The organism is Pseudidiomarina marina (assembly GCF_044807045.1).
GTDB lineage: Bacteria > Pseudomonadota > Gammaproteobacteria > Enterobacterales > Alteromonadaceae > Pseudidiomarina > Pseudidiomarina marina.
Genome location: NZ_CP085233.1, coordinates 980274 through 1037944, shown reverse-complemented (window position 1 = coordinate 1037944; position 57671 = coordinate 980274). Strand labels below are relative to the sequence as shown.

Below are 57671 nucleotides of genomic sequence, written 5' to 3'. Positions count from 1 at the left end.
CTGCGCCGTGGATGAAGTGTTTACTGCCGAGAACCGCCGAGCTTTTTGTGCCGTGCGTCCGCCAGGGCATCATGCCACTTGGGATGCCGCTATGGGCTTTTGTATTTTCAACAACATTGCGGTGGCGACCGCCTATGCCATGCATACCTTTGGCATTGAGCGCGTAGCCATTGTCGATTTTGATGTGCACCACGGCAACGGCACCGAAGACATCTTTTTGAACGACGAGCGCGTGCTGTTTTGTAGCTCGTTTCAGCACCCGTTGTACCCGAACTCGGGTACCGAAACCATCAGCCATGAAGTAATTAACATCCCGTTACCGGCCGGCTGTGATGGCCTCACTTGGCAAGCCGCCGTGCGCGAACGCTGGTTCCCAGCTATAGATGCCTTTGAACCACAGCTGATTATGGTGTCAGCCGGCTTCGATGGACATTTAGAAGATGACATGGCGCAGTTTAAACTCACCGAAACCGACTACCACTGGATAGCTCGCGAGCTGAAAGAGCTTGCTGAGCGCCACTGTGACGGCCGCATTGTCGCAACTCTAGAGGGTGGTTATGACCACAGCTCGCTGGGGCGAAGTGTGGTCGCATTTTTGAAGGGCATGCAGTGACGGCGCGCTAGCTAAATTTTTCTTTATTTGAGAACAAACTCACTAAACACAATCAGCACGAGCGATGTTACTAATAATGCGACAAAGTTGTCGTTAGATGGCGTCAAGCCTGGCGTGATTGCTTGCAACTGTTGAATTGCTTTGTGCTGTGAGTTCAACGACGACGTTCTTCTTCAGCAATCTTCTCCATCAAAAAATTGCGAAGCTTCTGCCCACGAATTTCAACAGTTTGCTCTTTGACGACTTTAAAACCATGCTTTTCGTAAAATGGTCGAGCCGTAATACTAACCTCAGAGAGGTACCTTGAGAGGCCTTTCGATTTACCCACATTAAAAATGTGTTCCATCAAACGTCGACCAACGCCTAAACCTTGATGTTTATAATGACAGAAGAAATGATCAATTAGCCCGTCATTTTGAAGATCTGCGTAGCCGACAATTTCACCATTCATCTCCGCAATAAACGGAGCAATGGAATCCATCTTGCTTTGCCAAGATGATGGATGACGATCATCATTAGCCCATGCTTTTACTTCAGCTTCAGAATAATCAGTTGTATTCACATTTCGAACGGTTTGATAAAAAACGTCCCATAATACGGGGGCATCAGATGGTCGGTAGTTTCTAATTGTGATCATGTTCGTGACTTCCGCAAAGGGAACTTCGCAACGAGCTTAACGTCCGCTGTGTGCCAATTGCGGTAATTGCGTACTTTGATAGTAATTACCGCAAATACCGAAAGCCGACTAAATTAGCTGTCAGGTTGAAAGGCATTGATATTGAATTAACAATAGGATCGACTCAACCGAAAATTAAGCCTACCTCAACGAGCTAACACATTCATTCTTTAAAAAATGCAATTGACTTAATGCCCCACATAGAATCTCTGCCCACTCCATACAATCATATAGACTAATATGTATAAGATTATTTTCTGGCTCTTCAAAAGGTTGGATGGCTTGTTGGCATACGTCTAATGTTTTACTCCAAGTATCGGCGACATCGCCATCGTACTCTCTTGCTTTGTTTATCAGTTTTTCTGCTGCCTTGATATGTTCTGTTAGTGGTTCAATCAAGGTGTTACAGTAATTTTCTAGTACTTTAATTCCGACTTCATTTGCATTTTGCGGCAGTGTTTTGAAGCAATACATATGGTTTACTATTGCAAAGGTATCACTTATTTCTTCTTCGAGTTCTTTCAGCACTTTGTAAGAGGTTGACCCATTTTCCTTAAATTTAAAATGAGTTAAAGAATTTGAGCTAATTGGATTAGGCAAGTAAAGAAACGCCTTTTCTTCACTTAATACAGGCTCATCGCCAACAAAACTGTTTGCTGATATCACCCACGAAATATTTGATATTGTTTGTCCATTTTTCGTTGGCACAATTACAAAATCATCCCAAAGAGTTGTCAAAACAAAGTACTTAAGATTCTTATAGTCGACTGGTCTAATTGCTTTAGTTAGTGCCTCTACCGTATTGATAAACGCATTGTCTATAGCCGCAGTTTCAGATGTACTAACTTCAATCCAAAGCGATTTCTTGCCTTCATATTCATAATCCTCACTTAGAATCGATGCTCTCATACTAGGATCTGGCAATTCGTTTAAAGACTGAGCAATTGCGTTAATCAATTCATTTTTTAGGCTGGTACATATAGCCGATGCTCTAATATCGGGGGACTCTCTCCAATATTTATCAGGGTGATGAGCAAATTGATACCAAAGTGCCCATGCCTTGTTAATTTTATCCTTTTCTTTTTTATCTATTTCATTAAGATCTTGTGCCGAAATAATTTCATGGAAGATAGCTCTAAATTCATCCTGGAACCTTTCCAAATTTTTCTGAGAATTATTAAAGTTAACACATGAAAGATGAATATTTCGCTCACTATAGGGGTGTCCTAACTCTTCAGCTTTTCTGTGGTATTCAACATGCTTCTCTTTTGGTAATCGACCAATTAAACCATTAAAAATAAGGATGAAGTGTGATTGACTAAAAAACTTACTCATTGAATAAATATAATCATTTAGTAATTCTCTGAATTTTTTTAAGCCATCCTGCATGGATAAGAAATTAGTAGTAATGTTAGTTGATTCATTTTTGTCATTCAGGGTGCATTCACTGGTAATACCCCATGGGTCAACTGCGAGCTTGGGTAACTTGGTTAGTTGCCAATTTATTTTTGCAAGATTTTCCCAATACTCAGGATCAATTTTTCCAACACCTATAAGCGCCTGAGACTTTTGTTTCCTAAAATAATTTGTAAGCGTTCTATTTAAAATGGTTAATCCCAATACGATTTGTTCTCTGATAGATAAAATATTTTTTGCGTATTCCTGCCAGTCATTTGGCCTGAATATGTAATCAGCATAATTTGCCCATGTGGAGTTAACATTTACAAATTGTGGCAAAGGAATAGCCGAATGAATGATGTTTTTCTGGCTCTCATCTATCGGTAATTCTATAAGGATATTTTTATGACCATAACCTTGAGTTCCGTATTTCTCTTGGTCAGGAAATAGTTTTTTTAAAATTGTAGCTTTATTACAAGACATTTTATTTAGGTCAGAACCAGTATAGTTAGCTGAGTTTAAGTGATCTTTAGGAATGATATAGTGCGCAATTGGATTTTTAGGTTGATGATCGAACCAAACAGTTTGAGTCGTTTTCTGGAAAAGAGTGACTACTGCCAGTTTATTTTTATCTATAAATGAATGGTATAAATCCGGAGAAAAATAAAATATCCCTATAGTTAAGTCGGCTAGAGGCTCAATATCTTTAAATGCAGTTTCGATGTCTAAATTTTGTAACCAAGATAAATCTACCTTATTAGTAACGCCCAATCGTCCCATCCATAATAAAACTTCTCCCAGTCCTGACCAATTACTGGAATTGTTTGGGATCGCCAATTCTTGAGGTAAATTAACAAGCCACTCACTAATGTATTTATAAACTATCTGTGGTGAACTTATCTGTTGCCTTAGTTCCAAAGCACTTCTGGTTTCTAATGGATTCTCTGTGCCAAGTAAATTTATCAGGTCCTCTACTGGGTTGGTTCCCATAGCCCCACCAATATCAGTGTGTAGAAGAAGTGACCAACCATCGTTACCGACTAAAGAGCGCGCAGAATTTATAACATCTTTATTTTCTAAGACATGACTGCGAATACCAAACCATATTAATGCTCGACCTATGCCAGCCACAGCTCCCCAAGTTTTAATGTCAAGCGTCTTTAGACTTTCGAATAGATCTTGAAACTCGTTAGGTTTCTCGACAAATGAATATAGAAGGAAAGTTTCAAGGTCAGCTTCTCGTATGCTTGGTACCACACATAGAGCAGCGTCGATCCAAGGGGAAAGCGCAGGATCAACCAATATATCAGAAAGAAGTTTCGAACGAATGGGGTGCAATGCAACTAAATGAGTATTGTCATCTGAGCGACGAATCAAATATTCATCTTCAAACAAGCTAAAAGTACCTTGCGGATCTTTCAATTGAATAGTTTTTACCAATGATGGAATATTAACTCTGGCTTCATATGAGGTTGCAACCGCAGAGGCCAATAGCAGTTTAATTGCAGACGCTTCTAATTTACCTTCTCTAACTTCCGCCCTCAAACGCTTAACCTGAAACCTAAGTCTTTCCTTAAGCGACTCAGTTTGGGTCAAAAAGAATATATACTCCAACAACGATCCGCTGCCACCGAAGCCTAACCAAGCTTGCTCAAATGATGGATAGGCATTAGCAACGCCTTTAGCTCGCAGATTATGATATATGTTTTTGGCTTCTTCTTGCGAAAACTTAAGTTGAACAAGTGCAGGGAAACCTAGTTGAACATTTGATATATTTTGGCGAGCTAAATCTTCTTCTCTGATTGTTACTAGAATTTTTATATTTGGTTTCTCAAGCAAGGCTTTAACAAGCGTTGTCCAATCTGAATCTCTGGGAGTTACATCAATATACAAATATAAAGTTGCACCGAAAACAGCTAAATGATCCGCAATTGCCAACGCAATATTTTCTGCATGAGTTCTGTTCTCAATAAAATTAATCTGTATACGCCAAGTTTCTGGAACGTATTGATAAAGATAACGATAAGCCAAAGAAGTCTTTCCCTGACCTGATGCACCGTGAACTATAACTGTTTGAGATGTTTTAAAACGGTTTTCTATTTCTATTAGATGATCGTGTCTGAGGATGTCCAAATTAGCTTGAATATGACTAAATCTTGCTGATATTCCTTGGTAGAACTCCTTTTCTAATTCTCTTTTCTCAAAAACATTGTTTTCCTCTAAAGGCACGATGGATTTAAGCCATTCCTGATGATGTGCTTCACGTTCCGCGAAATACCGACCAATCGAGTTAATTTTTTCTAATAATACCGCACGAGTTATTCTAGTTTTTTTCTCTGCCGCTTCATATAACCAAGAAGTTAGTAATGAAAATGCATGCTCAATTGAGCCAGATATCATTGTTTGACTTAAGCATTTAGAAATATTTTGATGTAACTCATCTTCAGTAGCAGGGAGCCACACCAATTTTTTGAACAAAATATCTATTGAAGAACAGGATATTTTTAAATTCTCTAACCTTTGTCTTATCTTGTTTTGGTTGGTTTCTTTATTTTTATCTGACGCAGACCAAGCACTTGCAATTTGATTACCAATTTTACCAAAGCTGATCACCTCTACTTTCGGAGGCTCATCAGCATTTAATAGTTTGCAGGCACGATGAATAAAAGTATCTTTTTTATCAGCCTCAATAAAATTTGATAGAACTAAAGGGTCACTATACGCCTTAATTTGAACGGCTCTTACTAATTTTTCACCCTGATATACTGCAAGGTCTTCATTTCCTTCGGGCTGGAAAATCAACTCAGAACCTTTAGATAATAGGATTTCGTTCAAGATATATAAAGTCTGGAGTCTATATCCTTTTAGTGCCGCTTTGGCCCCCGAATTGCTCATTTTATCCCTTTAATTTTCTTACTATAAATCTTTCCGCTAAAGAGTAACGTACACAGAATTCAATTTGATAGATATCTAATGTTCATCAATAAAGTTGTTTAATTATTACATTAGAACAAGTAATCGTTCAGTCCGCTTTGGGTCGAAAAATGACCTAGCTTCAGATTACCAGACAATTTTCTATGTGTCTGCTCTTCGCTCAAAACGGAAGTAATCAAGATAACATCCGTTTCGATCTCATTACCGATTGCCGATTCTGTCAGCTATTTCGTAAATCGCTAATACCAACCATAGCACATCCTATACTACTCGCAGTGCCTCTAACTTAATGCAATTATTTTTTAATTGCATATTGATAATATGTGTCTAAAATCATGGATGAACTAAATGACTAGGTTGGAAAAGCTATATCAGCGCATGTTAGCAACGCCTACCCCCTGCGATGTGCGACATGAAGAGCTGAAGGTATTTTTGAAGTCACTAGGGTTAGTCGAAGTAAAGCTTGGAAAAACGTCTGGCTCGCGAATCAAGTTTATGGACCCACAGAATCCAAGCCGACAAATACGATTGCATAAATCACATGGTGACTCACCTGTTGATCGTGGCGCATTGAAAGATGTGATTACACGCTTACGATTGATGGGATTCATAGAGTGAGTAAGGTTATGTCACAAAAATTATTACGCCATAGAGGCTACCAAGGCACTGTCGAAGTCGATTTCGACAAGGGCTGTTTGTATGGCAAAGTTCTGTTTATTAAGAGCCTTATTACTTATGCAGGAGCGACACCGGATGAGTTAAAAGCGAGCTTTGAGCAAGAGGTCGACGAATATATTGCCGATTGTGAGGCGCTTAATGTCGAACCCGAAAAGCCGTTCAGCGGCACCTTCCAAATTCGCTGTTCAGCTGAATTACATAAAGTGCTAAGTGCCGAAGCTCTAAATGCTGGCGTGTCATTTAATAAATATGTGGTGGCATTGCTTGAGCAAGGCACACGCGAACAATAAAAAAGGCGAGCTAAAAAGCTCGCCTTCTTCAACACATCAAAACCACTTATCGGTAAGTATCAACCGCCGGACAACTACACATCAGATTCCGGTCGCCGTACACGTCGTCAATGCGGTTCACGCTTGGCCAGAACTTGTTCACCTTAACGGCGGCTACAGGGTATGCAGCAAGTTCGCGGCTGTATGGGCGGTCCCAGTTCGCATCAACAATGTCCGCCAACGTGTGTGGTGCGTTGTGCAGTGGGTTGTTGTCTTCTGGCCACTCGCCCGCTTCAATGCGTTTCGCTTCTTCACGAATGCTGATCATGGCTTCAATGAAGCGGTCTAGCTCAGCTTTCGATTCTGATTCGGTTGGCTCAACCATTAATGTGCCCGCTACTGGGAAGCTCATGGTTGGGCTGTGGAAGCCGTAGTCTTGCAAGCGTTTTGCCACGTCCATCTCAGTGACGCCACAAGCGTCTTTTAATGGGCGTAAATCGATAATACATTCGTGCGCAACGCGGTCGTTACGGCCTTTGTACAAAATTGGGTAGTGCTTGCTTAAGTGCTTCGCAATGTAGTTGGCGTTCATAATCGCCACTTCCGTTGCTTCGCGCAGGCCACGTGAACCCATCATCACAATGTACATCCACGAAATTGGTAAAATGCTCGCGCTACCAAATGGTGCTGCAGATACCGCGCCGTTATTAGCATCGGTGTCGGCAATTTTCACCACACTGTGGTTTGGTAAGAATGGTGCTAAGTGTTTCTTCACACCAATTGGACCCATACCAGGACCACCGCCGCCGTGCGGAATACAGAAGGTTTTGTGCAAGTTTAAGTGCGATACATCGGCACCAATGTAACCTGGTGAGGTCACGCCCACTTGCGCGTTCATGTTGGCACCATCAAGGTAAACCTGACCACCGTGCGCGTGCACAATGTCACAGATGTCTTTAATGCCTTCTTCGTAAACGCCGTGCGTTGACGGGTAAGTCACCATAATGCATGACAAGTTGTCGCCTGCTTCTTCAGCTTTCGCTTTCAAGTCAGCCAAATCAACGTTACCGTTCTTGTCACAGTCAACCACTACCACGTTCATGCTCATCATTTGCGCTGAAGCTGGGTTGGTACCGTGTGCTGAACTTGGAATTAAGCAGATGTTGCGATGCGCATCGCCACGGCTTTGGTGATATTTCTGAATCGCTAACAAGCCAGCGTATTCGCCTTGTGCACCTGAGTTTGGTTGCATCGACATCACGTCGTAGCCAGTGATATCCACTAACCACTGTGACAAGGTGCTCAGCAGCTCAGCGTAGCCTTGCGCTTGGTCTGCTGGGCAGAACGGGTGCAATTGACCGAATTCCGGCCAAGTGACTGGAATCATTTCAGCGGTGGCGTTGAGTTTCATGGTGCATGAGCCCAACGAGATCATGCTGTGGTTCAACGACAAGTCTTTGTTTTCAAGCTGCTTGATGTAACGCAGCATTTCGGTTTCAGAGTGATAGCTGTTGAATACTGGGTGTTCCAGAATCGCGCTCTCACGGCGAAGTGCTGCTGGAATTGATTCAACTTCACCTGAAGCGACGCGTGAATCTAACACGTCAATTTCTAAGCCGTGATCAGCACCGAATAACGCGGCGAACAAGGCGTCAACGTCTTGGCGAGTTTTCGCTTCGTCTAAGCTCACGCCGAACTGGCCGTTGCCGTCAACGCGCAAGTTAATTTCAGCTTTATCAGCACGCGCTAATACGTCAGAGGTATCGCCTTCAAGTTTGAAAGTTAAGGTATCGAACCAATGGCTGTTCAATACTTTCACGCCTTTCTCTTTCAAGCCAAGCGCAACGATGTCGGTCAAGCGGTTAATGCGTGATGCGATGGTTTTCAGGCCTTGTGGGCCGTGGTATACCGCATAGAACGATGCCATGTTGGCAAGCAATACCTGCGCAGTACAGATGTTCGAGTTCGCTTTCTCACGACGGATGTGCTGTTCACGAGTTTGCATTGCCATACGCAATGCTTGGTTGTCACGGGTGTCTTTGGAAACACCAATGATACGACCTGGCAGTGAACGCTTGTATTTGTCACGGGTTGCAAAGAATGCGGCGTGCGGGCCGCCATAACCCATTGGTACGCCGAAACGTTGTGCTGAACCTAACACCATGTCAGCGCCCATTTCGCCTGGCGATTTCAACAACACAAGACTCATGATATCTGCGGCAACGGCAACAATACCTTTGTTCGCTTGAATATCAGCAATCAGCTTCTCAATGTTGTGAATTTCACCGTTGCGGTCTGGGTATTGCAACAGCGCACCAAATACGTCGTGGTTATCGGCTTCGCGCGCTGGTCCCACAATTACGTCAAAACCAAACTGCTCGGCGCGCGTTTTCACCACATCAATCGTTTGTGGGAACACGTTGTCAGCAACGTAGTACGTGTTTGATTTGCTCTTGCTCACACGCTTCGACATGGCCATGGCTTCGGCTGCTGCCGTTGCTTCGTCAAGTAATGACGCGCTCGCCAGTTCAAGGCCAGTCAAATCCATGGTCATTTGTTGGAAGTTCAAAATGGCTTCTAAACGACCCTGAGCAATTTCTGGCTGATACGGCGTGTACGCGGTGTACCAACCTGGGTTCTCAAGTACGTTACGCAAAATAACGTTCGGCACTAGGGTGTCGTAGTAACCCATACCGATAAATGACTTGTACACTTTGTTCTTGCTCGCGATACCTTTGAGTTTGGCAAGCGCTTCACGCTCGTTCATTGGTTCGCCAACAGACAAAAATGGGTCGCGACGAATCGCGCCAGGAACGGTGTCACGCGTGAGCTCTTCGAGTGAGCTAACACCCAACTCAGCCAACATCGCCTTGGTTTCATCAGCACTTGGGCCAATGTGGCGGGCAATGAATTCACCGTGATTTTCTAACTGCTTCAGCGTAGTAGTCGTCATTTACTTCAGGTCCCCTAGCTTCCGGGTGGATACAAGACATTTGAAACACAAAACCCCGGTGCAAGTGACCGGGGCTTAGCAACAAAACGAGCTGTTATTCTTCGTCGATAACTGCTTGATAACCTTCGGCATCAAGCAAGCTTTCAACTTCACTTGGGTCTTCGGCTTTAATTTTGAACAACCAGCCGTCACCAAATGGGTCATTGTTTACAGTTTCTGGTGCATCTTCTAAGTCTTCGTTCACTTCAACAATTTCACCAGCAATTGGTGCATAAATGTCAGAAGCGGCTTTGACTGATTCTGCTACGGCAACGTCGTCACCAGCGGCTACGTTGGCACCAACTTCTGGCAATTCAACGAACACCATGTCGCCAAGCAAATCTTGTGCGTGCTCAGTGATACCTACTGTGAAAATGCCGTCACCTTCGTTGCGCACCCACTCATGCGTTGATGCGTACTTAAGTTCCTTTGGAATATTGCTCATGTTCTGTTCCTCGTAATTCAATTCTTAAAAAATGATGGCTTAGGCAAGTACTGATTTGCCCTGACGCACGAAGCTTGGTTTGACCACGCTTACTGTAACTAATTTCTTGCGAATTTCCACCTCTGCAGTTTCACCCACAGAAGCTGGTACGCGTGCCATAGCAATTGAGAAACCAAGCGTTGGCGAGAAAGTACCTGAGGTAATTTCGCCTTCACCGCCGTCAACAATCACTTTTTGACCATGACGCAATACGCCTTTGTCTTTCATCACCAAGCCAACTAATTTTGCATGGCCTGCTGCTTTTTGCTGTTCGAGTGCTTCGCGACCAATGAATTTGCGATCGGCTGGCTCAAACGCCACGCTCCAACCCATGTTGGCTTCTAAAGGCGATACGGATTCGTCCATATCTTGGCCGTACAGGTTCATGCCCGCTTCTAAGCGCAAGGTATCACGTGCGCCTAAACCACATGGCTGCACGCCAACGTTTAATAGGTCATCCCAAAGCTGCTCGACTTTGTCACCAGGTACGACAATTTCATAGCCTTTTTCGCCGGTGTAGCCGGTGGTCGCAATGAAGTAATCGCCCACTTGCTCAGACATAAATGGCTTCATGCCAGCAACTGGTGTGAACGCGTCGTCGCCTAATACCAGTTTGAGTTTCTCTTCAGCGTTAGGGCCTTGAAGAGCGAGCATGCCGAGGCTTGGTTGCTCAGTAATGGTGACTTTGAAATCGCTCGCCACACCGTGAATCCATTCCATATCGCGCTCACGTGTCGCTGAGTTCACCACCAAGCGATACGATTCATCGGTGAAGAAATAGACAATCAGGTCGTCAATCACGCCGCCCTGTTCGTTCAGCATGCCGCTGTAAAGCGCTTTGCCTGGAACAGTTAATTTGGCCACGTCGTTAGCTAATAGGTAACGTAAGAATGGTTTTGCATCAATGCCGGCAACGTCAACAATAGTCATGTGCGACACATCGAATACGCCTGAATCGTTACGTACAGCATGATGCTCTTCAATTTGCGAGCCGTAGTTCAGCGGCATATCCCAGCCGTGGAAGTCCACCATTTTCGCGCCAGCTTTCACGTGCGCGTCATACAAAGGAGTGCGATTTGCCATGACCTAGTTGTCCTTTTTTGTTGTCGAGATGCGAGTTTGCCGCATTCAAAAAATTACCGCGAATTATAGAACTCAAAGCGCCTTGCAACAAATGAATATTACTTATACATTTATAAAAATATTAAATACGGATTTATAATGTATTAAGTTTAATTATGAATTCGGCTCGTTACAGGAACTTGTGATGCAACACCTTCCGCTTGAGGCATTACGTGCTTTCGTTAGCATCTATGAGCTACAAAGTTATACCGCAGCAGCGCAGCAACTGAACCGTTCGCAGCCAGCGATTAGCCTGCAATTGCGGCGGCTTGAAGAGCTGCTTGAAACCTCTTTACTCACGCGTAGCGGCGGGCGTATTCACCTAACGCCCAGCGGCACTGAATTGCTTGAACAAGCGCGCACGTTGTTGAGCCTCAATGATCAAATTATCGCCCGCTTCACCGAACCTGCGGTATCAGGTCAGGTGCGACTGGGTATTCCCAGTGAATTTGCCAGTAAATTATTGCCGCAGGTATTAGGCCAGTTTGCTCATGCCTACCCAAACGTGTCGTTGTCGGTAACATCCGCGCTCAGCAAAGACTTGTTAAAAGACGAGCAAGCGCATTTTGATTTAGTAATTGCCTTAAAAGAGCCGGATAAACGCATTACTCGCCCAGGTTTAGTGATACTCAAGCAAGAGCCATTGGTTTGGGTTAGCGCCGGTACTGATCTTAACACACAGCAAGACGATTTATCGTTGGTGGTGGCGCCAGAAGGCTGTATTTATCGACGCCGTGCGCTTGGTGCGTTGCGTCAGGCGAATATTCCTGCGCGTATCAGCTATACCAATGCGGACTTTTCCGGTTTAACGGCAGCAATTGAGAGTGGTCTTGGCTTAACGGTATTAGCGCAAAGTACGGTGCCCGATAACTTGTCGCGCCAGCAGCGCATTGGCCCTATCACATTGCCGGAACTTGGCGAAGTGAGCGTTGCCATGTGGCAAGCCGATACCACCAATCAGGCGGCTCGGCAGTTAGCCCAATTTATTCAAGAACGTATTTAAGCGTATTCCCCGGGTTATTCGCCAAGCGCCGCTTTAATCAGTTGGCGTTTCAATGGCTGAATGCTGTTGGCTGCTTTGAAACCAATGCCACGTACCAGTTTTGCCAATGGATTCGCGGTACCAAAACCACGTTTGAAAGCTTCCATAGCAGAAATCATCGTGACGGCTGCCGCTTTGCGCTTGCGCTCCCATGCGCGCAATTCGCGGTGATTCGCGTTGCTAGCAAACACCGGTAGCAAATCAACCACATCGCCAAATCCTAAGTTAGCGCCCTGCCCGGCTAACGGATGAATACTGTGTGCGGCGTCACCGATTAAGATTAAGCGGTCATCTAGCCAACGCTGTGCGTATTGCATGCGCAGCGGGAAGCCTGCTCGCGCAGATGCTAATTCCAACTTGCCTAAGCACTGATCGCTTGCTGCTTGTAGCTGATTGATAAAGATTTGGTCATCAAGCGCTTGCAGCTGCTGCGCTTTGTCCTCATCGGCTGACCACACTAACGATACCAAGTGCGAATCGTTCAGTGGTAACCATGCAATCGGCCCGGTTGGCAGAAACACTTGGCGCGCAACACCATCATGCGGCTTCTCGGTTTTAATTACTGCCACGATGCCAGTTTGCTCATAATCCCAGAAGCTAAGCGGTAACTTCGCGCGTTCGCGCGTTGGTGAACGATTCCCATCAGCGGCAATCAGGTAATCTGCTTGCAGTTGCTGGTTAGAGCGTAGTTTGACGGTCACTTGTAAAGCGTTGGTGGTATGCTCAACCACTTCATCGTCGGCAATAATCTGTACGCCCTGCTCGGTAGCGACGTCCCACAAGGTTTGCTCAAGCACCTTGTTTTCAACAATAGCGCCGAGATCGTCTGCACCGGCTTCTGCTGCTGAAAACTCAATGTGACCAAAGCTATCGTGGTCCCATACCTGCATACCGGTATAAGGCCCAAGACGCTGCTGTGGCAGACGTTGCCACACGCCTAATTCACGTAACAAGGCACGACTGTGATGCGCTAAGGCACTCACGCGTAACTCTGGCGACTCGGTGTATTCAGGACGCCCACTGCGCTCAATGAGATACACGCGATGGCCCTGCAGACGCAAGCCTAACGCGACGCTGAGGCCAATCATGCCTCCACCGACAACCACGAATGTTTGCGCTTTAAACGGTGTACTCATGCGTTTCGAAATCCCATGGTTTGACGCGCGAAGACGTGTCGCAATGGCGGCAGATTATCTAGCCCAAACAAGGCGAGATTTCGGCCCACCACGAGCGGCACATGGTGATTCGAGAAACCACGCACTAAGCTATCGGTTAACCCAATAATACGCCGGTAATCTTGCTGACGGCGTTCATTATAGATACTTAGCCAACGATATTGCCCAGGGTCTTGCGCTGTAAGTAATTGCTCACTTAATTCAATCGCATCACGTACACCGAGGTTAAAGCCTTGGCCGGCAATGGGGTGCAACGTATGCGAGGCGTTGCCAATAATCACGCTACGATGACTGATATTGGAATCAGCCAAATGCAGTTGCAGCGGATACTGAACACGGTCACGAACCGCCACAAAACGTCCTGCGCGATATCCAAATGCCTGCTGGCATGCAGTTAAGAACTCGGCGTCAGATAAGTGCATGGTCTGCGCTGCTTGCTCTGGGCTTAAGCTCCACACTAGCGACGCTTGTTGCGCTGGCAATGGCAATAACGCAATCGGGCCGGTGTCAGTGAAGCGCTCATAAGCCCAGCCACCAAGATCTTCCGACAACGTTAACGTCGCAATAATGCCTACTTGCTGGTAATCGGTATGTTGCATGGCTATGCCGGTGTCGTCTCGCACTTGCGAGCGCTGACCATCGGCCCCGATGAGAAGTTGTGCCGTAAGCTCCGCTTCAGTGTCATGCTGCTTATAGTGCACGGTAATTGAATCAGGTTCGCGCTCCGCACGCTCAAACCATGCTCCGCCCAGCCATTCGATATTAGTTTCTTGCAAACAGGCTTCGTACAATGCGCGGTTTAATGCCGCGGCGGCGATGACTTGGCCCATTGCGGCAACGCCGTGTTGCGCCGCATGCAAACGGGTCATGCCGAGATGGCCACGGTCGCTGACATGAATATGCTCGATCGGACTGGCCTGGTCAGCCACATGCTGCCACACGCCAATTTGTTCTAACAACGCGACAGTCGCGGCGGCTAAGGCAATGGTGCGTTTGTCTTGTGCGGGGCCTTGTTGTTGCGGTTCCAGCACAGCAATGCGCCAGTCTTGGCGACCGCGAGCCAACAGCAGCGCCGTCAGCGCACCAACTAGGCCGCCGCCGGCGATAACCACTGGGTATTTTTCTGTGCTTATTTTGCCGTCATCCATTGCTCAATCTCTGCGACAGTTTTCGGAACTGCGCTGGTCATATTTTCGTGGCCGTTTTCGGTAATAATCACATCATCTTCAATGCGAATACCAATGCCATGCCATTTTTCATCCACGTTTGGCATGCCTTTCGGAATGTAGATTCCCGGCTCAATAGTCAGCACCATGCCCGGCTCAAACTTGCGTTTTTTACCTTCTTGGGTGTAGGTGCCCACATCGTGCACATCTAGGCCAAGCCAATGCCCTAAGCCATGAATCATAAATGGACGAAAAGCCTCGTCATCAATGAGTTTCTTCAGGCTGCCTTTTAAAATTCCCAGCGCATGCAACCCTTCGGTTAACGTTTTTCCCGCCGCCTTCATCGCGGTTGGTAAATTGCTACCCGGTTTTAATGTCGCCAAAGCGGCTTGCTGTGCTGCTAGCACCACATTGTAGAGCTCTTTCTGGGTCTCGGAAAAACGCCCGTTCACGGGGAAAGTTCGCGTGATGTCGCCGGCAAAACCTTGGTATTCAGCGCCAGCATCAATCAATAATAAACCGCCGTCGCGCAGTTCTGATTGATTCTCGGTGTAATGCAAAATACAGGCGTTTTCGCCACTACCGCAAATGGTGCCGTAGGCAGGCGATATTGCGCCATGCATGGCAAATTCGTGATGAATTTCTGCGGCAACTTGGTATTCAAACTTGCCGGGCTTGGCAAACAACATGGCACGTTTGTGAGCTAGCACGCTAATTCGAGCGGCCTCCCGCATTAAATCAAGCTCAGCTGGGCTTTTAATAATGCGCATTTCCGCCAGCCATGGGTTGATATCCACCCACGCTTGCGGCGCTTGATGCCCCTGCTTCGGTGACGCACGCAATTCATCAGCAATGCTGTACAACTGCGCTGCTAAATCGTGTTTGTCATGCGCGAAATAAACTTTCTCAGTGCCATCAAGTAACGCATACAAATGGTCATCAACATCGTCAATGCTTGCGGCAAAATCAATACCCAATGTTTCAGCGGCTTTGTCGACGCCCAAGCGACGCCCATGCCACACTTCTTCGTGCGGGCTGGTCGGTTGACAATACAATTGCACTGGCGCATCGGCGTGCGGCGCAAGCGCTAATATGGCATTCGGTTCATTAAAGCCAGTTAAGTAGAAGAAATCGCTGTCTTGGCGAAAGGGAAATTCAGTATCACGACTCCGCGTTTGCAGTTGCGCACTGGGAATCACCGCAATGGCGTGCGCCGAAGCCTTTTTCAAACGAGCCAAAAGACGCGCTCGCCGCTTCTGATATTCTTCAATAGTAATGCTCTGAGACATGTGAACCTACAACGTCGAATGGATGTGTTACTTATGCACTTAAAAGGTACTAATGCAGAATTTTGTTGGTTGCACAACCAGCGCCAGCCTTCTGCCCCAGTTCGTTGAAACATAACATAGCTGAAATACGCAGATACTCGACTACCTCAAAATAAGCACGCTCGGCTTCTTCGTCTTCATCTACGGCGAAATCGAGCTTGGCAATTTCAACCATGTCATCAATCACTTCGCGAACGTCTTCTGACAGTCCGCTCAGGTTCGTCTGGTTCACGCCAAAACCGACTAAAAACGATTGAACCCAGCTAATCATGCTCGATAAACGCTCAAACAGTGATTCATGATCACTTGGTAGCAACAAATTAAAACCTAAATCGGGGTCACGCATACTGGCACAGATATCAGCTGCCATTTCGATAACGCGCTCGCGCACGGCTGGTTTAAACGACTGGCCTTCGTGAATGAGATCGCTAAGCAGCAATAGCCAATCGTCACCCTCAACACTAGCGCCACCTGCGATCATGCCGGTTAAAATACCGTGCACTTCGGCGGCATTCGATAAAATTCCGTTTTGCTCGAAAAACTCGGTTAAACGGTCGTAACTTAGTGGGTTAGCTTGGCTGCTACCAATTTCTGACATAATCGTTGTACTCTTATCGTTCTTTACGCACATCCTACCATTGCAAAGCTATTCAGGCTAGCTGACAAAACCCCGTAGGACGTGCCATAATATGGCTAATTCCAAGCATAAGAATAGTACAAGCACAGAGGAAGCGGCATGAGTCAACGCGCCATGGACATAAGATTGATGGAACGTCACTACAAAGTGAATTGCCCACCGGGGCAAGAGGTTGCTTTGCAGCAGGCTGCTGATCGCTTGAATAATAAGCTGGAAACGATTCGTACCAACACCAAGTTGTCGAATCCTGAGCAAATTGCAGTAATGGCCGGGTTAAATTTGTGTCATGAATTTGCGCAAGAGGAAAAGCGTCAGCAACAGCGCATCGCTGATCTCGAAGAAAAATTAAAACTCCTGCAAGAAACTCTTGAACAAGTCATGGCGGAACAGCGCCCCGGACGTTAAAATACTCACATTATGACTGCCTGGGATGTGCGCCAGCACGCCGATGTCCCTGAGCCGATGCTAGCAGTAAAGGGGCTCACTGGGCGGCTATTGAGCAAGCTCGACTAGTATCGAGAAGCCTGCGGCCGTTTCAATTGCGCCCCGCCTTGAACCAGTGGGTTCAAGGGCTAAGGCACAGCAGCGGCATTCTGGGTAGTCACCCTATGTAGCCCGGCGTTTCACGCCGGGACGCGGCACCGCTGCGGTGAATGCTTATCAACACCCTCCCATATTGAATTCAACTATGCGTAACACACCCATATTGAATTCAACTATGCGTAACACACCCATATTGAATTCAACTATGCGTAACACACCCATATTGAATTCAACTATGCGTAACACACCCATATTGAATTCAACATTAACGGTGCTTCGCACCACCCGGCGTGGAACGCCGGGCTACGTCTACTATTTCACGGACGTCGGCGAGGAGCTGTTGAGCGTCGTAAATAATGCCATCTTTAATCGTGTAACGAATACCCTTCGTGCGAATCGGCTGATTATTTTCATCCAACTTGTAATGACCCGTACCGTACAAGACTTTGAAATTCGCTAATGGGTTCTCGTCGACGATGATCAGGTCGGCTTTCTTGCCCGGCACCACGCTGCCAATTTCGTCTTCAAGGCCCAGTGCTTCGGCGCCATTTAAGGTGGCGGATTGAATCACTTCCAGCGCGTTGAAGCCGGCTTCGCGTAACAGCTCAAGTTCACGAATGTAGCCAAAACCGTAGATCTTGTAGATGTAACCTGCGTCAGAACCTGTCGTTACACGGCCGCCGTGGTTTTTAAAATCGTTCAAAAAGGTCATCCACAGCTGGTAGTTTTTGCGCCATGCGACTTCTTCGTCGGTAGTCCAGTCAAACCAGTATGAACCGTGTGCATAACGGCTTGGCGTGAAGAAATCCCACAGCTGCGGCAGGGTGTATTCTTCGTGCCAAATCGCGCGACGCTCACGCATGAGGTCACGGCTTGCTTCATATATGGTGAGGGTTGGGTTGATGGTGAAATCGCGTGCAATGAGTTCATCTCGCACTTTATTCCACTGCTCAGAACCAGGTTCTGCCGCTTGCGCCCATAAGCGCCCTGCTTCACGGAAACGATCCTGCTCGTTGTTGTAGTTATAATCCGCTGGATAATTCTGAATACGCTGACCGGTAAATAACGCTTCTGGTAAACCATACCAGTGTTCCATGCTACCAAGACCGAGGCGCGCCGAATCGATCACACTGGTGCGTACCACATTCAATTGGGCGTGGTGCATCATGGTGCCGAGGTTTTGTTTATTGGCCTCGTCTAAGGCTGCCGCCATGACTTTTGGCGTTGCGCCGAAAAATTTGATACCAGAAGCGCCTTGGCGTTTGATTTTACGCACCCAATCACGCGCTTGCTCACCATTAAAAATCGGCTCCTCCGCCCCCATGCCGAAGCCGGCAAATGGAACAATCCGAGGCGAAACAATGGCATTTTTCTCGGCTTGTTGTTGATGCCACTTAGTCCAATCGAGGCCGTTGAAGCTACCTGGTTCACGCACGGTGGTAATACCGTGGGCTAACCAAAGTTTGAGTACATATTCCGCTGGAATGCCGTCGGCTGAGCCACCAATATGACCGTGCATATCGATAAAGCCAGGCAACACATACTTGCCATGCGCATTAAGCTCTTGGTCATTCGGCCCCGCAATTGGGCGACCTTCGTCTTTAATTGGCACACCTGGGTAGCCGACGCTCACCACGTTTACAATACGGTCATCTTCAATCACGATATCGACTGGGCCTTGCGCTGGCGCACCTTCACCGTTAATTAGCGTCGCGCCGCGAATGATGAGTCGGTCATATGGTCCAGCACCTTGCTCGCCGCGCTCAGGCGCTTTCGGCGGTGCTGCCTGTACTGTCGCGCTGAACGCGACTGTAAGGGTTAACATGCATAGAAATTGGCGTATCATGGTAAGCACTCACTATTATTTTAATTATTCGTTTCAGCAAGGATATCAGCGCCGTGTCTCAACAGCAATTACGCCGCCATCTACTCGACGCACGTGGAAGCCTATCTAGCGCAGCCCGTGATGATGCTGCCTTGCAAGTCGGTGACCACTTACTACAGTTGCCTGAGCTACAACAACCTTGCCAAATTGGTAGTTATTTTAGCGTGAAAGCTGAGCTACCAACCCATGCGATCAACGAGCAACTCATGGCGCATAACCATCAATTGTCATTACCAATCCTTCACCCTTTTCGCGCTGGGCACTTGCTGTTTATGCAATTAAGCCAGACCACCCAATGGACGCATAATCGCTTCGGTATTCCCGAACCGGAATTAGATGTTCGGCATGTCACGCCATTAACTCAGATGAATATAATATTGGTGCCGCTGGTTGGTTTTGATGCGCAGGGCAACCGCATGGGCATGGGCGGTGGGTTTTATGACCGCACGTTAAGCACCTGGCGAGAAGGTAAAGTAAACCTGCTACCTATTGGTTTAGCGCTCGATTGTCAGTACGTTGATAAGTTGCCCGTTCAACCGTGGGATGTTCCGCTAGAAATAGTTATTACCCCCTCTAAAGTTTGGGACTTTCGAAGTTAACGCTGTATACTGAAAAGCCATAGACCATCAACTATGGATACCGTCATGACCACCTCGCAAGACCAACTAAAAAAGCAAGCCGCAGAAGCCGCCCTGAAGTATATTCAACCGAACACAATTGTTGGTGTAGGCACCGGTTCAACTGTTAATTTCTTCATTGATGCCCTAGCCACTATGAAGCACGACATTGAAGCCGCGGTATCAAGCTCAGAAGCTTCCACCGAGCGTTTAAAAGCCCACGGCATTGAAGTGGTTGAGCTTAACAATGTGGCGGACTTGCCAGTGTACGTCGATGGCGCCGACGAAATTGATGAGCATATGCGCATGGTCAAAGGTGGCGGTGGCGCATTAACCCGCGAAAAAATTATTGCTGCCGTTGCTGATAAATTCGTATGTATTGCCGATGAAAGCAAAGTCGTTGGTCGCTTGGGCTCGTTCCCAATTCCTGTCGAAGTGATTCCAATGGCGCGCTCTTACGTGGCTCGTGAAATTGTAAAACTCGGTGGCGACCCCGTTTGGCGCCAAGGGTTTGTGACGGACAACGGCAATATCATTCTCGATATTCACAACTTTGATATCTTAGACCCTGTTCAACTTGAGCAACAATTGAATAGTATTGTCGGTGTGGTCACGAATGGCCTGTTTGCCAAACGTGGCGCCAATATCGCAATCATCGCAAGCCCTGACGGCCTGCAATTCATGGAGTAGCTATGAACACCTCGGCATCACCGCAAGTATCGCTTGCAAAAGAACGCATCCAAATATTGTTACTTGAAGGTGTGCACGACAGCGCGATTGAAGTACTTAAACAACATGGGTACACCAATATTAAGGCGCTGAAAACCTCGCTGAACGAAGATGAGCTCTGCGAAGCCATCAAAGACGTTCATTTTTTAGGTATTCGCTCACGCACGCAGTTAACTCCGAAAGTATTCGCTGCCGCCGATAAACTGGCCGCTGTCGGCTGTTTTTGTATTGGCACTAATCAAGTGGATCTTGAATCGGCACGCGATAACGGCGTGGTGGTTTTTAATGCGCCGTTCTCAAATACGCGCAGTGTTGCAGAATTGGTGCTGGCTGAAATCATCATGTTGCTGCGCCGTATTCCGCAAAAGAATGCCGCAGCGCACCGTGGTGGCTGGGACAAAGCAGCCAAAGGCTCTTTTGAAGCGCGCGGTAAAGTACTCGGTATTATCGGCTACGGTCATATCGGCAGCCAATTAAGCATTCTTGCTGAGCAACTTGGCATGCAGGTGCGTTACTACGACATTGAAACCAAATTATCACTCGGTAACGCATTGCAAGTGCGGCGCCTCGATGATTTGTTAAAGCAGGCAGATGTGGTGACACTGCACGTGCCTGAAACGCCGCAAACACAGTGGATGATTGGCGCTGAGCAACTCGCAAAAATGAAGCCTGGTTCAGTTTTAATTAACGCCTCGCGCGGTACGGTTGTGAAAATCAATGCACTGGCTGATGCCCTTAAGTCAGAGCATTTGGCTGGTGCTGCCATTGACGTGTTCCCAGTTGAACCGAAAGGCAATGACGAGCAATTTGAGTCGCCGCTACGCGGTATCGACAGCTGTATTTTAACGCCTCACATTGGTGGCTCAACGGAAGAAGCCCAAGAAAACATCGGTATTGAAGTGGCCGGTAAACTGGTGCGCTACTCTGATAACGGCTCAACCCTGTCTGCGGTGAATTTCCCAGAGGTTGCATTGCCGGCGCATGAAGGTTCACGTCGCTTGCTACATATCCACGAAAACCGTCCAGGTATGCTGACGCGCATTAACCAATTGTTGGCTGAGCAAAACATCAACGTCTCTGGCCAATACCTGCAAACCGACAGCAAAGTGGGTTACGTGGTGATTGATATTGAAACCCCACCGAAAAGTACCATAGCTGATGATTTGCTTCAGGCAATGCGCAATATCGACGGCACCATTAAAGCCCGCGTGTTGTATTAAAAAAGCCGATGCATTGGCATCGGCTTTTGTCTTTCGTGGTGAGCCTTATTTCTGGCCTTTCACCGTTTGTTCCATCGATTCTGGTGAAACGTGGCGTACATCTTTTCCTTTCACGAAGAAAATAATGTACTCGGCAATGTTCTGACAGCGGTCACCGATACGCTCCAATGAACGTGCTGACCACAAGACGTTCATCACCTTTGGAATACCGCGTGGGTCTTCCATCATGTAGGTCATCAACTGGCGAGTGAGTGCTTCATACTGACGGTCTGCTTGCGCATCCATTTGGTGCACTTCGAACGCCGAGTCAAGATCCATACGTGCAAACGCATCCAAAACACCGTGTAACATTGCTAGAACTTGCTGGCCAAGATTCTCAAGGCTTACCAAGAACTGTTGTTGATCGTTGTTGAAGCTTTCGAGTGCAACTCGCGCAATACGTTCTGCTTCATCACCGATACGCTCAAGATCGGAAATAGTTTTGAAGATTGCGATAATCAAACGCAAGTCGCTCGCCGCTGGCTGACGTTTCGCAATAATCTGCACACACGCTTCATCAATTTGTACTTCAAGTGCGTTAATTTTGTAATCGCGTTGAAGAATTTGCTCTGCCATTTCATGATCAGATTTCTCGATGGCATGCAATGAATCACGCAGCTGTTGCTCAACCAACCCACCCATATTGAGTACTTGGTTACGCACCGCTTCGAGCTCTTCGTTAAATTTACCGGAAATATGCCGGCTCATATTCATCTTATCCATTGCCTGCTCCTATTAACCGTAACGTCCGGTAATGTAATCTTCCGTTTGCTTCTGTGCCGGTGTGGTAAACAATGTGTTGGTATCGGCATACTCAATCAGTTTACCCATGTACATAAACGCCGTTTGATCAGACACCCGCGCCGCCTGTTGCATGTTGTGCGTTACGATAACCACCGTATACTTTTCTTTTAGCTCGGTAATGAGCTCTTCAATGGTTAGTGTCGAAATTGGGTCCAATGCTGAGGTTGGCTCATCCAATAATAATACTTCTGGCTCAATAGCAATGGCACGTGCAATCACCAAACGTTGCTGCTGACCGCCTGATAGGCCAAAGGCTGATTCGTTGAGACGATCTTTGACTTCATCCCACAACGCCGCACCTTTGAGCGAGCGCTCAACTACTTCATCAAGCGTACGACGATCATTGACGCCTTGTAAGCGCATACCGTACACCACGTTCTCATAAATTGATTTCGGGAACGGGTTTGGACGCTGGAATACCATACCAACTCGACGACGCAACTCAGCGGCATCGACATTTTTGTCGTAGATGTTCTTGTCATGCAACAAGATTTCACCGTTCACGCGGCAAATTTCAACAAGGTCATTCATGCGATTAATACAGCGCAATAACGTTGATTTACCACAACCTGATGGTCCGATAAACGCCGTTACGCGGTTTTTCGGAATGTTCATCGAGATATCATACAGCGCTTGAGCTTCGCCGTAGTGCAAATTCAAATTGCGAATTTCTAACGCGGTTTGCTCAGGCGTCAAATTTGCTAAGTCTAAAGTCTCGACATTGCTAGCATTCGGAGTTACCGAAATCATAGTAGTTAACCTTCTGCCCTAAAATTTATAAACGCTTCAATACTAATCTGTGCTGTCACAATTAGTGTTCAAGCGAACGATACTTTTCACGTAAATGGTTACGCACGCCAATAGCCGTTAAATTCAACCCGACAATGACGGTAACCAATAAGAATGAGGTGGCGTAAACTAATGGACGCGCTGCCTCAACGTTTGGACTTTGGAAGCCCACATCATAAATATGGAAACCTAAGTGCATGAACTTACGGTCTAAATGGAAGTACGGGAAGTTACCATCAACCGGTAACATCGGCGCCGACTTCACTACACCAACCAACATCAATGGCGCTACCTCACCTGCCGCACGAGCAACCGCGAGAATGAGACCAGTCATAATAGCTGGCGATGCCATCGGTAAGATAATTCGCCACAAGGTTTCCGCTTTTGTTGCACCTAACGCTAAACTACCTTCGCGAAGCGTGCTAGGAATGCGTGACAGGCCTTCTTCGGTAGATACAATGACTACCGGTAGCGTCAAAATCGCCAAAGTAATCGCTGACCACATGACGCCTGGGGTACCAAAGGTTGGGCTTGGTAGCGCTTCTGGATAGAAGATTTGGTCTAACGACCCACCAACCATGTACACAAAGAAGCCTAAACCAAATACACCATAAACAATTGATGGTACGCCGGCGAGGTTAATCACCGCGATACGAATCAAGCGCGTGACGGCATTCTTACCCGCGTATTCGTGCAAATAGACCGCCGCGATAACCCCAAATGGCGTCACAATCACCGACATCAATAGCACCATAAATACGGTACCGAAAATAGCTGGGAATACCCCACCTTCGGTGTTAGCTTCGCGCGGGTCTTCGGTGACAAACTTACCAATTTGCACAAAGAAGTGACCGATTTTACTGAACACCCCCATATCATTCGGGAACGTCGCATCAAGCACGCGATACATCGGTAAAGTCACTTCCATACCGCGCATATCTCGCATCACCACACTGTCACGGTTCGCTGCATCACGGTATTCAAACAGCTCTTTTTCAAGCTCTTGATAAGCGTCACGAAGCGCCTGTTCTTCATTGGCGATGCGTTGTTGCTCGGCTTCGGTTAATTTCCCTTCGAGATCCAGCGCTCGGCTTTCAAGACGTAACTGGTTCAATTCGTAGTTAATTGCACCAATCTCGCCCTGCTGAAGGTCGGCCGCTTTTTCATTGAGTTCAACAGCGCGCTCAATACGCTCAAACAATACGTCACGGATATTATCAGAGTTCGCCACCGACTCACCGTTCTCCAGCACGTCAACGACATAACCGTAGAAATTGCCATCTTTTGCACGCTCAATAACCGCGAGGTCTTTTGGTGTTTCATCGCGAATAATTTGCGGCTCCATCACCCACATGAAATCAAGCGGTACAAATTCACGGTTACCAACCTTGAACAGTTGACGCTCAAGCGTGATTCCTTCAAACCCATCCAGCTGAACGCCAGATTCTTGTAACCGCTCAATTGGAATTTCTTCACGATCGTATACTTCGCCGATAATCACTTGGGTGCTACCGTCATTGGCACGCACTTCAACTTCGTGAATGGCTGCTGGCCAGAAAAATGACAAGCCCCGCCAAGCAATCAGCGCAAGTAAGCCGAGCACAGCAATAAGGCTGACACTGACTGCGCCCGCGGTAAGCCAAATATACGGTTTTCCTGTTTTAAACCATTTATTCATGGACATCCTCACGCTTACATCGAGCTATATTTTTCGCGCAGACGCTGACGCACTAATTCGGCGAGCGTATTAAACACGAAAGTGAAAACAAACAAGACAAATGCGGCCAAGAATAAGATGCGGTAGTGCGAGCTACCTACTTCTGATTCAGGCATCTCAACAGCGATATTCGCCGAGAGTGTGCGCATACCTTCGAAAATATTCCAATCCATAATTGGCGTGTTACCGGTCGCCATTAACACAATCATCGTTTCGCCGACGGCACGTCCGAGCCCCATCATCACCGCAGAGAAAATACCTGGGCTGGCCGTTAACAACACAACTTTCGTTAAGGTCTGCCAGGTTGTCGCACCGAGTGCTAATGAACCATTCGACAAGTGTTTCGGTACACTGAACACCGCATCTTCGGCAATCGAGAAAATGGTTGGGATGACCGCAAAACCCATCGCGATTCCAACAACTAACGAATTACGTTGGTCGAAGGTGATACCCAGTTCATTAGTGATGTACTGACGAACGTTGCCATCAAATAATACGGTTTCAACCCACGGCGACAGTTCGAACGAGAACCATCCGACAAAGCCGACTATCGGTAATAAAATAAGTGCCGCTCGACCATCCGTGAATCGGTTGCGCCATACTTTTGGTAAGACACTACTAAGCGCTGCAAATAGCACGATCGCAAGTGGTACCAGTATGATTGTTGCAACAATACCCGGTAGGTAATTCTCGATAATTGGCGCAAGCCAGAGACCGGCCAAGAAACCTAAGATAACCGTTGGCAAGGCTTCCATAATTTCAACGGTAGGTTTCACCACTTTACGCACGCTTGGCGACATAAAGTATGCTGTATATACCGCAGCGGCTAAGCCAATTGGCACCGCAAACAACATGGCGTAAGCGGCGGCTTTAATCGTACCGAACGAAATCGGCACTAAACTGAATTTTGGCTCAAAATCATCTGAACCTGACGTCGATTGCCAGACGTATTGCGGCTCAGGGTAACCTTCGTACCAAACTTCCTGCCAGATACCGCTCCAGGTGACTTCAGGGTGTTCGTTCTCAAGGTTGAATGTATGAAGTTCACCCTCACTTTGCATTAACAAAGTATTTGCTCGTGGGTCAATGACAACCTGTTCTGCGTGTAAATCATCAACATGAGAGAGATAAAGATCGGCCTCGGAGGTGGTATGGAACACACCAACTTCGCCGCTTTCAGAAATACTGTAGAAAGTACGACGAAAATATTCGGCGACGATATCTTTGATAGCTGAGTTACCGGCTTTAAATTCACGAATATATTGATACTGGCGACCATTTTCGCCAGACACTTCAAACCATTGCGTAATTAGGCCATTCGCATGTCCAAACATGATTGAACTTGCACCGGCCAGCAACTGCATGGTGGTCACTTCACCGAATCGGCGGCGATCAATGTTTAACAATTGACGCTCGGTTACCTTGCCGGTGCGCGACACGTCGTAAACATAAAAGCGATTCGCTTGGCGAACGAGCACTTGGCGCAAATCTGGGGTAACAACTAAGTCATCAACCGCGCCATTTATTGGTAGCTCAGTGAATTTCGATTTTAATTCAACTTCACCCGTTAAGAAGCTTCGGTTAGCTTGTAAGAAGTTCACGATTACTTGGTCATCTGCCGTTACACCGGCAAATAGCTGCGATTCACCGTCGTACTCGTACGCTAACTTCACTAACGTGCGCTGTTGCGGATCAACCTGTACCAAGTCACCGTCATTAGCGAAGTCAACCACAGGGGTTGTTAAGCGACGGCCATCGGTAAACTTGGTGCGGAATTTGGGTTCAATAACGCGCGCTTGACCATCCGCCACAGCATAAGCGTAGCGCTTATTTTGCGGCTGCGTGGCGGCGAATGCGGTTGGTTGTTCAGCAACCTGCTCTGACAACAGGAGTTGCCCTGGCTGCCAATCGGTGCCTGGTTTTTGCTTTAATGCAAAGAAACTCAGTTCACCAGCGTCACTGAAACGAAAGCCGATTTCCGATTGTTCTTCCATGCCCATCGCCACGGTTTGGCCCTGACCAGGTACAGAGAACGATTGTTGGTGTTCAATATCAACACCGCGGAAAATCGGTTCAACCACATATAACAAGTAAAAGAAAATCAGTAGCAGTGCAATTAGAACTAAACCGCCGCCGAGAGTAACCCCCCAGCGCGCGGCCTTGTCTTTAATCAATCGCACATTACTGGCTCCCAACTCAGCGCGTTGTGATGCCGCCATTGCTGCCTCTTTAAGATTAAATGAATACCATAAACCTACTGCAGCATAGTATAGACACGTTCTATGACAGTATTGTTACAGTGTTGTCATATTCCTGACATTTTTCTGTCATGCTACGCTCACAAGCGAGGCGCTGTCTGTTTTTTTGCCAGATAAAATTTCCGGTGCTTGCGTCGATTTTATATGCGCTAAATTTAGAACCCACATGGCGACCCGCGACTGACCAATGCCACCACCGATACACTCTGGCAATTCACTCTGCAGTAGTTGCTGATGCCATGCTTGCTGCAATATTGACTCGCATGAACGCACATAAACTTGATGTTGTAGCGCGGCTGCGTCTACTCGAACTCCCATAGATGATAACTCAAGTGCGTCGTTTATCGCACTATGCCAAACCAATAAATCGCCGTTTAGTCCGGCATATTCTGTTTCGGTTGCTGTGCTCCAATCATCATAATCCGGCGCTCGATTATCGTGAACGGTTCCATCTGCCAGCTCGCCACCAATACCGATGATGAATACAGCTTTATGTAACTTTGTGAATTCAGCTTCACGCTGCTTTGGTGTCAATTGCGGATACATTTGTCGCAATTGCTCGGAGTGGATAAACACAACTTCTTCGGCCAAATGCGTTTGATGCTCCGGGTTAAACTCCATATAGAGCTGACGCAACCCCGAGTAAATTTTAGCAACCGTTGCTTTTAATGTTTCCAGAGTGCGGTCGCTGGGTAGAATCACTTGCTCCCAATCCCATTGTTCAACGAGAACGCTATGCCGTTCACTGAGTTGCTCTTCGTCAGCTCGGATGGCTCGCATTTGTGCGACAATGCCTTCGCCGACCGAGCATTCGTAATGCGCCAACGCACTGCGTTTCCACTTCGCTAATGAATGCACAATTTCATACTCTTGTTGCTGCGCACGAACGAACACAGACACAGCTTTTTCATAGCCGCTTAAATTATCCTGTAGGCCAGAGTTTTTCCGCACCATCAGCGGGGCTTGAACTTCAGTTAGGTTGAGCTTTTCACAGAGTAACTCGGTGAAGCGTTGTTTGAGTTGGGCGGTTTGTTGTTGGTGCTTGAGCATGGGGGCCTCTTTAAACTAAGAACGTTGTTCGTTATTCGTTAGTCGTTAGTCGTGCGCTGCGCTGTTTGTGCGCTGCGCTGTTCGTTAAAGACAAGATAAAATAAAACACAAAAGACAATAACCTCAATACCGTCTATTTAATTTAGCTTTTGGCGATGAAATTAATCTTTTAATTGGCTTTTATATTAGATATTGTTTAATTCTGTTGGTGGAAAATGGGTGGGAATTAGATGATCGATGATTTGGATAGAGCGATAATTTCGACGTTGCAAGAAAATGCGCGGGTATCTTATGCGGAAATAGCTAAAGTTGAAGGCGTGAGTCCGGCGACAATTCATGTTCGCATTGAGAAACTTCGGCAGGCAGGGATTATTACGGGAACGCACATTCATGTCGATCCGCGTAAACTTGGGTATGACGTTTGCTGTTTTATTGGTATCAATTTAGCGCGTGCGGGTGATTATCCTAGCGCTCTTCAGCAACTGAATGCTCTACCCGAGGTCGTTGAGGCGCATTACACTACCGGACAGTACAGTATATTTATTAAGGTGATGGTGCGATCGATTGATGACTTGCAGAATTTACTCATCAATAAAATTCAACCAATTGAAGAAATTCAGGCCACTGAAACGTTGATTTCGTTGCAGCAGCCCATCATGCGCCAAATTCAAGTCTAAACAAAAAAAAAGCCCCGAAATTCGGGGCTTTTGTCGCTATCTATTCGAGGTTTAGTTTAAGCCTAAACGCTCAAGCTCTTGTTCAACAACAACGCGTGGTACAGGAATGTAACCGTCTTTGTCGACAATTTCTTGACCAGTTTTTGACAGAACCATTTTCAAGAATTCTGCTGTTGCTGGGTCAAGTGGCTTGTTCGGGTGTTTGTTCACGTAAACGTACAAGAAGCGAGACAGTGGGTACTTACCAGCTAATGCGTTCTCGGTGCTTGCATCGATGAACTCTGAACCTTCTTCAACTGCTAATGGGACAGTTTTTACGCCAGAAGTCATGTAGCCGATGCCTGAGTAACCAATGGCGTTCAATGATGTTGAAACTGATTGAACCACTGACGCTGAACCTGGTTGTTCGTTCACATTGTTACGGAAATCACCGTCACACAATGCTACTTCTTTAAAGTAACCGTAGGTACCTGATACCGAATTACGACCGTAGATTTGCAAGTCACGGTTTTCCCAGCTACCAGTCAGACCTAAGTCGCCCCAACGGCGTACTTCTTCGTTAGCACCGCATAAACGAGTGCTCGAGAAGATAGCGTCAACTTGGGCAATAGTTAAACCTTCAATTGGGTTATCTTTGTGCGCGAATACAGCCAAAGCATCAATGGCAACACGAACCGGAGTTGGTTTGTAACCGTGGCGCTTTTCGAATGCTTCGATCTCTTTCGCTTTCATAGCGCGGCTCATTGGGCCAAAGTTCGAAGTACCTTCGGTTAATGCTGGTGGCGCAGTTGATGAGCCAGCGGCTTGAATTTGCATATTAACGTTAGGATATAAACGCTTAAATTCTTCCGACCAGAACGTCATCATGTTTGCCAACGTGTCTGAACCGACTGATGATAGGTTGCCTGAAAGACCACTTACTTTTTCATATTCAGGTAAGTCGTCAGTTGCTTTTTGTGCGCTTGCAGAGAAACTTAATAAACCTGCAACTGCAGCGGTAATTAATGCCGATTTGAATTTCATAATTGACTCCAATCGTGATGTTAAGCCGGTTAAAAACCGGCGGTTGTAATCAGTAACTGGAATCAAGTTTAGTTGGTCAATGTGACAGTATTGTGACATTTATGACAGAAGTGTCATTTTTTTATCACAAGTTCTTCAGAAATACGGAAAGAAAATTTCGAACCGCGACCTACAACCGAATCGATAAGCAATCGACTGTGGTGATGCTCTAGCGCCTGCTGAACAATCGCTAAGCCAAGCCCTGACCCGCCTTTCTTACTGTTGCGATCTTTATCAACACGATAAAAACGCTCGGTCAGGCGACCAACGTGCTCGGCTGGAATACCTGGACCGTTATCCTGTACTGAAAATTCAGCATCCTGCCCAACCATTTTCCAAGTTACTTTTATTTCGCCATGCGGCTGCGTGTAATGAATGGCATTGGTAATGAGATTTGAAAATACACTGCGTAATTCATCTTCTATGCCGTGAATATGAATGTCGGCAATATCAAACACCAACGCGTGCTGTTTTTCTTGGTTGAGGCGCTCGGCGTCATTCTTAATGACTTCGAGTAAACTCGGCACATTCACTGTACGTTCAAACATATCAGTTCGATGAACATCCATGCGCGACAGCGACAACAACTGGTCAACTAAGTTACGCATGCGCTCACTTTGTGCCTGCATGTCAGTAACGGCTTTCGTTAACATTGCAGGCGGCAATGAAGCCGGCTCATCGAGCATTTCCAAATAACCTTGCAGCACCGTTAACGGTGTTTTGAGTTCGTGCGATACGTTGGCGACGAAATCTTTGCGCATTTGCTCTAATTGTTTCAGCTGCGTCACATCACGCGCCATTAATAAGTATTGGTCGTCACTGTAGGGCATGATACGAATTTCGAGTTCAACATCTTCACGTACCGGCGATGGCAAATGAATATCTTCACTGAAATCGCCTTTTTGCAGGTAGGCAATAAATTCAGGGTGACGAATTAAATTTGAAAGGCGGATACCGGTGTCAGCAGGCCATTTAAGGCCGAAATAAAACTGGCCAAGTTTATTACACCAGATTAAGCCGCCATCTTTACGAAATACAATGGCCGCATCCGGAATGGCTTCTGAAGCTTCCCGAAAACGGCGTAGTAATCGGGCCAATGCGCGGCGACGCTGCTGACTGCGTCGTTGTGTACGATAAATACCATCGTAAATATAACTCCAGCTACCAGGCGCACTCGGAGGAAGCATGGTGCGGCGGTGCCAGAGCCAATCGACAAGTTTATATTGGTAGTAGTAATGCCAAACGACGAGTGTGATCAATGAAAGCGCTAATGTCGCCCAAAAATAGCCGAGCAACCAACCGAAAAAGCCTACTGGGACAATAAACCACAGTAGGCCTTTAAGAATAAATATAACGGAGTAACGACGATCCATGCTTAGCGGTGGCTCCGTTTAACTTTTTGAAAAACGATAGCCAACACCGCGTACGGTTTGCACCAAACGATCGTGTCCATGCGTTTCCAACGCCTTACGCAAACGGCGGATGTGAACATCGACAGTACGGTCTTCCACATACACGTTGGTTCCCCAAACATGATCTAATAACTGTTCACGACTATACACCCGATCAGGGTGCGTCATAAAGAAGTGCAGCAATTTAAATTCAGTGGGTCCCATATCGAGGCGGTCATTAAATGCAGTCACTCGATGCGATACCGGATCAAGACGCAATCCTTCAATCTCTAGTGGCTCGTCGAGTGCTGTCGGGGCGACGCGACGAAAAACAGCACGCATGCGCGCCATCAACTCTTTTGGTGAAAACGGTTTGGTCATGTAATCGTCTGCACCCACTTCAAGCCCCCGAACTTTGTCTTCTTCCTCTCCGCGAGCTGTAAGCATGATGATTGGAATTGCGCGGGTAAAGTCATCACCTTTTAACTTTTTCGCTAGTTGAATGCCTGAACCACCAGGAATCATCCAATCTAGCAAAATCATATCAGGGAATGGCTCGACTACTTTCTCAAGCGCCGACTGATAATCGCCGGCTTCTACCGCTTGATAGCCATGCTGTTCCATGACGAAGCTCAACATTTCACGAATCGGAGCTTCATCTTCAACAATCAGTATCTTTCTGGACATGTGCGTCACCTAATTTGTTACTAGCACGGCCGATTATCTAGATACTTTATGACACTTTTATGAAAACCAGCAAATTTGTGTCATTTATTTTAATTGAATGTCAATCCACACTAAACGATGGTCTGACGAAGCGCCTCTTGAACTCACTAGTTCTGCTTTCGGTTCACCGGCTGCGGGCCAGAACACACCGGATTGAATGAGTTCGATGCCAAACACCGATGGCAACACGTAATCGGCGCGCTTGCGCCAGCTTGCCGTATGCGTCGCTGCTTGCTGATTATCTGGTGTATGTTGCGCCCCGCCAACACTTGTTGGAGTTTTGTCAGCGTTGACTAACGAATGTTCTAGTAACTGTTCGATGGCTCCGGGAACATTATCTTCGCTTTCAATCGACGCATTTAAATCACCGGCAATCACGAACGCTTGTTTCTCACCAAGCCCCCCAGTTACGCCGTTATCATCGTAAATATAATCACTTAAATGCGGCTGAATGTAGTCGGCCCAAAACCGAATCTCATCGAAATTACGTCGACCATTACGATCTTCTTTACCATCAAAAACCGGCGGGGTTGGATGGCTCACCAATAGGTGCAAGTCGTGCCCATTCACGTCAATTGGCACATCCCAGTGCGACTTGGAGCTAAGACGAAACTCTTGCCATGCTTCGGCGCTGTAAAACGGCTCAGAGGTATTCGGATCGACCGGTGCCAACGCGCCCGGCATGTCTTTCCATTTGAATAACTGGAACGTGCGGACATCGTCGGTTTTGATTGGGTATTTGGATAAAACCACCATACCGTACTGTCCTGGGTACCAACCAAAACCCCATGCATCGTTGCCGGTGCCACTCGCCACGCCATCACCGCTTAAGTCATAAGGGCTCGGCACTCCGGTATTGACCGGCGCGAGATATACATAGGGATAATCGATTGGCGATTCACCGTTCTGACTTTGTTGGAGGTAATCATTTCTAAAAACGTTAATACCTTGATTGACATCAACATAATCAAATTCATTTAGCACCAACACATCGGGACGCGTGTGCTGAATAATTTCCGCAATAGCTTTAATCTGCGGATGCTGCTGTGCTAATGCATCCGTCAGGGCTGTTGCGCCTTGCTTCTGGACTTGTTCGTTCGTTAAATAATTACTGGCGTCCATGCTCACGTTAAAAGTAGCAACACGCAGTGAAACTGGTTCTGAAATTTTTTCTGGGGGCATATCGCATCCCGCAATCAATAGGGTAAGTATTGGAAAAATAAGGGCTGTATAGAATTTCATCGGTAGAGATGTTCCCGAGTTGGGGTTGCTGTGACAAGTTTCAAGAATAAAGGTTCAATTTAACCTGTGCAATCTATTCAGAAAGTGCGTAAAATATTGTCACATAAATGACACGTTTTCGTGAAAGAATCACACACGTGTCATCAAGGCGTAATAAATGCGGTATAGCTTTGGACCAAATTTAACTACAACCAACAACCCAGGAAAATAAAATGAGCACCTCAATGCGATTTTCGCGTACTGCCAGTGCGATTGCTGTGGCCTTAGGCCTAGCGTCAGGCGCTGCTGTTGCGCAAGATACTTCGTCATCTATGCGTGGTTTTATTGTCGGCCCTACTGGAGAAGGCGCGGCAAATACTAAAGTCATCATAGAACACGTTCCATCAGGCAGCCGTTTAGAAGTAACTACGGACGAAACCGGTAACTTCATTGCGAGCGGTCTACGTGTAGGCGGCCCATACCGAGTTACTCTTGATTCAGATGTATACCGCGATGCGACTTACTCTGAAGTGTTCCTTAAGCTAGGCGAAACTTATCGTTTAACTGCGCAGTTAGAAGCCAACAACGTTGAGCGTATCAGCGTTACTGGTACTGCGATTAACCCAACAAGCTTGAACAGTGGTTCTACAAGCTCGTTCGGTGAAGATAACATTCGCAACATGCCAACTTTCAACCGCGACTTGAAAGACATTATTCGCCAAAACCCACTAGCAGTTAACTTGGCTGATGAAGATAGCTCGTTGACTGTTGCTGGTAGCAACCCGAAATACAACTCAATTACTGTTGACGGTATCGGCCAGAACGATGACTTTGGTCTGAACAGCAACGGTTACCCAACTCAGCGTTCACCAATTTCTGTTGCAGCAGTAGAGCAATTGTCAATTGACGTTGTTCCTTTCTCAGCAAAAGACGGTGGATTCAGCGGCGCGAAAATCAACGCTGTAACGAAGTCTGGTACCAACGAATTCGAAGGCGAAGTATTCTATGAATACACGAGCGATTCATTAACTGGTAACCCAGAGCCTTCGCGTTACGAGCCAGATTCAGCAGCACCTGATTTAGACTTTTCTGAAAAGACTTGGGGCTTCGCAGTTGGCGGTCCTATTATTCAAGATAAGTTGTTCTTCTTCGTAAACTACGAGAAATATGAAGAGCCAAAATCAATCGAGCGTGGTCCGATTGGTGCAGCAGCAAACCAACAAGCTTCTGTAACTTCTGAAGAAGTTGATCAAATTACTCAAATCGCACGCGACGTTTATGGCGTTGACGTAGGTACTTGGAACACTAATCCAGTACAAGACGACGAGAAAATGTTGATCAAACTCGATTGGAACATCAACAACAACCACCGTGCAGCATTTACTTATCAGACAGCTGAAAGTAACGCGACAAACAACAACACTGGTAGCTCAAGCACTCTACCATTGTCTTCACGTTGGTATGACAAAAACGAAAAACTTGATGCCATGGCATTACAAGTTTACTCAAACTGGAACAGTAACTTCTCAAGTGATATCAAAATCTCACGTAAAGAAGTTGAAACGGCTCAAGCGCCATTACTTGGTTTGAACTTCGGTCAAGTGAACATCCGTACTGCGAACGGTACCGTACAAATCGGTCCTGACCAGTACCGTCACGCGAATGCTTTAGAAAATACCACCACTGAATTCCAGTTCAACGGTGAATATTTGCTTGGCGACCACGCGATTGGTTTCGGTTACGAGTATGAAGAAGTCGAAATCTTCAACTTGTTCGTTCCGCAGTCTTTGGGTGTTTGGGATTTCGATACTATCGAAGACTTCCAAAACCAAGAAGCAAGCTTCTTCTCATATCGTAACGCGTTTACTAACAACGCGAACGACGGCGCTGCAAGCTTAACTCCAGCTACTCACGCATTCTATATCGAAGATACTTGGTCACCAACTTGGGACCTCGAAGTAAGCTACGGTTTACGTTACGAGCGTCAATCAGTTGACGGTTCACCACGCTACAACCAAAACTTCGAAGATCGTTACGGCTTTGCTAACACTGAAAACTTAGACGGTCGTGATATCTGGATGCCGCGTGCTGGCTTCAAATATCAGTTGAACGACAACTATCGTTTACGTGGTGGCTTCGGTCGCTATGCCGGTGGTCGTCCAAATGTTTGGATCTCAAACGCTTACTCAGTTGACGGCGTAACAGTTGTTGACGCGCCAAGTTCAGTAACTGAAGGTTATTACTCAGGTGCTGACATCACGACGATTCCACAAGAAGTTCGTGATAGCTTGACTGCTGGTGACGGTAACACAACACCAATCGATCCAAACTTCGAATTACCAAACGAATGGCGTTACAGCTTAGCGCTTGATTACGAGGGAAGCCTTGGTTTCTTAGGTGATGACTGGTACGCAAGTGCTGAATACATCCGTACTCGTAAGCAAAACGATGTTCGCTGGGTTGATTTAGCGCGTCGTCCATTAACTGATGCTGATGGCAACGTGGTAACTACCTCTGACGGCGGTCGTATTATCTATGTAGTTGACGATCCGTTAGATGACTTTACCCCAACTGAAATCGGTGAATTCGGTGGTGTTAACCGCTATGACGTATTACTGACTAACGGCTACGGCGGTAACAGCAACATTTACACCTTCTCACTTGGTAAAGCGTTTGAGAACGGTTTCACATTGAACACTTCATACACTCACCAAGACGTGAATGAAGCGGTTAACGGTGGTTCTTCGCAGGCAGCATCGAACTATCAATATGTGACAGCGCTTGACCGTCAAAACCCATTACCTGCAACTGCTGGTTATGAAATTGAGCACCGTTTTGTTGTAACCGCTCAATACAGCACTGAGTTCTTTGAAGGCTATGAGTCGAAATTCTCAATGTTCTTCGAGCGTGTATCAGGTCGTCCATTTAGCTACGTTATGAGCTCATTCCGTGACTCTGACTTAGGTGACCAATCATCGTTCAACAGCTCAAGCCAGTACTTGGTATACATCCCAACTGGTGCTGATGACCCGAACGTTGTATACAGCGGTGGTTTGACTTATGACGATTTGGCACAAATCATTGCTGACAAGGGTCTTGAGCAATACGCTGGCGGCTACACTGGTCGTAACGAAGCGCGTGGTCCATGGAACACCAACATCGACTTCCGCTTTGAGCAAGAGCTTCCTGGTTTGTGGGAAGGTCACACCGGTGCTGTGTATCTTGACGTGAAAAACGTGGTTGCATTGTTCGATAAAGATGCAGCGCAACAACACGTTATCCCGTTTGCTGATACAACCCAAGGTATCGTTGACTTCGGTGGTTTAACTGACGAAGGTCAATACATCTATGCGCCAGTATTCGGCGGCTTAGATGACTATGCACCGACTCGCTATCGTGCAGAAGCTTCAACTTGGCAAGTTAAAGTGGGTATCCGCTACAACTTCTAAGCGAAAAGCTTAAAAAGCATAGAAAGCCCTCGCATCTGCGGGGGCTTTTTTTTATGATGCGCACACGTTCATTCAGTTGAAGAAGCTTATGGATCACGAGTTTTACATGCAGCGTGCACTCGATCTTGCCGCAATTGCGGCGGAGCAGTACGACGAAGTACCCGTTGGCGCAGTGCTAGTTTTAAATGACGAGATTATTGGAGAGGGTTTTAATCAAGTCATCACTCTCAATGATCCGTCGGCTCATGCCGAAGCGCAGGCCATTCGTGCTGCTGGCAAGCACCTAGGCAACTATCGCTTAGTTGATACCACACTTTATGTAACACTAGAGCCGTGCGCGATGTGTGCGGGGCTAATGACTCATGCGCGCGTGAAAACTTTAGTTTATGGTGCCACAGACCCGCGTACTGGGGCTGCCGGAACGGCTATTGAGGTGATTAATCACCCCAGCATGAATCATAAGATAGAAGTAATTAGTGGTGTATTGGCCGACGAGTGTGGCGATATTTTGCGACAGTTTTTTCGAAAACGCCGATAAATTGTGAATTCAAAAAGAAAGCCCGGCATGAAGCCGGGCTTTGCATTTGTGTTTACTTAACCTAAGTAAACGCGTGCGTTGCGGAACATACGCATCCAAGGGCTATCTTCACCCCACTCATCTGGATGCCAGCTATTCGCAACGGTACGGAACACGCGCTCTGGATGCGGCATCATAATCGATACACGCCCATCTTTCGTGGTTAGCCCCGTAATACCTTCTGGCGAGCCGTTCGGGTTCGCCGGGTACGTTGCGGCAACATCACCTCTATTGTTGATATAACGCATGGTGACTAAGCCTTCGGCATTTACTGTCGCAAGGTCATTCCCTTTAAACTCGGCACGGCCTTCACCATGTGATACCGCAATCGGCATCCGTGAACCAGCCATCCCTTCAAAGAACAACGAGTTGTTCTTTTGCACTTCGACTAAACTAAAGCGCGCTTCAAAACGCTCCGAACGGTTAGTGACAAAGTGTGGCCAGGCTTCTGCACCAGGAATCAGCTCTTTCAAGTTTGATAGCATCTGACAGCCGTTACACACACCTAAAGCAAAGGTTTTGTTGCGTTCAAAGAAAGCTGCAAATTCATCGCGTGCGCGGCTATTAAACAGAATTGATTTCGCCCAGCCTTCACCTGCTCCCAATACGTCACCGTATGAGAAACCACCACAAGCAACAAGACCGTTAAATTTCTCGAGGCTCACACGACCACTTAAAATATCGCTCATGTGCACGTCGATAGCTGCAAAACCAGCGCGATCAAATGCCGCGGCCATTTCAACGTGAGAGTTAACGCCCTGCTCGCGCAAGATAGCAACCATTGGGTCGCGACCTGTGTTGATATATGGTGCAGCAACATCTTCGCTCACATCAAAACTCAAGTCAGCGAATAAGCCAGGGTCATTTAAGTTCTGCTTCGCTTCAAATTCTTCGTCAGCGCACGCTGGGTTATCGCGCAAACGCTGCATTTGATGGGTTGTTTCAGCCCAAATCGCACGATAATGACTGCGCAGATGCGCTAGCACTTCTTCGCCGTTACGGTTAAAGCGTACGACATCTTCGCGCACGGGACGACCAATAACATGCACACAGTCTTCCAGACCATGTTCGGCGTATACGGACATCACCTGCTCAAGATCTTCGACGCTAACTTGTACAACGGCGCCAAGCTCCTCGCTGAACAATGCCGCTAAGTCGTCGTCGCCTAAATTATCGAGCGCTACTTCAACACCACAATGACCAGCAAACGCCATTTCAGCAACGGTTGTAAACAAACCGCCATCAGAGCGATCGTGATACGCCATTAGCTTCTTGCCATGAACAAGCTGTTGCGTAGCATCGAAAAAGCCTTTCAATGTTTCTGCGCTATCAACATCAGGGGTGACATCACCAAGCTGGCGATAAACTTGTGCTAGCGCAGAGCCACCAAGGCGGTTCTTGCCACGACCTAAGTCAATTAACACGAGCTTGCTATCGCCTTTATCCATGCGCAGTTGTGGTGTCAGTGTGCGACGTACATCGCGAACCCGACCAAAAGCCGTGATCACTAGGCTTAATGGCGCAGTGACTGCTTTAGAGCCTTCGTTGTCTTGCCACTGGGTTTTCATCGACATGGAGTCTTTACCCACTGGAATCGTAATACCGAGCGCCGGACACAGCTCTTCACCAACGGCTTTCACGGCTTCATATAAACCCGCGTCTTCGCCAGGGTGACCAGCTGCAGCCATCCAGTTTGCTGACAATTTAACGAATTTCAAATCGCCAATATCTGCCGCGGCAATATTAGTCAGCGACTCGCCCACTGCCATGCGCGCCGAAGCGGCGTAATTCAATAATGCCAATGGTGTCCGTTCACCCATCGCCATCGCTTCACCCGCATAGGTGTCGTAACTTGCCGCGGTTACCGCAACGTCAGCCACCGGAATCTGCCACGGACCAACCATTTGGTCACGTGCAACCAAGCCAGTTACCGTGCGGTCACCAATGGTAATTAAGAACGTTTTCTCGGCAATTGCTGGTAAACGTAATAAACGTTTCGCTGCTTCATTTAACTTAATCCCGTCGCGCTCAATCGCTTCACCCTGAGCTTGCTGAGAAGCCACATTGCGATGCATTTTCGGCGGTTTACCGAGCAACACGTTCAGCGGTAAATCAATTGGTTTGTTACCAAAGTGCTCGTCAGTTAGCGTTAAATGTTCAGCTTCTGTCGCCTCGCCAATCACTGCAAACGGTGCGCGCTCGCGCTTACAAATCTCTTCAAATACGTCCATGCGATCTGGCGCAATCGCCATCACATAACGCTCTTGAGATTCGTTACACCAGATTTCTAGCGGTGACATGCCCGGTTCGTCGTTTGGCACTTTGCGGAGTTCGAAGTTACCACCGCGACCACCGTCGCTCACCAGTTCTGGCATTGCGTTCGACAAACCGCCAGCACCTACGTCATGAATAAACGCAATTGGGTTCTTGTCGCCAAGCTGCCAACAACGGTCAATCACTTCTTGGCAGCGACGCTCCATTTCGGGGTTGTCACGCTGTACTGAGGCGAAATCAAGATCTTCACTCGAGGTACCTGAAGTCATTGACGATGCGGCACCGCCACCTAAGCCGATATTCATGGCTGGCCCGCCTAAAACAACTAATTTCGCGCCAACCGGAATTTCACCTTTCTCAACATGCTGCTCACGAATATTACCCATACCGCCAGCAATCATAATTGGCTTGTGATAGCCGCGAATCTCTTCGCCATTGTGGCTGTTTACTTTCTCTTCATAGGTACGGAAGTAGCCCGTTAATGCAGGACGACCGAACTCGTTATTAAACGCTGCCCCACCTAAAGGGCCTTCAAGCATGATGTCGAGAGCGGTCACAATACGGTCAGGCTTGCCGAAGTCTTCTTCCCAAGGCTGTTCAAACCCTGGAATGCGTAAGTTCGATACACTAAAACCAACCAAGCCAGCTTTTGGCTTCGAACCACGTCCTGTTGCGCCTTCGTCACGAATTTCACCGCCAGAGCCTGTGGCAGCACCTGGATATGGCGAAATAGCAGTTGGGTGGTTGTGCGTTTCAACCTTCATCAAAATATGAACAGGCTCGTGGAAGTAGCTGTACTCTCCCGCTGCACTGGTTCCAGCTGGATACGGATAGAAGCGTCCCGCCTCCGATCCAACCATAACCGCCGCGTTATCTTTGTATGCTGAAAGTACGTTGTCAGGCGTTACTTCGAAGGTGTTTTTGATCATCTTGAACAACGATTTCAGTTGTTCCTGACCATCAATGGTCCAATCGGCGTTAAAGATTTTATGACGACAATGCTCTGAGTTGGCTTGCGCGAACATATACAGTTCAATGTCATTCGGATTACGCTTCAGCGCGCTAAAGTTTTCAAAGAGATAATCAATTTCATCATCAGCAAGCGCTAGGCCCATGTCGATATTTGCGCGTTGCAATGCTTCTCGGCCACCCTGCAAAATATCGATGCTTTTCAGTTCCGCGGGTTCAGCCTCGTGGAACAATACCTTGGCATCATCAAGATCGCGCAGCACCATTTCGGTCATGCGGTCATGAATCAGTGCGGCGGCTTGTTGCAGTTGAGCTTCGGTTAAATCACCTGACAAATAATAGGCAATACCGCGTTCAATGCGGTGAATTTGCGTTAATCCACAGTTGTGCGCAATGTCTGTTGCTTTTGATGACCATGGCGAAATGGTGCCTTGCCGTGGTATCACAACCAATAATTGCCCTTCAGGAATGTGCGCCGCCAAGGCTGGTCCATAGGTCAATAATTTGGTGAGAACTGTCGTCGCCTCATCGTCGAGCGTCTGTTCTACATCAACAAAATGCATAAACTCGGCATAGACTTCTGCTACCGGCAGTTCAGCATTTTGCAGGCGCTGCAATAATTTCTCAGTTCGAAATTCAGACAAAGCGGGGGCACCGCGTACTATTTCCACAGACATGTCTCCAAAAATTATTGGGGTGATTTATTCTTTCTCAGTTAAACGAAACCACTTTTGCCGACGCTCGGTTTGCAAGTGGCGTTGTTTACGTAACCAGGCGCGGCGACGCTCTGGCGATACTAATCGACGATTCTTATTGCGCATTAATTGACTCCATCACCGCTTCCTTCAGGAACCGTGATTTCCATAGGTTTGGCTGGAATCCTTCCCCGATTATCGAGCCACACCAAGGTGTCGTAATAGCGACGTATGTTCCCTACGTATCGCACCGGTTCATCACCACGTGCAAACCCAAAACGAGTTTGTCGATAAAATTGTTTTTGTCTTAGTAAAGGTAGACGTTTTCGCACATCAATCCAGCGATCGGCATCACCGCCTTGCTGCTGTGTTAGAATTCGAGCATCTTCTAAATGGCCATAGCCAATATTATACGCTGCTAGCGCAAACCAAATGCGATCCGGTTCGGGAATTCGTGCCGGAATACGCTGCAGCATTCGCTCAAAATAGCGCGCGCCACCTTGAATACTTTGCTCTGGATTCAAGCGACTCGTAACACCCATTGCTTTTGCGGTTGGCAACGTCAACATCATCATGCCACGTACGCCTGTCGGCGAGATAGCACGTGGATTCCATAAGCTTTCTTGATAACTAATCGCCGCTAGCAAACGCCAATCGAGTGCACCCGCATGTTTCTCAAAAACATCCCGATATTTCGGCAGCACGGTTTGCACGGCACTAATAAATAAACTGGTATCAACATAATTGAAGCTGGCGACGTGACCGAAATGTTGGTCCAGAAGTTGCGATAGTTGCCCTGAATGACGGAGGTTGCCGAAAAAAGAAATGACTTCGGAATACAAGGAGGCGTCGACTTGCTTGTTCAGTAGCCAAGCAATATCCACATCGTCGCGAACGGTAAAAGCGACACTTAGGTTCGGGTAATAACGACGCTGAACATCTAATGTATTGCTGTCCGCAATGGTATAAGCAATATCGCCTTCGGCCACTTGGCGCAGTAATTCGCTGGCATCATGGTTATCGGTCGCGCGCCATTGAAGCTCTGGATAATCGTCTTGTATTTGCTGCAACCAGTCATGGTGGCTTGAGCCTTCGACTACAACGAGCTCAGCCTCGAGTTCTTCAAGGTTTCGCGGTCGCTCACGTGCGCCTTGCTTAAACACAATACGTTGTGAGATTTCAAAATATGGCGGTCCAAAGCGAAAGCGTTGTTCGCGCTGACTGGTACGGTTTAATCCGGCCGCTAATACATCAACTTCGCCGGATTCAAGTAAATCTAAGACATTCTTGACGTTGTAGCGTGACACCATCTCCACTTCAACGCCAATTTCTTCAGCAAATTGCTTGGCAAGCACATACTCAATACCCGCTTCACCTTCGGCGTCGAGGTAATAACTGGTTGGTCCGAGTAAAGTCCCTACCCGCAATACGCCGCGCTCTTTAATAGCGTCAAGCTGGCTCGGCTGCGGCTCGGGCGCACACCCGAGCAACAAACCTACTATGAACCAGCTTAATAGCCACTTAAGCACGTATTATTCCCATTCAATCGTAGCCGGTGGTTTACCTGAAATATCGTAAACCACACGTGAAATACCATCGATTTCGTTGATAATACGGTTAGATACTTTCTCGAGCAATTCATATGGCAAATGAGCCCAACGCGCCGTCATAAAATCGATGGTTTCTACGGCTCGTAGCGCAATCACCCAATCGTACTTACGCGCATCGCCCATCACGCCAACCGAACGCACCGGTAAGAACACCGCAAAGGCCTGACTGACATCATGATAAATACCGGCGTTGCGTAGTTCACTGATAAAGATGTGATCAGCGCGACGTAATAAATCACAGTATTCTTTCTTCACTTCGGCCAGAACGCGCACACCAAGGCCTGGGCCCGGGAATGGATGGCGATATAACATGTCGTAGGGTAAGCCAAGCTCAAGACCAATTTTACGCACTTCATCTTTGAACAGTTCGCGTAATGGCTCAACGAGGCTGAGTTTCATGTCTTCTGGCAAGCCACCCACGTTGTGGTGCGACTTAATGACATGTGCTTTACCGGTTTTCGAGCCTGCCGACTCAATAACATCTGGATAAATGGTGCCTTGCGCCAAAAATGATACGTCTTTGATGCGGCTCGCTTGCTCGTCGAAAATTTCGATAAATACGCGACCAATGATTTTACGTTTTGCTTCTGGATCTTTTTCGCCAGCAAGAGCATCAAGAAAACGATTTTCTGCGTCAACATGAACAATGTTCAAACCATAATGGTCGCCGAACATTTCCATCACTTGCTCAGCTTCTTGCCAACGCAACAAGCCATTATCGACAAATACGCAGGTAAGCTGATCGCCAATGGCACGATGCAATAACATCGCAGTCACTGAGCTATCAACGCCGCCAGAAAGTCCAAGAACAACTTTCTGATTGCCAACTTGCTCGCGAATGCGGGCTACTGCGTCATCGATAATGTGTGCCGGCGTCCAATTCGTTTCGCACTCACAAATCTCCACCACAAAGTGTTCAAGCATACGCATGCCTTGACGCGTATGAGTTACTTCTGGGTGAAATTGCACGCCATAGAAATCACGTTTGTCGTCAGCCATAGCGGCGATAGGGCATGTCGGCGTTTGCGCGACAATATCAAAGCCTTCTGGTGCTTCAATTACTTTGTCGCCGTGGCTCATCCACACATCTAGCAACGGATTACCATTTTCGTGCACACTGTCTTCAATGTGATGGAATAACGGACATGGCGCAATGCGCTCAACTTGGGCATAACCGAATTCACGTTCGAGTGAACCTTGAACTTTACCACCAAGTTGCTCGGCCATGGTTTGCATACCGTAGCAAATACCGAATACTGGTACGCCAGCTTCAAACACATATTCAGGCGCACGCGGTGAGTTTGCTTCAGTAACTGACTCAGGACCACCTGACAAAATAATGCCGTTTGGTTTAAAGTTTTTGATATCTTCCGCGCTGACGTCCCACGCCCATAATTCACAGTAGACACCTAGTTCACGAATTCGGCGAGCAATTAACTGCGTGTACTGCGAGCCGAAATCTAAAATCAATATACGATGTGCATGAATATCTTGCATGTTGGCTTAACCCATCCGGTAGTTAGGTGCTTCTTTAGTGATTTGCACGTCGTGTACATGTGACTCGCCCATTCCCGCAGCGGTTACTTTGACAAACTGCGGTTTAGTGCGCATCTCTTTCATATTGGCGCAACCGGTTAGGCCCATTGCAGAGCGTAATCCACCCATTTGCTGGTGAATAATGGTCGCAATTGGTCCTTTGTAAGCAACGCGGCCTTCTATGCCTTCAGGAACAAGTTTTTCAGCTTCGTTGGTCGCTTGGAAGTAACGGTCTGATGAACCATGACGTTGATTCATTGCACCGATACTGCCCATGCCACGATATGATTTGTAGTAGCGACCTTGGTACAGCTCAACTTCACCTGGCGATTCTTCGGTACCAGCAAGCATACTGCCCACCATCACGCAGTCAGCGCCTGCAGCAATCGCTTTCGCGATATCACCTGAGTATCGGATACCACCGTCAGCGATAACTGGAATGTTGGTGCCTTTTAACGCATCAACGGCGTCAGAAATGGCCGTAATTTGTGGCACGCCGCAACCTGTAACAATACGCGTAGTACAAATTGAACCTGGGCCAATTCCTACTTTCACGGCATCAACGCCAGCATCAGCCAAGGCTTTCGCGCCAGCGCCAGTCGCCACGTTACCCGCAATGATCTGTAAATCAGGATAGGTTTTACGTGCCCAAGTCACACGATCGATAACGCCTTGCGAATGACCATGTGAGGTATCGATGAGTAGCACGTCAACACCGGCATCAACCAATGCTTCTACACGCTCTTCAGTGCCTGGACCAACGCCAACCGCTGCGCCTACGCGTAAACGACCAAGTTCGTCTTTACAGGCGTTTGGTTTATTTTCTGCTTTAGTAAAATCTTTCAGGGTGATCATGCCGCGCAAGTGAAACGCATCGTCAACGACTAGAATTTTTTCAATTCGGTGTTGATGCATGAGGTTAAGAATTTCTTCGCTCTGCGCGTTTTCTTTCACCGTAATAAGCTTATCTTTTTGCGTCATAATCGAGCTAACCAGTCGATTATCATCACGCTCAGCGCGTGTGTCGCGGCCGGTGATGATGCCGACCAGTTCACCAGATTTCTCAACGACTGGGAAACCATGGAAGCCGTGCTCGACTGCTAACGCACGAATTTCGCCAAGCGTGGTGTCTGGGCTAACCGTAATTGGGTCTGAAACCATGCCACTTTCGTATTTTTTCACTTTACGAACGTGCGCAGCTTGCTCAGCAATGGTCATATTCTTGTGAATGAAACCTAAGCCACCTTCTTGCGCTAGAGCAATTGCGAGCGCAGCTTCGGTGACGGTATCCATTGCAGCGGAAACCATTGGAATATTGAGTTCAATTGAACGCGTTAAGCGCGTACGCAAGTCCGCAGTATGTGGTAAAACGGTTGAATGTCCAGGGACGAGCAAAACGTCGTCAAAGGTAAGGGCTTCTTGAGCAATTCGTAGCATGGCAACATCTCACTGGCTGACTTAATGTTGCGGGCAGATTTTACTCGCAAACGGCTTTTCAGTAAACTGATTTTTTCAATTCTTACCGAGGTTTTATCATGCAACAACCGCACATATTTACGGTCTTTGGTCTCAACACCGAGGTAAGACAGGTTCTTGAGCAAGGCTTCGGTTCAATTTGGCTGGTTGGTGAAATTTCAAACTTTGCCGCGCCAGGCTCTGGGCATTGGTATTTTACCCTAAAAGATGAGCGTGCGCAGATTAAAGCGGCGATGTTCCGAAATGCGAATCAACGCGTCAAAATACGGCCGCAACACGGAATGCAAGTGTTGGTCCGGGCCAAACTCACTGTTTATGAACCGCGCGGTGACTATCAATTAATTATTGAGCACATGGAAGATGCCGGTGCTGGGTTGCTGCAGCAAAAATACGAACAACTCAAAGCAAAACTGCAAGCCGAAGGTCTTTTTGATCCAGAACATAAACAACCATTACCGGAAACCATAAAGCGAGTTGGCGTGATCACGTCGCCAACTGGCGCTGCCGTGCGAGATATTCTAGCGGTGCTAAAACGCCGTGACCCTAGTATTGAAGTCATCATTTATCCGAGTTCTGTGCAGGGCCAAGCCGCAACTGGCGAACTATTGAACATGCTGCAGCGCGCGGTAATGCGTAATGAAGTGGATGTATTGATTATGGCTCGCGGTGGCGGCTCATTAGAGGATTTATGGTGCTTTAACGATGAGCAACTCGCCTATGCCTTGCATAGTTGCCCGCTGCCGACTATTTCAGCTGTTGGTCATGAAGTTGATTTCACTATTTGTGACTTTGTCGCTGATGTGCGTGCCCCAACCCCTTCGGCTGCTGCGGAACTAGTCAGTCGCGATCAACGCGAAACGCTCGCCCGCATTCAACATTTGAGTCATCGTGTTGAGCAAGCTTGGACGCGTCATTATCGCCAGCAACTGCAATATCAAGCGCATTTGTCTCAGCGTTTGCAGCAACAACATCCGCAACGCCAGTTACAACAAAATGGTCAGCGCTTAGACGAATTGGCAATTCGCACGCAAAATGCCCTGCGACGCTACCTGCAACAGGCTAAAAGTAACCAAATTCAATTACATTCACGGTTAACCAACGTTCACCCAGAGCGCCGAATTGCGCCGCTGAAACAGCAGCAGCAACAATTACAACAACGCCTAAACCTTTCTATCAAGCAGTTGTTGAAGCAACAACACCAGCGTTTTCAGTCACTCACACAAGGTTTGCACATGGTGAGTCCACTGCAAACTATCGAGCGCGGCTATGCCGTGGTGCGCAAAGATGACGGAAGTTTAGTACGTAGCCCGAAGCAATTGACTCAGGGCGAAGCGTTTCAAGTGCGGGTTGCCGAAGGTGAGTTTACGGCAACAAAAACTGAATAAGGGCGTACCACAACGGCAGTGTGATAAAACATAACAGCACGCCATAACCGACAATGGCAGCCGACAACGTCGGCGCCAACCCTGCCATAATCGCCAGCGCGCCAGCTGAAATCATCGCAGGCATCGCGGCCTCCATAATCGTTACTTGTACCGCCAGTTGCTCAAGTCCAAAACCGTAAAGCACCGCGAGAGCAATTATCGGCGTAGCGATGAGCTTTAACCCAAGCGCCCAATAAAGGGGACCACGATCTTCCTGTGGTAGCCTGAACTTCAACTGAAAGCCAACCGCCACCATGATCACCGGCACCAAAGTGATTGCTAGTGAATCAATAAACTGACTCATTACCTGTGGGTATTCAATACCGCGCAGCAGTAGTGCAATCACTAACGCCACAAATGGTGGAAATTTCGCTATCCGCAGCGCTATTGCGCCAGCACTCGGTCGTTTCGCTTCAGAGCCTGATTCATGGCTGTAAATTGCAGCAATAATGGTCGCGTAAATTGATAAAATAAAGAACGAACCAAGCTGGTCGTAAAGTAGCGCGTATGGAATACCCTCAGGGCCAAAAAACGCCTCAACCATCGGAAATCCAACAAACGACGTGTTTCCTAACGGCACCACAATCAACATGGCACCAGTAGTCATTCGCGACCAATTGAGCCACTTACTCAAACCCAGCAATACCGGCACGGTCACCGCAAGTAGCAACCATGGCATCAAGGCCGGATACAATAGTTCTTGGCCGAAAGTTAGACTTGGAATTTTCTGTAGGACAACCGCTGGTAATGCGACGTAAATCACATAAGCGTTAAGAATTTGTCCGGTATTTTGCGGGAATTGTCGGCTACGTTGCAGCAATAAGCCAATAACAACGTAACCGGCAATAAAGATGAAGTTGGCCATCGTAACGGTGCATTCCAAGTTGCATCAATAAGATGGCCGTATTGTAACCTGCTTAGAACTTATGTTCGATACCCAGTGCGACGTAACGCTGCTCAGCATCGACGTTATCCAAATCACGACCTGTGTACCAGCCGAAGACCTTCGTGTTCTTACCGAGTTTGTAGTCAACACCTGCCGCTAATGAGCTCTCATCTCCGTCAGCAAAATCCATCATTTGATATTGCAGCTTGAAGGTGAAATCGTTCCAAGGCTGAACGACGTTTGCGACATAGCCGTCTGCTTGATTCGTACCGTCAACGTCTTCCTGGTCTTGCCACAACACACCAACTTGCGTCGTACCAATCTTGGTCATGGCAACAGCGCGAACAATATCTTTGCCTTTAACGGCATCATCAACACCAAAACCAACGTAAAAATCGGTGTTGCTGAACTTTTTATCACCATAAGTAACGGTCATCGACAAACCGTCATCAACTAGGTCGTCTTCAGCAAATACATAACTTGCAGCAACTTGGAAATTGCTAAATGTTGGTGAAAAATAGCTGATGGTGTCAGACATACGGTTTTTACCCGCGAAGATGTGCTTCATGTCACCTTCGTAGTCAGAGAATGGGTCAAAACCACTTTGCAGCAATTTTAGCGCGGTATCGCGACGACCCGCAGTAACTTCACCAAAAGCACCTTTTAAACCGATGAACTGGTTACGTGATTTGATGTTGTCCGAACCACCAAGGTCGGTTACATCCACTTCCCATTCCAATTGGTAGATTACTTCCAGATCGCCTTCGAGCTTGGTACCGCCTTTTACACCGAAGCGTGACGCATAGCTCGTTAACTCTTTATCACTATCTGTACCGTCGTCAAGGTCGCTGTACTGAACACCAACACTGAGCTTGCCGTAAAAATCAAAAAGCTCTGACTCGTCTTGTGCATGGGCTGGTGCTGTTACTAATGCAACGGCGCCCGCTACCAATGAAACTGCCATAAATTTTGACATGATTGACCCCCACCGATTTAAATTAATCTCACTAAAGTGTATCTCACACTTCAGAAAACGAGGGTATGTTATGTCAGAAATATGACAGTTTCATGACTATATGTCAGTTTTTTGTCTTTTTTATGGCATTCCCATGACGTTTATATGTCAGCTCGTAATTCCTGTAACCTATTTTGTTGTTCCTGCTCTGCCTGAGCGTAGCGTTCCCACTGGCTTGCTGATTGGCGCGCATCATCAAACTTTTTCGCAACAGCAAAGGCTTGTAGCGCCGCATTGAAGTTTTCAAGATTCAACTCAGCCATACCAATGACAAGGTGCATTGAGCCAGGCTGTTTCAAACCGCCTTTTTCAAGCGCTGCTTGTGCCGCACTAATCGCATCTTTGTTGCGCTCAGCATTTAACAATAATGTTGCGCGTTGCGCGTCGAGTTCGCCATCGTCGCTTAGAGCGGCTGCAGCTAACAGGGCTGCGCTAGCTTTGTCGGTTTCACGCGCTGCTACCCATGCTTGAGCAAGTAGTTTCAAGTTGCGTAAATTGCGTTCAACCGCGCCCTGCTCTAAAGCCTGTTCGAGAACCTGACCCGCTTTATATGGCACGTCATTGAAGAAATAGGTTTGCGCCAAGTTCAACAAGTCTTGTCCTTTGGTTAAAAAGCCTTGCTGAAAAGCTGTTTCTAACATGGCCAGTTGCTTGTTCTCTTGCCCAAGTTGGCCATAAACACCGGCTAATTGAACCCAGTACTCCGGCTTATTGTAATACCGCACCATATCTTCCAAAACGGCAGCAACACGTGTGGTGTCACCTAGTTCGAAATATATTGCGCGTTGCAAAACCAACCAGTTTTCTTCTGGCACTTGTTGCTTTGATTCAACTGCCTCGATTGCCTGAGTGATCGGCGCTAAAGCAGCCTTATAGTCACCCTGTTGATACAGTGCTTGAGCTTTTAAAACCCAAGCTTTTTGATGTTGCTCTGGTGCGGTTACACGCTCCCATTTCTGCAAATAATCAATTGTTTTCTCAAACTCGCCTTGGCCTAAAGCTAACTGCGCTAAGCTGAACAAGGTGTTTTGTTCGAGCGCTTCTGGAATCGCTTCTTCTTCAACCACTTTGGCAAAGTAATCGATGGCTTTGGCGATGTTATCTTGACCGTAATACATATAGCCGTAGAAATTCCAAAGCATCGCGCGCTCATAGCTATTCATACTGCTGAGTTTACTTTCAACATTACGTAATACTTCGAGCCCTGCATTTACGTCGCCTTCGTCAGCTAGCTGCTGCGCTCGAGCTAATTGGCTGTAGACTTGCTCACGTAAGGCTGGCGTTTTCTTTCGCTCTTGTGCGAACGCAGACGAATGAACGAAAACAGTAATCAGTGCAGCGACGATAATGAAATAACGCATGCGATTGTCTCCTAACCATCAATGGCGAATGTTAAACGGTTCTGAACACCTTCAACTTCAACCGGTTCACCGTTCACAACACGCGGTTTGTACTTAAATTTAAGCACCGCATCCATGGCTGCTTGGTCAAAAATATTCTCTGGCTGTGCTTCAATCACATAAGGGTCACGCACCGTGCCCTGCTTTGTAACCGTAAAGCCAACCACTACATAACCCTCGATGCCTCGTTGCAGCGCGCGGCGTGGATACACGGCTTGCACTTTTACAATCGGCAGGTATTCCCCGTCGCTAGTATCCAAACCAACGCCACCTGACAAGCTGGTGTCGGCTTGAATCTCCGCAGAGAAATCGAAGCCACCAGCATCGGCATCAACCGATTCATTTTGCATTTGTGGCTGCGGCATATCGGGCGGCGGTTGTTCTGGCTCAGGTGGACGCTGCGGCTTACGCTCTTTTTGTTGCACAACTTCTTCTGGCTTCACGCGAACAAAGTCGAGAACGCTCCCTTTCGGCGGTTCTGACATAGCCCCTTCACCACCAACAATCAACGATTGCATGAGGTAAAACAGCCCTGCTGTAATAGCAAAAGCGGCGACGAGTGCGAGCAGTACACGTTTCATAACTAGTCTTCTTGCGTTGCAATCGAGACATCAAAGACACCAGCTGCACGAGCGGCATCCATCACTTTAATTAAGGTTTCAGTTGTGGCTTTTTTGTCTGCTTGAATCACCACTGAGCCTTGCGGGTTTTCAGCATACAAACGTTCAATGTTTGCTTGCACCGCACGGGCATCAACCTGGCGCTTGTTGATCCAGATTTCACCGGTATCGCTGATGGCGACCAGAATATTGGCGCGATCTTTTTGCACCGCGGTTGCCGCTTCTGGGCGGTTCACATCAATGCCCGACTCTTTAACAAACGAGGCGGTGACAATAAAAAAGATCAGCATGATGAAAACAACGTCGAGCATCGGCGTCATATCAATCTGTGCTTCTTCTTCATCAACTAAATTTGCAAAATGTTGTTTCATTGCGCCTTACCTCTATTTGCTAGCAAGCGATTGCGCGCTTGAGTGATCGAGTAACAAACGATCTTCTAATTTGAGCCGTTCACGTTTTGCGGTGCGCTGTAGCCAGGTTGTTGCAAACACACCAGATAGCGCACCAACCATGCCTGCCATGGTCGGAATTGTGGCTTTCGATACACCGGCCGCCATGGAACGAGCATTGCCGGTACCTGCAACCGCCATCACATCGAACACTTCAATCATGCCGGTCACCGTTCCCATCAAACCAAGCAACGGACAGAGCGCCACCATGGCTTGCAAAATGGGTAAGTTGCCGCCTAACGCAAGGGAAACTCGTGAAATAATTGCGCCACGAATTTGCTCAGCTTGCCAAGACGAACGGTCAGCACGATTATTCCAGTTCGCCAAAGCAGCTTTGGTTGCTTGGCGATGACCGCGCAAGTAATAGAAAATACGCTCTAGAATCATCAGCCACATGACGAAAATAAGTACCCCGATAACCAGCAGCACGTTGCCGCCGGTTTCGATGAAATCTTGAATAGCATTGCTGAATTCGAGCAGAAACATGATTAGTGACTCCGCTCAGAGCGCTCCGCAATAATGCCTGAGGCTTGTTCTTGCAGCACATGCACGATGTTGCGGCTACGCGTGTTCAAGGTTGCGAACAGCAAGGTCATTGGTATGGCTACCACAAGGCCAAGTACGGTTGTCACCAAGGCTTGTGAAATACCACCCGCCATCAGTTTCGGGTCACCCGTACCAAACAAGGTGATGGCTTGGAAGGTATTGATCATACCGGTAACCGTACCTAATAGACCCATCAATGGCGCAACCACCGAGATGATCTTAATAAACGTGAGGTTACGCTGAATTTTTGGTACTTCGCGCAGAATGGCTTCGCTGAGTTTCAACTCTAAGGTTTCAGTATCTACATCAGGATATTTGCGCTGCACGGCCATCACACGACCCAGAGGGTTATCTTCACGGGCTTCAGTTTGCTTCATTTGACGCTTCACTTTGCCGCCCATCAGCGTCAGTGTGATAAACCGTTCAATGGCAATTAGTAGACCAACCAAACCAAGTGCAAGAATGATGTAACCAACCGTACCGCCTTGGTCGATTCGCTCGCCTAAATCAGGGGCTTGAACCAAAAGGCCAAGAATTGAGCCGCCCGTTGGGTCCATTGCAAACTTCACAGGGTTTTCGTCTGCTTGCTCTAACGAATTAACTGTATCTAAATAGCGACCAGAAGGCTGACGAATCAACTCAGCAACGGTATCTGTGCCTGGCACCAATTCAAGATACTGACCATCGGCAACCATGTTAAAGGTACCAACACGAGTCACCTCTTTAGATACTTTCTCACCATTAGCGAGTGTCACTTCAGTATCAAACTGACTGACTTTGCCTGACTCCGCCATTTCTTGAAGTAGCGCTAACCAAACTGACTCAATTTCTTCAATGGAAGCAAGTTTAGAACTGCTCCCCATTTTTTGAGCGAGGTCACTGAGTTGTTCGCTGCGGCCAGGAAACTCAACCGAAACAAACGATGTTTGTAACTTACCGCTGGTATCGCCAGCTACCTGCTGCAACACACCAAATAGTTCACGAAGCGAGCCCATACGTTGGGTTAACGTATCGGTTAAACCAGCGAGTTCAATCTCATTTTTCTCAAAATTTGTTTCAAGCGTTTCGCTGAGTTTTTCGAGGCGGTCGCGCTCGGCAATCGCTTCACGAAGAATCCGTTCTTGCTCATTCGCTTCAGCGCGGAAGCGTGCTTCACGCTGTTTGTTTGCTTCGGTTTGCTCAAATTGACCTTGTTGAAGTTGTTGTAACAACTGGTCTAGGTTAATTGGGTCTTGCGGTGCGCTCAACGCCTGCTGAGAAATCAACAACGCCGCTGCCGCTAAAGTACCTGTTAGAATCTGCTTCAACATGGTTATTCTCCAGCACCGTTAGTTTGAGTAAAAACAGGAAGCATCAGTAAGTCTGGCGCCAATTGCTTACGCGCGACGCGAATCGCTTCTTGTACGTTGCTTGCGTAGCTTGAATCCAACGGTTGCCATTCACGTTGTTGTTGATTCCAAACGCCCATGGTTGAACCGTCGCGAGTTTTGTAAAGCAAGACGGTGCGACCCATACGCAAGAACTCGACGTCTTGGCTTTGGCCATCAACGGTCATTTCGCCGTTGTACGCTTCAATGTTACGGCCATAATCGGCTTCAATTTGAAATGCTTCCATTACCCGACGGAATTTCTCAGAAACGTCGACATCAGCGCGGTCCATTAGGTCACGCAAGCTAGCGACTCGCTCAGCGCGCTCTTCAGGTAAAAACGGCACGTCTAATTCGACGAACTTGGCAAGGCTATCAATCATGCGCAGCATTAATGGGGTGATTTGACGTTCTACTACGCTCACTTCATCAATTGAGGTATTCAGTTCGTCTTTCTCAACCAATTGCGCATCAAGTTGCTTCTGCAGTTGCTGGGTATATACCTCAAGCCCCTGAATTTGGCGGGTAATTTGCTTATATTGCTGAATACGTTCTTGCGTTGAATCAGCGATTTTTTCAACCGTTAACTGAGATGATTTTGCCGCCGCGTTGATTTTATCGGCAGCATCAACCACCGGCTCTAGCGACTGCTCTTGCGCGAATACCGGCGCACTGGTCAAAGCCAGGAGAATCACTGAAGAAATTAAGGAATGCTTCATAACAATACCTTGCGCATCTAATGAATGATGCTGGGCAAGATACTGCAATTATGTGACAGCTTGGTGACTGTATTGTGTCAGTTATGTGTCAATATGACGGTTTTGTTTGATTTCTGTGACCATCTCGCGCATATCAACGCCACTAGGGTGTTGAAATACGCGTAACCCAAATTCGGGGAGAATCGATATCAAATGATCAAAGATATCCGATTGAATGCCTTCATACTCAACCCACTCGGTTGTCGCGGTAAAGCAATACACCTCGAGCGGAAGTCCATCGGCGGTCGGATTTAACTGACGTACCATCAAGGTCATATTCTGATGAATACGCGGATGATTCTTTAAATACTGCAGCACATAGGCTCTAAAGGTACCAATATTACTTATACGACGCGTGTTAACCGGTTCTTTGCCCTCTTCTTTTAATTTCTGGTTCCAATCATCAATCTCTTGCTGTTTGGTTTTTAGGTAGTCTTTTAACAAGCGGAACCGATACAGTTTTTCTTGCTCATCTTTAGATAAAAAATGGACGCTATTTTGATCAAGCATCAGGCTGCGTTTAATTCGACGTCCACCGGATTGTTGCATACCGCGCCAGTTCTTGAACGGATCTGAAATAAATCGTTTCGTTGGAATGGTCGAGATTGTCTTGTCCCAGTTTTGTACTTTCACCGTGTGCAGTGCAATATCGATCACATCGCCATCTACATTAAGGTTTGGCATTTCAACCCAGTCGCCGACCCGAATGATGTCGTTGGAGGTAATTTGGACACTGGCAACAAGTGACAATAACGTATCTTGGAACACCAACATTAAAACCGCCGCCATGGCTCCGAGGCCTGACAGCAAAATAACGGGTGAACGGTCAATTAATGCCGCAATAATGAGAATGGCCGCGACGGCATAAATTGCTATTTTCACAACCTGAATATAGCCTTTAATTGGCTTTTCATGGGCATCCGGCTGCCGTTCATACAAGGTGTTTACTACCGTTAACACGCCACTGATAGCACGCGCAATCGTTAGCACCACAAACGCATTACACACGTTGCTGACAACAATCGCGAACTCTTCTGGAAGATTCGGAACCGAACTTATGCCGTAGGAGATAACTAGGGCTGGTACCACATTGGCTAAACGCGCGATGATGTTTCGTTCAAATAGCTCGCGGTCTTTACCGGCTGGTGTGTAAGAAAGTGCCGTCATGGCGCCGCGCATCAATACTTTTTTGACGACGAAATTGGCAATCCACGCGGCGATGAGTAACAGGGCTAATTTGACCATGGTGTCAATATCCGCATGTTGCGATAGCCATTCCTGCCAACTATCGAATTGCTCTTGCATGTTCGTAATGACGTCCATCTTCACCCTTTACCTTCAGCCATTGAAGAGCCTCTAACATAGCCCAACAAGGCGCTTTTCTCAATCTTTCTCATATTGCGAAGCGAGTTAATTTACAGTACCTTGTGTGAAAGCTTGCAAGGACTTTCAATGGCGACGTCGAGTATTTCAAAATCCCTTTTAACCAACGTACTTTCAGTCTATTTCGTATTGACTCTGATTGTCACGTCGGTGCAAGTTGTTGGGGAATACTATGACACCAAAAATATGTTGGTTCAGGAACTTCATAACCAACAAAGCACCTTTAGTCACTCGTTGGCACGCTCGTTATGGGAATACAACACGCCACAAATTGAAGCCATTGCCGACGGTCTTATCAATATTCCAGCTATCGCCGGTCTAGTAATTCGTGATGATACGGGGCGCATCGTCAGCCAGTTGGGTCGCACTCCGCCATTACGAGCCTTTCCGACCATTTCTGCGGATAGCTACGAACTGCCCGAACGTGACGGCGTGTTTGGTTACCATTCTAAACTAGTATTTGAATTTTCAGGGGATTCAACCCAAGTTGGCGATGTAACACTGTATACGACTCGTGATATCGCCATACAACGCATTAAAGTTAGTCTTTACTTCATTATTGGTTCAGCGATTGTTAAAAGTACTTTTTTAATCATGCTATTTAGCGTGGCGTTTCATCGCATGTTAAATCGCCCAATGCGTGATTTAATCAGTCAAATTCAAAACTTTCGACTCGACGATCTGGAACACTCTAAGTTACACATTCGTAGCTTAAGAAACACTGAATTTTTGTTGCTGGAACGCGCTTACAATCAGTTGGTTGAGAATCTTAAAGAATACCAAGAAGATCTCGATAGAGCGCAAAAGCAGCTCTTGCACGTGAATCAAAAACTGGATGAACAAAACGGTATTCTCGAGCAAGAAGTAGCGCGTAAAACGAGTAACCTTAGTCGCGTTTTAGTTGATTTGGAGCGACAAAAAAATGACCTCGAATTGCGTCAGGATACCTTAGAGAATGAAATCCGTCAGCGACGTATAATCGAAACCGATTTGCGCGAAATTAATACGCGACTGCAAGAATCTCTCAGCGCGCTTGAACGCACGCAAGATCAGCTGATTGAATCCGAAAAAATGGCCTCGCTCGGTGGTCTTGTTGCTGGTATCACCCACGACGTCAACACGCCAATTGGCATTTCGGTAACCGCAGCCACTTATATTCGTGATCAGTTAACTGAAGCGGAAGAAGCTTTAAACAAAAAAGCACTTACTCAGGCGCAACTCACCAAGGTATTCAAACTCAGCAAGGAATCGCTCGATTTATTGGAAAGTAATTTAGCGCGTGCATCAGACTTAATCAGTAGCTTCAAACAAGTTGCCGTGGATCAGACCTCGGAAGTTGTACGTGAAATTAATATCAAAGAGTACTTAAATGGCGTAATTCAAACGCTAAATCCGCGTTTGAAACCTTTTAAACCTCGCATCATGATTGAATGCCCCGATGATATTGAAATTCGCTGCCCAGCAGGTGCCTTTGCGCAGATTTTCACAAATTTAATTATCAATTCCTTGATTCACGGCTTCGAAAATAAGCAAGATGGTGAAATCAACATTACCATTGAGCGCAACGATGACAAGCTTGTCATTGTGTATCGCGATAATGGTAAAGGGTTGACGCAGCAACAGCTTGACCAATTATTCGATCCGTTTTTCACCACCAAGGTGCAACAAGGTGGTAGTGGTTTAGGAACGCATATTATTCGTAACCTCGTGACCCAAACCCTAAACGGTACCGTTGAAGCTGAAAGTGAACCGGGACAAGGCTTAACCTACCGCATGACATTAGCGGTGACATTTATCTAATTCATTTCGATATCTCGAAGTTATTAATCAAGGACATAACATGTGGTTTAAGAACTTGCGAATTTATACGCTCGCAGACGATTTTGTTTTACCTGAAAACCTCGAACAGCGCTTGAGTGATCATGCGTTTCGCCCGTGTGGCCGTCAGGAGTTAGCAAGCTTTGGCTGGAGTTCACCATTCGGTCAACAAAGCGA

47 protein-coding genes and 1 other RNA gene (2 of these 48 cut by a window edge) are annotated in these 57671 nt (G+C 47.1%); 15 read left to right on the top strand and 33 right to left on the bottom strand.

The features are described from left to right. A protein-coding gene (locus LG272_RS04895; protein ID WP_404409870.1) for a histone deacetylase family protein crosses the window boundary here: on the top strand, positions 1–613 show its 3' portion. It extends 311 nt beyond the left edge of the window; the window shows 613 of its 924 coding nt (coding positions 312–924); the start codon falls outside the window, past its left edge; the stop codon is at positions 611–613. 23 nt (positions 614–636) lie between these two features. On the opposite strand, the gene LG272_RS04890 is transcribed toward LG272_RS04895, so the two are convergent. From LG272_RS04890 to LG272_RS04880, 3 genes are all read right to left on the bottom strand, one after another. Continuing rightward, positions 637–771: a hypothetical protein gene (locus LG272_RS04890; protein WP_404409869.1), complete on the bottom strand. Its 135-nt coding sequence runs from the start codon at positions 769–771 to the stop codon at positions 637–639. Next, a complete protein-coding gene (locus tag LG272_RS04885) occupies positions 768–1250 on the bottom strand; it encodes a GNAT family N-acetyltransferase (protein ID WP_404409868.1) in 483 nt (160 codons plus the stop codon). Before LG272_RS04885 ends, LG272_RS04890 begins: the two co-directional genes overlap by 4 nt. A 180-nt stretch (positions 1251–1430) precedes the next feature. Next, a complete protein-coding gene (locus LG272_RS04880; RefSeq protein WP_404409867.1) occupies positions 1431–5582 on the bottom strand; it encodes a hypothetical protein in 4152 nt (1383 codons plus the stop codon). Positions 5583–5969: 387 nt separating this feature from the next. Between LG272_RS04880 and LG272_RS04875 the strand changes: the two genes are divergently transcribed. Together LG272_RS04875 and LG272_RS04870 are read left to right on the top strand one after the other, a co-directional pair. Next, positions 5970–6239 (top strand): hypothetical protein, encoded by a 270-nt coding sequence (locus LG272_RS04875; protein ID WP_404409866.1) that lies wholly within the window; start codon positions 5970–5972, stop codon positions 6237–6239. 8 nt (positions 6240–6247) lie between these two features. Next, positions 6248–6589, top strand: coding sequence for a type II toxin-antitoxin system HicB family antitoxin (locus LG272_RS04870; protein WP_404409865.1), 342 nt, complete (start codon positions 6248–6250; stop codon positions 6587–6589). A 46-nt stretch (positions 6590–6635) separates the two neighbouring features. Here the strand turns inward: LG272_RS04870 and gcvP are convergent, their stop codons facing one another. From gcvP to gcvT, 3 genes are all read right to left on the bottom strand, one after another. Continuing rightward, the gene (gene gcvP, locus LG272_RS04865; protein ID WP_404409864.1) at positions 6636–9521 is read right to left on the bottom strand and encodes an aminomethyl-transferring glycine dehydrogenase; all 2886 of its coding nucleotides are present in this window, start codon (positions 9519–9521) and stop codon (positions 6636–6638) included. Positions 9522–9615: 94 nt separating this feature from the next. Continuing rightward, positions 9616–10005 carry a glycine cleavage system protein GcvH gene (gene gcvH, locus LG272_RS04860; protein WP_126760240.1) on the bottom strand — a complete coding sequence of 130 codons (390 nt, stop codon included), beginning with the start codon at positions 10003–10005 and terminating at the stop codon, positions 9616–9618. 39 nt (positions 10006–10044) lie between these two features. Continuing rightward, positions 10045–11127: a glycine cleavage system aminomethyltransferase GcvT gene (gene gcvT / locus LG272_RS04855; protein WP_404409863.1), complete on the bottom strand. Its 1083-nt coding sequence runs from the start codon at positions 11125–11127 to the stop codon at positions 10045–10047. A 184-nt stretch (positions 11128–11311) separates the two neighbouring features. Between gcvT and LG272_RS04850 the strand changes: the two genes are divergently transcribed. Beyond that, on the top strand, positions 11312–12169 hold the full coding sequence (locus LG272_RS04850; RefSeq protein WP_404409862.1) for a LysR family transcriptional regulator: 858 nt from the start codon (positions 11312–11314) through the stop codon (positions 12167–12169). 14 nt (positions 12170–12183) lie between these two features. On the opposite strand, the gene LG272_RS04845 is transcribed toward LG272_RS04850, so the two are convergent. From LG272_RS04845 to LG272_RS04830, 4 genes are read right to left on the bottom strand one after another with little or no spacing between them, the layout of a single operon-like run. Then, positions 12184–13344: a UbiH/UbiF/VisC/COQ6 family ubiquinone biosynthesis hydroxylase gene (locus LG272_RS04845; RefSeq protein ID WP_404409861.1), complete on the bottom strand. Its 1161-nt coding sequence runs from the start codon at positions 13342–13344 to the stop codon at positions 12184–12186. After that, complete coding sequence (ubiH, locus tag LG272_RS04840) at positions 13341–14531, bottom strand: 2-octaprenyl-6-methoxyphenyl hydroxylase (RefSeq protein ID WP_404409860.1); 1191 nt, start codon at positions 14529–14531, stop codon at positions 13341–13343. Before ubiH ends, LG272_RS04845 begins: the two co-directional genes overlap by 4 nt. Beyond that, entirely contained in the window at positions 14513–15838 is a 1326-nt protein-coding gene (gene pepP, locus LG272_RS04835) for a Xaa-Pro aminopeptidase (RefSeq protein WP_404409859.1), read from the bottom strand. The genes ubiH and pepP overlap by 19 nt, the downstream gene beginning before the upstream one ends. Before the next feature lie 49 nt (positions 15839–15887). Then, complete coding sequence (locus tag LG272_RS04830; RefSeq protein ID WP_404409858.1) at positions 15888–16475, bottom strand: UPF0149 family protein; 588 nt, start codon at positions 16473–16475, stop codon at positions 15888–15890. A 138-nt stretch (positions 16476–16613) separates the two neighbouring features. Between LG272_RS04830 and zapA the strand changes: the two genes are divergently transcribed. Both zapA and ssrS read left to right on the top strand, forming a co-directional pair. Beyond that, on the top strand, positions 16614–16919 hold the full coding sequence (gene zapA, locus LG272_RS04825) for a cell division protein ZapA (RefSeq protein ID WP_126760247.1): 306 nt from the start codon (positions 16614–16616) through the stop codon (positions 16917–16919). Between the two features lie 14 nt (positions 16920–16933). After that, positions 16934–17118, top strand: a non-coding RNA gene (gene ssrS / locus LG272_RS04820) — 6S RNA. Positions 17119–17322: 204 nt separating this feature from the next. On the opposite strand, the gene LG272_RS04815 is transcribed toward ssrS, so the two are convergent. Further along, positions 17323–18882 carry an amidohydrolase family protein gene (locus LG272_RS04815; RefSeq protein ID WP_404409857.1) on the bottom strand — a complete coding sequence of 520 codons (1560 nt, stop codon included), beginning with the start codon at positions 18880–18882 and terminating at the stop codon, positions 17323–17325. Positions 18883–18956: 74 nt separating this feature from the next. Between LG272_RS04815 and LG272_RS04810 the strand changes: the two genes are divergently transcribed. Genes LG272_RS04810 through serA form a run of 3 tightly spaced genes read left to right on the top strand, consistent with a single transcriptional unit; the run spans position 18957 to position 21508 of the window. Continuing rightward, positions 18957–19541 carry a 5-formyltetrahydrofolate cyclo-ligase gene (locus LG272_RS04810; protein ID WP_404409856.1) on the top strand — a complete coding sequence of 195 codons (585 nt, stop codon included), beginning with the start codon at positions 18957–18959 and terminating at the stop codon, positions 19539–19541. A gap of 45 nt (positions 19542–19586) precedes the next feature. Then, complete coding sequence (gene rpiA / locus LG272_RS04805) at positions 19587–20249, top strand: ribose-5-phosphate isomerase RpiA (protein WP_404409855.1); 663 nt, start codon at positions 19587–19589, stop codon at positions 20247–20249. A gap of 2 nt (positions 20250–20251) precedes the next feature. Beyond that, a complete protein-coding gene (gene serA / locus LG272_RS04800) occupies positions 20252–21508 on the top strand; it encodes a phosphoglycerate dehydrogenase (RefSeq protein ID WP_404409854.1) in 1257 nt (418 codons plus the stop codon). Between the two features lie 45 nt (positions 21509–21553). Here serA and phoU read toward each other — a convergent pair whose 3' ends face one another. The 5 genes from phoU to asnA form a co-directional block, all read right to left on the bottom strand. Beyond that, on the bottom strand, positions 21554–22270 hold the full coding sequence (phoU, locus tag LG272_RS04795) for a phosphate signaling complex protein PhoU (protein ID WP_126760252.1): 717 nt from the start codon (positions 22268–22270) through the stop codon (positions 21554–21556). A gap of 12 nt (positions 22271–22282) precedes the next feature. Continuing rightward, positions 22283–23101 carry a phosphate ABC transporter ATP-binding protein PstB gene (pstB, locus tag LG272_RS04790; protein ID WP_126760253.1) on the bottom strand — a complete coding sequence of 273 codons (819 nt, stop codon included), beginning with the start codon at positions 23099–23101 and terminating at the stop codon, positions 22283–22285. A gap of 61 nt (positions 23102–23162) precedes the next feature. Continuing rightward, a complete protein-coding gene (gene pstA, locus LG272_RS04785; protein WP_126760254.1) occupies positions 23163–24818 on the bottom strand; it encodes a phosphate ABC transporter permease PstA in 1656 nt (551 codons plus the stop codon). 14 nt (positions 24819–24832) lie between these two features. Beyond that, complete coding sequence (locus LG272_RS04780; RefSeq protein WP_404409853.1) at positions 24833–27076, bottom strand: ABC transporter permease subunit; 2244 nt, start codon at positions 27074–27076, stop codon at positions 24833–24835. 108 nt (positions 27077–27184) lie between these two features. Further along, positions 27185–28165 carry an aspartate--ammonia ligase gene (gene asnA / locus LG272_RS04775; RefSeq protein ID WP_404409852.1) on the bottom strand — a complete coding sequence of 327 codons (981 nt, stop codon included), beginning with the start codon at positions 28163–28165 and terminating at the stop codon, positions 27185–27187. A 230-nt stretch (positions 28166–28395) separates the two neighbouring features. Between asnA and asnC the strand changes: the two genes are divergently transcribed. Next, positions 28396–28842, top strand: coding sequence for a transcriptional regulator AsnC (gene asnC / locus LG272_RS04770; protein WP_404409851.1), 447 nt, complete (start codon positions 28396–28398; stop codon positions 28840–28842). A gap of 51 nt (positions 28843–28893) precedes the next feature. Here the strand turns inward: asnC and LG272_RS04765 are convergent, their stop codons facing one another. The 4 genes from LG272_RS04765 to LG272_RS04750 form a co-directional block, all read right to left on the bottom strand. After that, entirely contained in the window at positions 28894–29865 is a 972-nt protein-coding gene (locus LG272_RS04765) for a PstS family phosphate ABC transporter substrate-binding protein (RefSeq protein ID WP_126760258.1), read from the bottom strand. Between the two features lie 113 nt (positions 29866–29978). Continuing rightward, a complete protein-coding gene (gene phoR, locus LG272_RS04760; protein WP_404409850.1) occupies positions 29979–31277 on the bottom strand; it encodes a phosphate regulon sensor histidine kinase PhoR in 1299 nt (432 codons plus the stop codon). 18 nt (positions 31278–31295) lie between these two features. Continuing rightward, positions 31296–31982 carry a phosphate regulon transcriptional regulator PhoB gene (gene phoB, locus LG272_RS04755; protein WP_126760260.1) on the bottom strand — a complete coding sequence of 229 codons (687 nt, stop codon included), beginning with the start codon at positions 31980–31982 and terminating at the stop codon, positions 31296–31298. 84 nt (positions 31983–32066) lie between these two features. Further along, a complete protein-coding gene (locus tag LG272_RS04750) occupies positions 32067–33203 on the bottom strand; it encodes an endonuclease/exonuclease/phosphatase family protein (protein ID WP_404409849.1) in 1137 nt (378 codons plus the stop codon). 272 nt (positions 33204–33475) lie between these two features. Here LG272_RS04750 and LG272_RS04745 point away from each other — a divergent pair, with 272 nt between their 5' ends. Both LG272_RS04745 and tadA read left to right on the top strand, forming a co-directional pair. Next, the gene (locus LG272_RS04745) at positions 33476–36691 is read left to right on the top strand and encodes a TonB-dependent receptor domain-containing protein (RefSeq protein ID WP_404409848.1); all 3216 of its coding nucleotides are present in this window, start codon (positions 33476–33478) and stop codon (positions 36689–36691) included. An 88-nt stretch (positions 36692–36779) separates the two neighbouring features. After that, positions 36780–37229, top strand: a complete 450-nt coding sequence (gene tadA, locus LG272_RS04740) for a tRNA adenosine(34) deaminase TadA (RefSeq protein WP_404409847.1) — start codon at positions 36780–36782, stop codon at positions 37227–37229. A 56-nt stretch (positions 37230–37285) separates the two neighbouring features. On the opposite strand, the gene purL is transcribed toward tadA, so the two are convergent. The 4 genes from purL to guaB form a co-directional block, all read right to left on the bottom strand. After that, on the bottom strand, positions 37286–41182 hold the full coding sequence (gene purL, locus LG272_RS04735) for a phosphoribosylformylglycinamidine synthase (protein ID WP_404409846.1): 3897 nt from the start codon (positions 41180–41182) through the stop codon (positions 37286–37288). Positions 41183–41331: 149 nt separating this feature from the next. Continuing rightward, a complete protein-coding gene (gene mltF, locus LG272_RS04730) occupies positions 41332–42735 on the bottom strand; it encodes a membrane-bound lytic murein transglycosylase MltF (protein ID WP_404409845.1) in 1404 nt (467 codons plus the stop codon). A 3-nt stretch (positions 42736–42738) separates the two neighbouring features. After that, positions 42739–44313 carry a glutamine-hydrolyzing GMP synthase gene (gene guaA / locus LG272_RS04725; RefSeq protein ID WP_126760265.1) on the bottom strand — a complete coding sequence of 525 codons (1575 nt, stop codon included), beginning with the start codon at positions 44311–44313 and terminating at the stop codon, positions 42739–42741. Between the two features lie 6 nt (positions 44314–44319). Continuing rightward, positions 44320–45789 (bottom strand): IMP dehydrogenase, encoded by a 1470-nt coding sequence (gene guaB, locus LG272_RS04720; protein WP_404409844.1) that lies wholly within the window; start codon positions 45787–45789, stop codon positions 44320–44322. 98 nt (positions 45790–45887) lie between these two features. Here guaB and xseA point away from each other — a divergent pair, with 98 nt between their 5' ends. Continuing rightward, positions 45888–47213, top strand: coding sequence for an exodeoxyribonuclease VII large subunit (gene xseA, locus LG272_RS04715; RefSeq protein ID WP_404409843.1), 1326 nt, complete (start codon positions 45888–45890; stop codon positions 47211–47213). On the opposite strand, the gene LG272_RS04710 is transcribed toward xseA, so the two are convergent. The 9 genes from LG272_RS04710 to LG272_RS04670 form a co-directional block, all read right to left on the bottom strand. Continuing rightward, positions 47191–48117, bottom strand: coding sequence for an AEC family transporter (locus LG272_RS04710; RefSeq protein WP_404409842.1), 927 nt, complete (start codon positions 48115–48117; stop codon positions 47191–47193). The genes xseA and LG272_RS04710 overlap by 23 nt on opposite strands. Positions 48118–48169: 52 nt before the next feature. Next, positions 48170–49114, bottom strand: coding sequence for a porin (locus LG272_RS04705; protein WP_404409841.1), 945 nt, complete (start codon positions 49112–49114; stop codon positions 48170–48172). A 140-nt stretch (positions 49115–49254) separates the two neighbouring features. Beyond that, positions 49255–50514 (bottom strand): tetratricopeptide repeat protein, encoded by a 1260-nt coding sequence (locus LG272_RS04700; protein ID WP_404409840.1) that lies wholly within the window; start codon positions 50512–50514, stop codon positions 49255–49257. 11 nt (positions 50515–50525) lie between these two features. Continuing rightward, positions 50526–51134 carry an energy transducer TonB gene (locus LG272_RS04695; RefSeq protein WP_404409839.1) on the bottom strand — a complete coding sequence of 203 codons (609 nt, stop codon included), beginning with the start codon at positions 51132–51134 and terminating at the stop codon, positions 50526–50528. A gap of 2 nt (positions 51135–51136) precedes the next feature. Then, positions 51137–51544 carry a biopolymer transporter ExbD gene (locus LG272_RS04690; RefSeq protein ID WP_126760272.1) on the bottom strand — a complete coding sequence of 136 codons (408 nt, stop codon included), beginning with the start codon at positions 51542–51544 and terminating at the stop codon, positions 51137–51139. A 12-nt stretch (positions 51545–51556) separates the two neighbouring features. Then, positions 51557–52102, bottom strand: a complete 546-nt coding sequence (locus LG272_RS04685; RefSeq protein WP_404409973.1) for a MotA/TolQ/ExbB proton channel family protein — start codon at positions 52100–52102, stop codon at positions 51557–51559. A gap of 8 nt (positions 52103–52110) precedes the next feature. Further along, positions 52111–53478, bottom strand: coding sequence for a MotA/TolQ/ExbB proton channel family protein (locus LG272_RS04680; protein ID WP_404409838.1), 1368 nt, complete (start codon positions 53476–53478; stop codon positions 52111–52113). A 2-nt stretch (positions 53479–53480) separates the two neighbouring features. Next, positions 53481–54254 (bottom strand): DUF3450 domain-containing protein, encoded by a 774-nt coding sequence (locus LG272_RS04675; RefSeq protein WP_404409837.1) that lies wholly within the window; start codon positions 54252–54254, stop codon positions 53481–53483. 81 nt (positions 54255–54335) lie between these two features. Next, a complete protein-coding gene (locus LG272_RS04670; RefSeq protein ID WP_404409836.1) occupies positions 54336–55616 on the bottom strand; it encodes a mechanosensitive ion channel domain-containing protein in 1281 nt (426 codons plus the stop codon). A 129-nt stretch (positions 55617–55745) separates the two neighbouring features. On the opposite strand from LG272_RS04670, the gene LG272_RS04665 reads away from it, so the two are divergent. Together LG272_RS04665 and rdgC are read left to right on the top strand one after the other, a co-directional pair. Then, entirely contained in the window at positions 55746–57476 is a 1731-nt protein-coding gene (locus LG272_RS04665; protein WP_404409835.1) for a sensor histidine kinase, read from the top strand. 40 nt (positions 57477–57516) lie between these two features. After that, a protein-coding gene (gene rdgC / locus LG272_RS04660; protein WP_404409834.1) for a recombination-associated protein RdgC crosses the window boundary here: on the top strand, positions 57517–57671 show its 5' portion. 751 nt of this gene lie beyond the right edge of the window; only the first 155 of its 906 coding nucleotides appear in the window; it begins with the start codon at positions 57517–57519; its stop codon lies off the right edge, out of view.

Excerpts from the sequence above, each read along its gene's own strand:
- LG272_RS04885 (WP_404409868.1), bottom strand. The coding sequence starts at position 1,250 with ATGATCACAATTAGAAACTACCGACCATCTGATGCCCCCGTATTATGG.
- LG272_RS04880 (WP_404409867.1), bottom strand. The coding sequence starts at position 5,582 with ATGAGCAATTCGGGGGCCAAAGCGGCACTAAAAGGATATAGACTCCAG.
- LG272_RS04875 (WP_404409866.1), top strand. The coding sequence starts at position 5,970 with ATGACTAGGTTGGAAAAGCTATATCAGCGCATGTTAGCAACGCCTACC.
- LG272_RS04870 (WP_404409865.1), top strand. The coding sequence starts at position 6,248 with ATGTCACAAAAATTATTACGCCATAGAGGCTACCAAGGCACTGTCGAA.
- gcvP (WP_404409864.1), bottom strand. The coding sequence starts at position 9,521 with ATGACGACTACTACGCTGAAGCAGTTAGAAAATCACGGTGAATTCATT.
- gcvH (WP_126760240.1), bottom strand. The coding sequence starts at position 10,005 with ATGAGCAATATTCCAAAGGAACTTAAGTACGCATCAACGCATGAGTGG.
- gcvT (WP_404409863.1), bottom strand. The coding sequence starts at position 11,127 with ATGGCAAATCGCACTCCTTTGTATGACGCGCACGTGAAAGCTGGCGCG.
- LG272_RS04850 (WP_404409862.1), top strand. The coding sequence starts at position 11,312 with ATGCAACACCTTCCGCTTGAGGCATTACGTGCTTTCGTTAGCATCTAT.
- LG272_RS04845 (WP_404409861.1), bottom strand. The coding sequence starts at position 13,344 with ATGAGTACACCGTTTAAAGCGCAAACATTCGTGGTTGTCGGTGGAGGC.
- ubiH (WP_404409860.1), bottom strand. The coding sequence starts at position 14,531 with ATGGATGACGGCAAAATAAGCACAGAAAAATACCCAGTGGTTATCGCC.
- pepP (WP_404409859.1), bottom strand. The coding sequence starts at position 15,838 with ATGTCTCAGAGCATTACTATTGAAGAATATCAGAAGCGGCGAGCGCGT.
- LG272_RS04830 (WP_404409858.1), bottom strand. The coding sequence starts at position 16,475 with ATGTCAGAAATTGGTAGCAGCCAAGCTAACCCACTAAGTTACGACCGT.
- zapA (WP_126760247.1), top strand. The coding sequence starts at position 16,614 with ATGAGTCAACGCGCCATGGACATAAGATTGATGGAACGTCACTACAAA.
- LG272_RS04815 (WP_404409857.1), bottom strand. The coding sequence starts at position 18,882 with ATGTTAACCCTTACAGTCGCGTTCAGCGCGACAGTACAGGCAGCACCG.
- rpiA (WP_404409855.1), top strand. The coding sequence starts at position 19,587 with ATGACCACCTCGCAAGACCAACTAAAAAAGCAAGCCGCAGAAGCCGCC.
- serA (WP_404409854.1), top strand. The coding sequence starts at position 20,252 with ATGAACACCTCGGCATCACCGCAAGTATCGCTTGCAAAAGAACGCATC.
- phoU (WP_126760252.1), bottom strand. The coding sequence starts at position 22,270 with ATGGATAAGATGAATATGAGCCGGCATATTTCCGGTAAATTTAACGAA.
- pstB (WP_126760253.1), bottom strand. The coding sequence starts at position 23,101 with ATGATTTCGGTAACTCCGAATGCTAGCAATGTCGAGACTTTAGACTTA.
- pstA (WP_126760254.1), bottom strand. The coding sequence starts at position 24,818 with ATGAATAAATGGTTTAAAACAGGAAAACCGTATATTTGGCTTACCGCG.
- LG272_RS04780 (WP_404409853.1), bottom strand. The coding sequence starts at position 27,076 with ATGGCGGCATCACAACGCGCTGAGTTGGGAGCCAGTAATGTGCGATTG.
- asnA (WP_404409852.1), bottom strand. The coding sequence starts at position 28,165 with ATGCTCAAGCACCAACAACAAACCGCCCAACTCAAACAACGCTTCACC.
- asnC (WP_404409851.1), top strand. The coding sequence starts at position 28,396 with ATGATCGATGATTTGGATAGAGCGATAATTTCGACGTTGCAAGAAAAT.
- LG272_RS04765 (WP_126760258.1), bottom strand. The coding sequence starts at position 29,865 with ATGAAATTCAAATCGGCATTAATTACCGCTGCAGTTGCAGGTTTATTA.
- phoR (WP_404409850.1), bottom strand. The coding sequence starts at position 31,277 with ATGGATCGTCGTTACTCCGTTATATTTATTCTTAAAGGCCTACTGTGG.
- phoB (WP_126760260.1), bottom strand. The coding sequence starts at position 31,982 with ATGTCCAGAAAGATACTGATTGTTGAAGATGAAGCTCCGATTCGTGAA.
- LG272_RS04750 (WP_404409849.1), bottom strand. The coding sequence starts at position 33,203 with ATGCCCCCAGAAAAAATTTCAGAACCAGTTTCACTGCGTGTTGCTACT.
- LG272_RS04745 (WP_404409848.1), top strand. The coding sequence starts at position 33,476 with ATGAGCACCTCAATGCGATTTTCGCGTACTGCCAGTGCGATTGCTGTG.
- tadA (WP_404409847.1), top strand. The coding sequence starts at position 36,780 with ATGGATCACGAGTTTTACATGCAGCGTGCACTCGATCTTGCCGCAATT.
- guaA (WP_126760265.1), bottom strand. The coding sequence starts at position 44,313 with ATGCAAGATATTCATGCACATCGTATATTGATTTTAGATTTCGGCTCG.
- guaB (WP_404409844.1), bottom strand. The coding sequence starts at position 45,789 with ATGCTACGAATTGCTCAAGAAGCCCTTACCTTTGACGACGTTTTGCTC.
- xseA (WP_404409843.1), top strand. The coding sequence starts at position 45,888 with ATGCAACAACCGCACATATTTACGGTCTTTGGTCTCAACACCGAGGTA.
- LG272_RS04710 (WP_404409842.1), bottom strand. The coding sequence starts at position 48,117 with ATGGCCAACTTCATCTTTATTGCCGGTTACGTTGTTATTGGCTTATTG.
- LG272_RS04705 (WP_404409841.1), bottom strand. The coding sequence starts at position 49,114 with ATGTCAAAATTTATGGCAGTTTCATTGGTAGCGGGCGCCGTTGCATTA.
- LG272_RS04700 (WP_404409840.1), bottom strand. The coding sequence starts at position 50,514 with ATGCGTTATTTCATTATCGTCGCTGCACTGATTACTGTTTTCGTTCAT.
- LG272_RS04695 (WP_404409839.1), bottom strand. The coding sequence starts at position 51,134 with ATGAAACGTGTACTGCTCGCACTCGTCGCCGCTTTTGCTATTACAGCA.
- LG272_RS04690 (WP_126760272.1), bottom strand. The coding sequence starts at position 51,544 with ATGAAACAACATTTTGCAAATTTAGTTGATGAAGAAGAAGCACAGATT.
- LG272_RS04680 (WP_404409838.1), bottom strand. The coding sequence starts at position 53,478 with ATGTTGAAGCAGATTCTAACAGGTACTTTAGCGGCAGCGGCGTTGTTG.
- LG272_RS04675 (WP_404409837.1), bottom strand. The coding sequence starts at position 54,254 with ATGAAGCATTCCTTAATTTCTTCAGTGATTCTCCTGGCTTTGACCAGT.
- LG272_RS04670 (WP_404409836.1), bottom strand. The coding sequence starts at position 55,616 with ATGGACGTCATTACGAACATGCAAGAGCAATTCGATAGTTGGCAGGAA.
- LG272_RS04665 (WP_404409835.1), top strand. The coding sequence starts at position 55,746 with ATGGCGACGTCGAGTATTTCAAAATCCCTTTTAACCAACGTACTTTCA.